Origin of the sequence: Mammaliicoccus sp. F-M27 (assembly GCF_022387115.1) — a bacterium.
GTDB classification, from domain to species: domain Bacteria; phylum Bacillota; class Bacilli; order Staphylococcales; family Staphylococcaceae; genus Mammaliicoccus; species Mammaliicoccus vitulinus.
On record NZ_JAJNIE010000007.1, the window covers coordinates 1 to 57,671 of the forward strand.

Sequence of the window (57,671 nt, forward strand, 5' to 3'; positions counted from 1 at the left end):
CTTACGTTCCGCGAGAGTAGGACGTTGCCGGGCAAATATTTATAAATGGATGCGATGAGCCGCACTCGAGACCTGTTAGGTCTCTTTTTTTATGTAAAAATTCAAAAGCATAAAATAAGAAAGATTAAACTAGAACTTTAAATAGTTATCAAGTATATATGTCTATAGTAACCATAAAAGGATATCGTGTTTTATCTGACTTTAGAACTAGAATAGGATTATTGAACAATCGATATATTAAAAACCATTTCATCATTAGAGAACAATCTAATTGATGAAATGGTTTTTTAGAATGATTATTTACTTTATAGCAACTAACTTTAAATAAGTAGAGAATAAAGCATCTTGTTTTGATTAATATAAATGTACTTAGGATCAAATTCGCTGACGTTTTTGTATAGTTGGTCAAGGTCATTATGATCTTTAAGCTGTATGCCGATAATAACAGAACCAGTATTTTGACTAGATTTTTTTAAGTATTCAAATTTAGTAATATCATCATGGGGCCCTAATACGTCATTTACAAATTCTCTTAATGCCCCTGGTCTTTGTGGGAAATTAACAATAAAATAATGTTTCATATCTTCAAATAAAAGAGATCTTTCTTCGATTTCTTTCATTCTATTAATATCGTTATTACCACCACTTACGATACACACGACATTTTTACCTTTAATCTCATTTTTATAATGATTGAGGGCAGTAACACTTAAAGCTCCTGCTGGTTCAGCTATAATAGCTTGTTTTGAATACATGTCTAGAATTGTACTACAAACTTCTCCTTCATCAACAGCAACAAAATCATCTACGACATTTTTTGAAATCTCAAATGTTAATTGACCAACTTTTCCAACTGAAGCACCGTCTACAAATTTATCTATATCAGTTAGCGTAACAATTTTGTTTGCTTTCACTGATTGAGCCATACTACTTGCGCCTAGTGGTTCTACGCCAATGACTTTAGTAGTTGGCATGTTTTCTTTTAAATATGTACCAACACCAGAAATGAGGCCACCGCCACCAATTGCTGCAAAACAATAGTCGAAATTGATACTTTCTTCATTAGCAAAGTCTACCATTTCTTTAGCGATAGTGCCTTGCCCAGCAATCGTATTAATATTATCGAATGGGTCAATAAAGCTTAGGCCAAATTCATTTGTGTAATCTAAAGCATGTTTTAAGCAATCATCAAATGTATCGCCAATTAATTCTATTTGAACAAATTCACCGCCGAAAAATTTCACTTGATTAATTTTTTGTGCTGGAGTTGTAACTGGCATGAAAATAACAGCTTTAATTTCAAGTTGTTTAGCAGTAAATGCAATACCTTGCGCATGGTTACCAGCGCTAGCACAACTAACACCGTTTGCTCTTTCTTCATCAGTTAATTGATTAATAGCATAATAAGCACCACGTAATTTAAAAGAACGGACCCATTGTAAGTCTTCTCTTTTTAAATATACATTGCAATCAAATTTCTGTGATAAATACATATCTTTTTCTAATGGTGTTTGTTTAACAGTGTCTTTTAGTTTTAAAAAGGCTTCTTCTATATCTTCGGCACTTAAACGTGTTTTTAAGGTCATTCTATCACTCCTAAATTAGTTGTGCATTTTTTCATATTGGCTTATTTGATCTTCGTAAGTTAATGTAATAGCTATGTCGTCTAATCCATTAACAAGTTTATTTTTCCATGTTGCATCAATATCAAAATGATATTTCGCTTCAGGAGTAATGATCTCTTGATTTGGTAAATCAATTGTTATATCACTATGCTGAGCAATAGCTTCTCTATCAATTTTATTTTCTATAACAATAGGTAACATACCATTTTTGGTACAGTTCATATAAAAAATATCACTAAAGCTACCTGCAATAATAATAAAGAATCCGAAGTCTTTAAGAGCCCAAGCGGCATGTTCTCTTGATGAACCACAACCAAAATTGTCACCAGAGATTAATATACTTGCGCCTTTATATTCAGGTTTATTTAAATTAAAATCTGGATTCTCAGAACCATCTTCAAGATAACGCCATTCGTCGAATAAAAATGGACCAAATCCAGTTTTAGAAATTCGTTTTAAAAAGACTTTAGGAATAATTTGATCAGTATCAATATTATCATTTAGTAGGGGAACGGTCTTTCCATTAAATATATTAATTGGTTCCATTTAAATGACCACCTTTCTAGTATCTACAAATCTTCCGTTTATAGCAGCGGCAGCAGCCATTGCTGGAGATACGAGATGTGTTCTAGCACCTTTACCTTGGCGCCCTTCAAAGTTACGGTTACTAGTAGATGCGCAATGTACACCATTAGGTACTTGATCAGGATTCATGCCAAGACACATTGAACATCCAGGTTCACGCCAATCAAAACCTGCATCTTTGAAAATTTTGTCTAATCCAAGTGCTTCAGCTTGCAGCTTAACACTTCTTGAACCTGGTACAACAATAGCTGTAATATCTTGGTGAACTTTATGTCCATCAACTATTTTACTTGCTTCAATTAAATCTGAAAGTCTCGCATTTGTACAAGAACCTAGGAATACATAACCTAATGGGATATCTCGAGCTGTTTGACCAGGTTTAAGTCCCATATAGTTATATGCTCTTTCATCGTTTATATCTTTAACATCTGGGAAAGGTGTGCTAAAGTTTACGCCCATTTCAGGACTAGTACCCCAAGTAACTTGCGGCTCTAGATTACTTATATCAACTGTAATAACTTTATCGTAAGTAGCATCTTCATCAGAATATAGCGTTTTCCAATCTTCTACCATTTCTTCAAAGTTTTCAGGTTGATATTCACGACCTTTGACATATTCAAAAGTTGTTTCATCTGGTTTCATTATTCCGTATTTAGCACCAGCCTCAATGGCCATATTACATATAGTCATTCGCTCGTCCATTGTCATATTGGAAATAGCTTCACCTGCGAATTCTAGTGCGTATCCAGAACCAAAATCAACTCCATATTGATTAATTAAATATAGAATTATATCTTTAGCATAAACACCTGTTGGTAGGGTACCGTCTACTTGTATTTTTAAGTTTTTAGGTTTAGTTTGCCATAGTGTTTGAGTTGCAAAGACATGTTCTACTTCACTTGTCCCTATACCAAATGCAATTGCACCGAATGCGCCATGCGTAGCTGTATGTGAATCACCACATACGATTGTTTTACCTGGTTGAGTTAAACCTGTTTCTGGACCAACCATATGCACGATACCTTGTTCATCTGAACCCATATCAAATAACTTTACACCAAATGCTTCACAGTTCTTTTGTAAAGCATTAATTTGTTTATTAGCAATTTCATCTCTAATATTGAATATATCAATTGTAGGAACATTATGATCAAGTGTTCCAAAAGTTCGATCAGGGCGTCTCACTTTTCTATTTTGCAATCTTAAGCCTTCGAATGCTTGAGGAGATGTAACTTCATGGATAAGGTGTAAGTCGATGTATAATAATTGGGGATCACCTTCTTTACCAGCTATTATATGTCGATTCCATACTTTATCAAATAATGTTTGAGACATGTCGTTTTCCTCCTTCTAAATTGATTGTTTAATTGCTTCGAAGACTTCAGATGTGCTGTTGTTGCCACCTAAATCCTTTGTTGCAATACCATTTTTAATTGTATTAAAAACAATATCTTCTAAATGTTGAGCACATTCAGGTTGATGTAGACTTTCACGAATACACATTGCTAAAGATAAGAGCATACCACTAGGATTCGCCTTATTTTGACCTGCAATATCCGGTGCAGAACCATGTATCGGTTCATATAAACTCGGTCTATTTTCACCAAAACTAGCAGAAGGTGATAACCCTAATGAACCTGGAATGACAGAAGCTTCATCACTTAGAATATCTCCGAATAAATTTTCTGTTACGATAACATCAAATTGTTTTGGATTCGTTATAAGATGCATACTGCAAGCATCAACTAATAGATGATTCAATGTTACGTCTGGGTATTCTTTTGAAACTTGTTCCAAAGTTTTTCTCCATAATTTAGAAGAACTTAAAACATTTTCTTTATCCACCGATGTTACAATTTCATTCCTTTTTGATGCTAATTTGAAAGCTATATGAGCAATTCTTGTAATTTCATCTGTAGTATACGTTAATGTGTCAACGGCTTGATCATCGTTGAAATACTTAGGTTCTCCAAAATAAAGGCCTCCAGTTAATTCTCGAACGATTATAAAATCAGTATCTTTAACTATTGATTCTTTAAGAGGAGAAAGGTGAGCAGTTGATTCAGTAACGATTGTTGGTCTAATATTAGCAAATAGGTTTAGAGCTTTTCTAATACCCAATAAGCCATGTTCTGGTCTATTTTTAGGATCCGTCCATTTCGGACCACCTACAGCACCTAACAATATTGCGTCACTATTTCGACATGCTTCTAAAGTATCTGGAGGTAAAGGCTCGCCATGTTTATCAATGGCGATACCTCCAAAATCTTTAGTAACTAAGTCATATTCAAACTGAAACTTTTTTGAAAGTGTTTCTAATATTTCAATACTACCTTTTAAAATCTCTGGGCCGATACCATCACCGGGTAGGGCAGTGATTTTGTATGTCATGACTTTACGCCTTCTTTCACTGTGTTTTCACTGTGTTTTGCGTGAGCTTCTACATACGCTTTGCAAGATGCATATAAGATATCATAATCAATACCTATACCAGTAAATATTTCATCTTCAAATTGTACTTGTACATGTACTTCAGCTTGTGCATCTGTACCTTCTGTAATAGATTCAATTCGATATTGTTGTAATTCAGGTGAATAATCAAATATTCTATCTATTGCATTATAAATTGATGTGATAGAACCTGAACCAATAGAAGAATCTTGATAAGTATTACCTTCTTTATCTTCAATAACGACTACAGAACTTTGTAGTCCATTAGATACAAATTGTAGTTGAAGAGCTTTCACTTTATAATAAGCATTCTCTTCATGTTCAGTACCTTGTAAAATGGCGTGAATATCACGATCTGTTACTTGTTTTTTCTTATCTGCAACTGATTTGAATTGTTTGAACACTTCCACTTGTTCATCAGGAGATAGATCATATCCTAGTTCAACAAGCTTTTCACTGAAGGCATGTCTTCCAGATAATTTACCAAGAGGTAATGAATTTTTAACAACACCAACAAGTTGTGGCGTCATAATTTCATATGTTTCAGGGTTTTTCAGAATACCATCTTGATGTATACCTGATTCATGACTGAAAGCATTTTTACCAACAATTGCTTTATTTCTTGGGACTCGAAGGCCTGAATATCTACTTACCATATCACTCGTATTTTTAGTCTCAGATAAGTTGATATTAGTTGAGAGATTATAATGATCTTGTCTAACGTGAAGTGCTAGGGCAATTTCTTCTAATGCAGTGTTGCCTGCACGTTCACCAATACCATTAATAGCACCTTCAACTCTACGAGCGCCATTTTCAAAAGCAGCAAGGCCATTTGCTACAGCAAGACCTAAATCATCATGACAATGAGAGCTATAAATGACTTCATGATCACTTTTAACTGTTTCAATTAGAGTCTTAAAGAGTTGACCATATTCTGAAGGATACGAATAACCAACAGTATCAGGAATATTGATAATATCTGCACCAGCATCAACTGCCGTTTGAACAGCTTTAATTAAAAATGGTAAAGGTGTTCTCGTTGCATCTTCTGGTGAAAATTGTACTTTTTCAAATATTGTTTTTGCATAAGTAACATTTTCAGTGATAGATGCTATAACTTCATCTTCTGTCATTTTTAATTTGTATTCTAAGTGAATAGGGCTAGTAGCTAAAAAGATATGAATTTGTCTATGTTGTGCTTCTTTTGTTGATTCATGAACAGCATCAATGTCTGACTTTTTACATCTAGCTAAGCCACAAACTGCAGTTGTCGTTAATGCTTTCGCAATACTTTCTACTGATTTAAAACTGCCTTCGCTAGAAGCGGGGAAGCCAGCTTCTATTACATCGACTCCCCATTTTTCTAGTTGTTTTGCAATTTTGAGACGTTCATCAAATGAAAAGTTTACGCCTGGTGTCTGTTCTCCGTCTCTAAGTGTTGTATCGAATATTTGAATATGATCTGACATAATAATCCTCTCCTTAAGTTCTAATACGTTTATTTAGACTGAATACTCTTAGCTTTAACGAATGGCATCATGTCACGTAATTCTCTACCAACTGACTCAATTTGGTGTCCTTGTTGTGTTTTGCGCATTTTCAAGAATTCTTCAAAGCCATTTTCATTATCTTTAATGAAGCGATCACTGAAAGCACCAGTTTGGATATCTTTTAGCACTGCTTTCATATTATCTTTAACATCTGGTGTGATAACACGTTCACCTGATACATAGTCACCAAATTCTGCAGTATTTGAAATAGAATAACGCATGTTTTCCATTCCGCCTTCATACATTAAATCAACAATTAATTTCATTTCATGTAATACTTCGAAATAAGCGATTTCTGGTTGGTATCCCGCTTCAACTAATGTTTCAAAGCCAGATTGAATAAGTTTTGTAACACCGCCACAAAGTACTGCTTGTTCACCGAATAAGTCTGTTTCAGTTTCTTCTTCAAAGCTTGTACCAATTACGCCAGCTCTAGTTGCGCCAATACCTTTTGCATAACTTAATGCTAATTGAGTTGCTTTACCAGTAGCGTCTTGGTATACCGCGTAAAGTGCTGGTACAGCACTACCTTCAGCGAATGTACGTCTAACTAAATGACCAGGTCCTTTAGGTGCTACTAAGAATACATCAACATTTTCAGGTGGTTGAATGACTTTAAAATGAATGTTAAATCCATGAGCAAATACTAAAGCATTACCTTCCTCTAAGTTAGGTTCAATTTCTTCTTTATATACTTGTCCTTGAATTTCATCTGGTAATAGAATCATTACAACGTCAGATTGTTTAACTGCTTCAGCTACTGGATAAACTTCAAAACCATCTTCTTTAGCTTGATCAAATGATTTACCTGGACGAATACCAATCACAACATCATAGCCGTTATCTTTTAAGTTTTGTGAATGTGCATGTCCTTGTGAACCATAACCAATAACTGCAATTTTTTTACCTTGTAATGCGTCCTCTGTTACCGTGTTGTCATAATATACTTTAGTCATAATAAATGCCTCCATTAAATTGTTTTATTTTATAGTAATCCTGCAGAACCTGTTCGTGATACTTGTGTCACTGGATATATTTTTAAATCATCCAATAGATTTTCTATTGTTTGATGGGTTCCAAATGCTTGTAAATAAATATGATCTTCAACATCTTTTAAAATAGTAAGTTGATCCTCATAAGGCTGAATCAATTTTTCGAAAGATTTATAATCTGTAGGATGACCTAACTTAATTAAAATAAGCTCTCTATTAAAAAGATTCGTTTCTGTAATATCTAAAGCTGATATTACATTCACCTGTTTTTCTAATTGTTTAATAATTGTTTCTGTACTGCTTTCATCTGAAACATCTACGATAAATGTAATGTTCGTAATGCCCTCAGTTTCAGTTGGCGTTGCTGAAAGAGAAACAATGTTGTATTGTCTCCTTACAAAAATGCTTGTAAGTCGGTTGAGGGTACCCGCTCTGTCGAGTACTTGAGTCTTAATTGTTCTTTTCATTATTCCACGCCCTCCATCTTATAGTTTGGTTGTCCACTAGGAACCATAGGAAGTACTGGCTCAGAAGGGGAAATTCTAATTTCGATTAGGGCAGGACCTTTATGAGCAAATGCTTCATCTAATGTTGATTCTAATTTCTCATTAGAATCAATCATGAAACTTTGAACGCCATAGCTTTCTGAAAGTTTCATAAAGTCAGGCTGTCCTGAAAATACAGAGTGAGAAAAACGTTGGCTATAAAACTTATCTTGCCATTGTTTAACCATTCCTAATGCACCGTTGTTAATTAAGACAATCTTAATGTCATTATCAAATTCATTGAGAATGGCCATCTCTTGATTTGTCATTTGGAAACCACCGTCACCAACAACTGCAACAACAGTTTTATCTGGAAATGCAAACTTTGCACCCATTGCTGCTGGAATACCAAAGCCCATTGTGCCTAAACCACCACTTGTAATAATCTGACCATGTGTCTTAAATGGATAATATTGCGCAACCCACATTTGGTGTTGCCCTACATCTGTAGCGACAAGTGCATCACCGTTAGTGATTTTACCAATATACTCAATTGCTTGTTGTGGTTTAACAAAGTCGTCAGTTGGTTTGTCATATTTAAATGGGTATGTTGCTTTGTTAGATAGGCAATGTTCATACCATTCATGATGCGTAATTTCGTGTACATCATATTCTAAAAGCAATTCTAGAGTTTGTTTTGCATCGGCAATAATACCTAAATCAGTAGGAATAATCTTGTTGATTTCACATGGATCAATATCAACATGAATGACTTTAGCGTCTTTAGCAAAATCATCTGGATTGCTTGCTAGACGGTCATCAAATCTGCTACCAATATTAATTAGTAAATCACATTCTGTTAACGCCATATTACTAGCGTATGATCCGTGCATACCGCCCATACCTAAAAATAAAGGGTCAGAGTAGGGGATAGAGCCAAGACCTAACAAAGTGTTCACTACAGGTATTTTGTATTTATTCGCAAATGCTGTAAGCTCTTTTGAAGCTTCAGCGTGATTAACACCTGCTCCAGCTAGAATCAATGGCTTTTCAGCTAAACGGATCATTTTAATAAACTGTTCGATTTCTTTATCTTCAGGATTTAAGTCAACATGATAACCCGGTAAATCAAGCTTTCTAGGTGAAACTTCAACTGTTTCAAGTACGCCGATATCTTTAGGGAAATCAATTACGACAGGTCCTTTACGTCCAGTTGAAGCAATATGGAAAGCTTCATCAATAATTTTTGGAATATCTTTTACATCTGTTACTTGATAGTTATGCTTCGTAATAGGTGTTGTCATTGAAAGTAAATCAGCTTCTTGGAAAGCATCTTTACCAATGCCAGGGCGATGAACTTGGCCAGTGATTACAATGAGAGGAATTGAATCACTCATTGCATCAGCAATACCAGTAATCGTATTAGTCGCGCCAGGTCCACTTGTTACAACTACCACGCCAGGTTTACCAGTAACTCTTGCATATCCTTCAGCAGCGTGAACAGCACCTTGTTCGTGTCTCGTTAGAATATGAGGCACTTTACCTTCATAGAAAGCATCATATAAAGGTAAGACTGCACCACCAGGATATCCAAAGATGTAATCGACTTTTTGGTCAATAAATGATTGTACGAGCAGTTCAGCACCCGTGTAAGTTATTGCCTTTTCTTTAGTTGCTTCATCTGGTTCTTTGTATGATTTAGTAGTTAGTGCCATGCAAATCACTCCTTAAATTAGTTCGTCTGGTACTTTCAAGACGCCACCTGTATTTGCACTTGTAACAAGGGCTGTATATCTTGCAAGATAACCAGTCTTAACTTTAGCTTTAAATGGTTCAATATGTTGTTTTCTAGCATGTAATTCAGCGTCAGAAACACTTACATCTAATTTACGGTTAATTAAATCAATGACGATTTCATCACCGTCTTCGATTAATCCAATAGGACCGCCAGCCGCAGCTTCTGGTGAAATATGTCCAACCGCGACACCTCTTGTAGCTCCTGAGAAACGACCGTCCGTTATTAATGCGACATCTTTACCTAATCCTCTACCTACGATAGATGAAGTAGGGGCTAACATTTCAGGCATTCCAGGTCCGCCTTTAGGTCCTTCGTATCGAATGACAACTACGTGTCCTTCTCGAACAGTGTGGTTATCAATAGCTTCTACTGCTTCATCATGTGAGCTAAAGCAAATTGCTTTGCCGACGAATTTTTTGATTGAAGGATCAACGCCACCAACTTTGATTGCCGCACCATCCGGCGCAATGTTACCAAATAGCATTGATAATCCACCAGTTTCAGAGAAAGCATTATCTCTTGTATGAATGACATCTTTATTTTTAATTTCTCTATTTTCGTTATTTTCTCGTAATGTTTGACCAGTAACGGTAATGCGGTCTGGATGAAGCACATTATCCATTTTTAATAGTTCTCCGATAATGGCTGGAACACCACCAGCTTCATGGACATCGTGCATTGAGTATGAAGAACTTGGTGCAATTTTAGATAGGTAAGGTGTGCGTTTAGCAATTTCATTGACTCGGTTTAAGTCGTATTCAATACCTGCTTCATTTGCTAAAGCTAATGTATGAAGGACGGTATTAGTTGAACCACCCATTGCCATATCTAGAGCGAAAGCATCGTCAATTGCATCTTTAGTAATAATATCTTTAGGTTTAATGTCTTTCTTAACTAAATCCATTAGTTTAAATGCTGCTTCACGAATTAATTCTCTTCTTTCTTCACCGACTGCGATAGCTGTACCATTAAAAGGTAATGCTAATCCTAATACTTCCATTAAACAGTTCATTGAATTAGCTGTGAACATACCTGCACATGAACCACAAGTAGGGCATGCATTCTGTTCCATATCTAAAAATTCTTCTTTCGACATTGAACCACCTTTGAAAGAACCGACCGCTTCAAACATTGATGATAATGTTAAAGCTTTACCAGTAGCTGATAATCCAGCTTTCATTGGACCGCCTGAGCAAAAGATTGCAGGTACGTTAGTTCTTACCGAAGCTAATAGCATACCCGGTGTAATCTTGTCACAGTTTGGCATGTAGAACACGCCGTCGAACCAGTGAGCATTGATTACAGTTTCTGCTGCGTCAGCAATTACTTCTCTACTTGGTAATGAGTAGCGCATTCCAATATGGCCCATTGCTATTCCATCATCGACACCAATCGTATTAAATTCGAAAGGTATACCACCTGCTTCTCTAATCGCTTCTTTAGCTACATCTGCTAATTCTCTTAAATGAACATGTCCTGGGACAATATCAATGTAAGAATTACAAATCGCGATGAATGGTTTGTTCATATCTGTCGGGTCTTTGATTTGTCCTGTTGCATGTAATAAGCTTCTTGCAGGTGCTTGTTGGTCACCTTTTTTGATCATGTCACTTCTCATAATTACACTCCTCTAGAAAAATAAAAAAGCAACGCCCCAATAAATAACTGGGACGCTGCTTTCAGTCCCATTCAAGTAGAAATAGGACTTAAACCATACAGTAAATTAATGCTTACTGTTGTTCGAGTCCTTCTGAGCGTAATAAAATTACTAATATGCTGTATTCGATTGTCGGTTTGTTTGCTGTCATATTAAAATTCATTACAACTCTTCCTTTCTTCTCAAATGTGAACGATATTTTGTATTAAGATTTTTGAATAGTTAAAAAATTTATGTTCTAAATTTAACCCATATATCATTACATGTCAACAGAGAATTTAGATTTTTCTAAAAATTTAGATAATGAAAGCGTTTTAGTTGTGTTTAAATCATTCATTACCCAATTAATTAAATATTTGTTATAATAATTCAGTTAGTTTAAGTAAAGTAAAAGGTAGGTGCCAAATTATGTTTATTCAAGTTGAATCATTAGAAATGACGAAAAAACTAGCTGAAAAATTAGCTCAAGTCGTAACTGAAAACGATGTTATTTTATTAAATGGCGATTTAGGAGCTGGAAAAACAACTTTTAGCCAATATTTCGGAAAGGCTTTAGGCGTTAAGAGAACAATTAATTCACCTACCTTTAATATTATAAAGTCATATAAGGGAAGATTGCCTTTTCATCATATGGATTGCTACAGACTAGAAAATAGCGATGAAGATTTAGGCTTTGATGAGTATTTTAATTCGGATGCAGTAACACTCATTGAGTGGAGTGAATATATTGAAGACTTCTTACCCGAAGAGCGTTTAGAAATTAACATTAAATATATAGAAGAAAACAAAAGATTGTTTGAAATTATTCCAAAAGGTGAACACTATAAACAAATAAAGGAAGTGTTAGATGATGACAACATTATTAATTGATACTTCAAATCAACCGTTAGCCGTATCACTTGTTAATGAGGGGAAGGTTTTATTAAACTATCAATCAAATATAAAGAAAAATCATTCATTACAATTAATGCCTGTTATAGAATCTTTAATGGAAGAAGCGAATATTTCACCTAAAGCTTTAACGGAAATTGTTGTAGCCAATGGTCCAGGTTCTTATACAGGATTGAGAATCGGTATAACAACAGCCAAAACTTTGGCGTATTCGTTGGATATACCACTATATGAAGTTTCTTCATTAAAAGCTTTAGCCAAGACATGCGATCATAAAACAGATTTAATCGTCCCTATATTCAATGCAAGAAGAGATCATGTGTTTACAGGTGTTTATAAATATCATGATGACAAGTTAATAGAAGTTAAAGAAGATTGTTATATTTCTATTGAAGAATTAAATGACTACTTAAAGCATACGAATCAAACTTATATATTTGTGGGCAGTGATACAGTTGCTTTAAAAGATAAATTAGAAGGTAGAACCCAATCTAATTTACCTGATGCTTCACTTATGTACCAAATCAAAGAACAACCAGTTACAAACGTTCATGAATTGAAACCACGATATTTAAAACTATCAGAGGCGGAGCAAAATTGGAAAAACAATCAAACGAAGCATTAGAAATTAGAAAAATGACTATTGAAGATGTACCTCAAGTATACAAAATTGAAAATAAAAGTTTTACAAATAGCTCGTGGTCGTTAGAAGCTTTTTATCATGAATTAGAAAAAAATGAATTTGCACATTATTTTGTAGTATCTTTAGGTGACGAAATTATTGCTTATTGTGGAATATGGCTTGTTATTGATCAAGCACAAATAACGACTATTTCGGTAGATCAATCATATAGAAGTAATGGAATAGGGCAATTACTTTTAGAATATGTCATGAATTTTGCAAGCGCGACTTGTACGACAATGAGTTTAGAAGTAAGAGTAGAAAATAAAGCCGCTAGACATATTTATGAAAAAGCAGGTTTTACTTATGGTGGTGTCAGAAGAAATTATTATGGCGACGGAGAGGATGCAAAAGTGATGTGGGTGAGTTTAAAAAATGTCTGAATCTATTATATTAAGTATAGAAACAAGTTGTGATGAAACAGCAGCTAGCGTAATTAAAAATGGTAACGAAATTATAAGTAATGAAGTGGTAACGCAAATGATGACTCACAAAAAGTTTGGTGGCGTTGTACCAGAAGTAGCAAGTAGACAACATGTTGAAGTCATGACCCAAGTTATAGACGAAGCTTTAAAAAATGCAAATATGAAAATAGATGATATAGACGCTATAGCAGTAACTGAAGGACCAGGCTTAATAGGTGCATTATTGGTAGGTGTAGCAAGTGCAAAAGCATTAGCTTTTAGCCATCAAAAACCACTCATTCCTGTTCATCATATTGGTGGTCATATTTATGCTAATCATCTCGTTAAACCATTACAGTTTCCTTTAATCGCGCTTATAGTATCTGGAGGACATACTGAACTAATATATATGAAAGATCATCTTGATTTTGAAATTATTGGTGAAACACGAGATGATGCTGTAGGAGAAGCTTACGATAAAGTTGCAAGAACAATAGGCTTACCGTATCCAGGTGGACCTGAAGTTGATAGACTCGCTCAAATAGGGCAAGATACATTGAATTTCCCTAGAGTATGGTTAGAAAAAGGTAGCTATGATTTTAGTTTTAGTGGATTAAAAAGTGCAGTGATTAATACATTGCATAATAAAAAACAAAAGAATGAAGAAATTATTAAAGAAGATGTCGCTACGAGCTTTCAAAATAGTGTTGTTGAAGTATTAGTTGGTAAAACAATGTCTGCAGTTAAAGAATATGATGTTGAACATTTAATTGTGGCTGGAGGAGTAGCAGCTAATAAAGGCTTAAGAGACGCTTTAGAATTAGAAACTAACAAGCTTGGTATTGAATTAAGTATTCCACCTTTAAACTTATGTACAGACAATGCCGCAATGATAGGTTCTATAGCGCATTTCTTATATGAAAAAAAACGATTTTCCGATATGAAATTAAATGGAAAAAATTCTTTAGATCTTGAAGACTTTAATTAAGTAGCAATTGTATTATTGCACTAAAAGCGTTAAAGCAGCTAATGCATATATAGAATAGTAAGAAGAGCTTAGGACATTTATGTCTCAACTCAAAATAAATAACAACTCATTTCACTGATTTATTCAGCTAGAAATGAGTTGTTATTTTTTACATAATATACGATTTTGAAAGTGCATGCTTGCCTCAACGACTTCACGCTCTTTTATATTAATCTAGTAAGTTAATGTCCCAAGCTTTTCTTGTTTTCTAGAATATTTGCCTTCACTATTCGTATAATCCGTGTAGTCTTTAATACGTTGTTCGTACTCTTCCTTAGTTATAATCTTATGTTTGAGCAATTCTTTAGCTTTTGATGTGTAACTCTCAATGTTAGTATTATTCATAAATCATCATCCCTTCTGTATTAAACACAAGACCAATTAATCAATGAAATTTAACTCTAAACACTTAAGTAAATTAAATAATTTAGCAAGTGCAACCTTATAACTAAAGTGTACAAAACAAGAAAATTGGCTATATAAATTATAAAACTATTTCATTATTAAATCTAGTAAATTTTTCAATGATATTAATTATTTAATCTTAATATCATTGTGAATTTACAATATTTACGAACCTTAAATAAAATGCACGCTATATTCATAAAGTCAATACAGAACATTTGTACTTGTGCACAAGTTAACCACAAATTGTGGATAACCTTTGTATATCTTTTAATGTGTTTGTGGATAACTTTGATGGGAAATAATAGCTTTTTACATTTTACCTGTGGATAACTAGGATAACTCTGTGGATGACTTGCAAAACAAGACTTTATAGTGTGAATAAAGATGTGGTTAATATTTCACATAAAAAATCACTAAGGTGTAAAAATGACCTTAGTGATTTTGTGTTAATTGAGCTTACTTTCTATTTCTTCCCATTTTTCCATGCTTTCTTCGAGCAAACGTTCTGCTTCTATTCTGAGATGATTTATTTCATTACTTTTCTCAATATCATTAAATATTTCTGGTAACGTAAGTTGATGCTCATAGTTAGAAATTTGTTCTTCATAAGTAGAAATGTTATTTTCAATTTCTTCTAATTGTCGTTCAAGTTTACGTTTTTCTTTTTTTAATTGTTTTTGATTGGTATAGAAATTATCATCTTTAGCAGTTTGAGTAGATGTGCTTTCATTCTGTTCGTAATTACTGATTGCCTCACGTTGTTCGAGTTTTTCTAAATAGTATTGGTAATCTCCCTGGAAAAGTTCATTACCTTCTTGTGTGATATGAAATACCTTGTTCGCAAGTTCATTAATAAAATAACGATCATGTGATACAAAAAGTAAAGTGCCTTCATAATTTTGTAATGCTTGTTCTAACATTTCTTTAGAGTCAATATCTAAGTGGTTTGTAGGCTCATCTAATATGAGAACATTATTTTTCTCAAGCATTAATAAAGCTAATTGAAGTCGTGCTTTTTCTCCACCAGATAAGTCATTAATAATTTTTTTTACTTCTTCTTGTGTAAATAAAAATCTTCCTAAAATAGTTCTAATATCTTTTTCAGGCATGTGTGAATATTGATTCCACACATAATCTAATACTGTCATATTTGATTTGAATTCCGCTTGTTTTTGATCGTAATAACCAATTTGGATATTAGAACCGAAAGTGATATCACCGGATAAGGCGGGAATTTTTTGAGCAATCGTTTTAATTAATGTCGATTTACCGATTCCGTTTGGTCCGATGATTGCGATACGGTCATGACGTTTAATTTCTAGATTAATGGCTGACGTTATACTTTTAGAATATCCAATTGCTAAATTATTAACTTTTAAAACATCTTCTCCTGTTGCTCTATTAATCTCGAAAGAAATTTGAGCACTCTTTGCATCAAGCCTTGGTTTATCGATTCGTTCCATTCTTTCTAACACTTTACGACGACTTTTTGCCATACCACTTGTAGAAGCACGTGTTATATTCTTTTCCACAAATGTTTCTAACTTTTTAATTTCACTTTGTTGTCTTTCATATTCAGCCATTACTTTCTCATAATGTGCGTCACGTTCTTTTAAAAATTTACTATAATTACCAACATATTTTTTTACAGAACCTAAGGCAACATCATAGACTTGATTGACTATCTTATCTAAAAAGTATCTATCATGACTGATAATTACGATAGCGCCTTTAAAATGTGCTAAGTAGTTTTCTAACCATTCTGTTGTATCCATATCTAAATGGTTAGTAGGTTCATCAAGTAATAATAAATCAGGTTCACTTAATAGCATTTGTGCCATTGATAATCTAGTTTTTTGTCCACCACTGAAAGATTGGATTTGTCTATCGAAGTCTGATTCGACAAAGTTCAATCCAGTTAATACTGTTTTGATCTTGCTTTCATAATGATAGCCACCCATTACTTCAAATTGATTTGACAACGATTCATATTGGGATAATTTTTCTTGATAAGTATTGCTATCATAGTCATCAGCATGTTGGCTTAACCAATCTGTTAATGATTTCATTTTTTCTTCAATTGTTATCACATGTTCAAATGGCTTTCTCATTTCATTCATAACGGTATCATCGGAATCTAAAGACATTTGTTGTGTTAAATATCCCATGGAAACTTGTTTACCTTTAGAAATGTGACCAGCATCATAACTTTCGACACCGGCAATAACCTTCATGAGCGTTGTTTTTCCTGCGCCATTTCTTCCAACGATTGCAATTCTTTCACCAGTTTTAACTTCGAAATCGACATCTGAAAAAATAACATCACCGTCAAAAGATTTTTCTAACTTATTTATTTGTAAAAGTATCATGTTTACACCTCTCTATTAGTTATTATTCTACATGAAAATGACTTATAAATGTATGTAAATGACATACAATATTTATATAGTTATTTTACGTGAAGTTTGATATAATTGACCCATTAGATGTGAACGCAATCACATTATTTTACAGTGGAAAAGGTGAGGATTTTGGCAAAGAATGATGTGAAGATCCCTAAAGCTACTTTGAAACGTTTGCCTCTTTATTATAGATTTGTTAGTACACTTCATAATTCAGGTGTTGATAGAGTATCTTCTAAAGAATTAAGTGAAGGTCTTAAAATTGATTCAGCTACTATTCGTCGAGATTTTTCATATTTTGGTGAATTAGGTAAAAAGGGTTACGGATACAATATTAGTTATTTATTGAAATTTTTTAGAACAACCCTTGAGCAAGATGATTTGACTAAAGTTGCAATCGTTGGTGTTGGTAATTTAGGTACTGCACTCGTAAATTATAATTTTACTGTTAATGATAGAATGCAAATAGTGGCAGCTTTTGATCAATCAGAAAGCATAATTGGAAGTATGGTTGGTAAATTATCAGTAGATAGTATGGAAAATTTTGAAAAGATAGTTGAAGAAGTAGGTATACAAGTTGTAATATTAACTGTACCACAACAAGCGGCACAAAGAGTTGCTGACCGTATAACATCTGCTGGCATTACTGGCATTTTGAATTTTACACCTCAAAGAATAAATGTACCTGAGAAAGTGCAGGTTCATCATATAGATTTAGGAATTGAATTACAATCTTTAATCTTCTTTATGAAGAATCAATAGGAGGGTATCAAATGGAAGCTTTAATGTTTATTAATACAGTCGGTATTTCAGGACCAGTTAGTTTATTATTTATAGGGGTAGTTGCATTAATTATTTTTGGTCCTAAGAAATTACCACAGTTTGGTAGAGCGATGGGTTCAACTTTGAAAGAATTTAAAGATGCTACAGATGGTATGACGAACTTTGATGAGAAGAAAAGCAGTCCTGAAGATAGCAAAGATAAAGAAGTTAAATAGAAATTTATTTAACAGATGTTCCCTTGAATGTGGCGGGTTTCCTGCCACATCTTTTTTTAGATTGGAGGTAAGATGGTGAATAAAGACAATTTAACTTTTGTCGAACACTTAGAAGAATTACGTGGACGTATTATGATCATTATATATTTTCTAGTAGGGGGGCTTATTTTAGGATTTTTCTTTGCTAAGCCAGTGATATATTATATTACGAATGATGATTTTACTCAAACATTAGAATTGAATGCCTTCAGAATTACAGATCCACTCACAATATACATAGCAATGATAATTATTATTGCATTTATCATTGTATCACCAGTTATATTATATGAATTATGGGCATTTATATCTCCAGGATTACATCCGAAAGAACAAAAAGTTACACTTAGTTATATTCCATTTAGTTTGTTTTTATTTGTTGGAGGATTGCTATTTTCATATTTCATCATTTTTCCATATTTAATTTCATTTACAATGGGATTAGCAGACGATATGGGGATAAAACAAACAATCGGTATTAAAGAATACTTTAGTGAATTGTTTAAATTTACAATCCCGTTTGGGTTTGTATTTCAATTGCCTATTTTATTGCTGTTCTTAACTAGGTTAGGAATAGTAACACCAATGTTCTTAAAGAAAAATAGGAAATACGCATATTTCATACTTCTAGTAGTTGCAGCATTAATCGCACCACCTGATTTTATGACGCATATGTTATTTACAATCCCGATGATACTGTTATATGAAATTAGTATCGTCATATCTAAAATAGGTTATAAGAAATATTTAAAAGCAGAGCAACGATTAATGGAAGAAGAATTAGGAATGGATGAAGATGAAAAGAAACAGCCGTAGAAAGTACGGTTGTTTCAGACTGTCGACAAAGTCACTTAAAGTGAACTTGTTGGCAGTCTTTTTTTGCGCATGCTTTCCTCGGGGAAGTTCTGAGCCTCGTCTTAGCAACTTCCTTCGTCCCACAGAAGTCGGCGCAAAAACACTGCCGTATTTCAGGAAAAAATTTTATTTATATATGATTTATATTAAATCTAAATCATTTTTTGAATTGTCAAATATTTGTAATGAAATAGTAACTTGAAAACATCTGGAATATAATATATTATTATTCCTATCATTGTAATAGGGATAAGGAGATGTAAACGTGATTTGGATGGTTGTAAGTGGACTTATAGTCGGGATATTACTCGGTTTTGTTATGCAAAGAACACGATTTTGCTTAACAGGCGGATTTAGAGATATGTATGTACAGAAGAACAACAAAATGTTTTATGCTTTATTAATTGCTATTTCTGTTCAAAGTATCGGGTTATTTACTTTAGTAGGATTAGGCGCATTTAAAATGGAAGCTGAAACATTCCCATTAGTTGGTACTATAATTGGATCGTTTGTATTTGGTATTGGGATCATACTTGCGGGAGGTTGTGCTACTGGTACATGGTATAGAGCTGGTGAAGGTTTAATAGGTAGTTGGATTGCATTAGTGTTGTACGGTGTAACGGCAGCAATTATGAAGTCAGGCCCATTAAATCCTTTACAAGAAAACATTAATTCATATAGTGTTGTGAATTCAAACATGGCAGAAACACTTCATGTACCTGTTTGGTTATTAATCGCAGTATTAGTGATTGTAACAGCATATTTTGTTACAAAAACTTTGAAAAAACCAAAAGTTGCTATTCCTCAGTTAAAACAGAAATATACGGGAATACGACACATTTTATTTGAAAAAAGATATCATCCTTTCGCTGCAGCAGTGGCGGTAGGTGTTATTGCATTAATTGCTTGGCCTATGAGTGTATCAACAGGTAGAGTTGGAGGACTTGGTATCACAACACCTTCAGCGAATATCGTACAATATTTAGTAACGGGAAATGCTTCGTTAATTAACTGGGGCGTATTTTTAGTACTAGGTATATTTGTAGGTTCATATATTGCAGCTAAAGGTTCAAAAGAATTTAAATGGAGAATGCCAGATACGAAGACGATTAGAAACAGTGTGATTGGTGGCGCTTGTATGGGTGTTGGTGCATCATTAGCAGGTGGTTGCTCTATCGGTAATGGTCTTGTATCTACAGCAGCTATGAGTTGGCAAGGCTGGGTTGCCTTACCTTCAATGATTTTTGGTGCTTGGTTTATGAGTTACTTTATTTTTGTTAAACCTAGAAAAGCTAGACAAACTAAAACACAAGTTAGTACGCAAAGTATTTAATAAAAGGAGTGTATAAAAATGGTACATGAATTAGGTACTGTAGGAATGGTATGTCCATTTCCATTAATAGAAGCACAAAATAAAATGGATGAAATGCAAGTTGGAGAACAACTGAAAATTGATTTCGATTGTACGCAAGCGACAGAAGCGCTACCTAACTGGGCAGCAGATAATGGTTATCCTGTCACAAATTATGAGCAATTAGGCGACGCTTCATGGACGATAACAGTTGAAAAACAATAATAAATAATTTTGTAAAAGGACTGGGTTCGCAAAATGAACTCAGTCCTTTTATTTATATAAGAAATGGAAACGGTTTTATGATAAAATGTATTTTTGAGAGGTGTGTCTATGAAGACTATTAAAGATATAGCCCAAATGGCTGGTGTTTCAAAAAGTACAGTTTCTAGATATTTAAATGGTGGCTCTATAAGTAAAAATACGAAAGAAAAAATACATAAAGTAGTAGAAGAAACAGGTTATAAACCTAATCAATTTGCTCAAAGTTTAAAAGCCAAAAGGACAGGATTAATAGGTGCAATTGTTCCTAGATTAGATTCATATGCAACTACAGAAACCTTAAAGGGAATTGAGACGAGTTTGCTTAAACAAGATGTACAAACCATGATCGTTAATACGGACTTATGCATGGAGAGGGAAATTGACTCAATATATATGCTCGCAAAAAGAAAAGTTGACGGTATTATATTAATGGCTACTCATATATCGGAAGAACATATGAAAGCAATCAAAGCTGTTGACTGTCCTATTGTCATAGTAGGCCAGTCTCATGCTGATCTATTATCAATCGTTCATGATGATTACAATGCGGGTAAGCAGGTTGCTAATTGGCTTATTAAACACAATAAACATCACATTACATATGTTGGTGTTTCAGAACATGATATCGCAGTAGGAAAGACGAGAAAAGATGGTTTGTTTAATCCATTAAAAGAGCATGGCATTCAGCCAAAGTTTATTGAAAGTAGTTTCAGTATAAAAGATGCTCAACAGATAGGTGAAAATATTACGATTAGAGAAGATGAAGTAATTGTTGCAGCTACCGATAATATTGCATTGGGCATTTATCATACATTATTAAAAGCAGAAGGTATGATGCCAACTATTATAGGTTTCGGAGGTAATAAAATCACTGAAATTGTAGCACCAACTATACAAACAGTTAAATTCAAATATAATTTAGCAGGAGAAACTGCCGTTGACGTTTTAAATAAATGTATCAACAATCAACCAGTTGAAAAATTAAGTGTTATTGATACTTATTTTGAAAGATTGGATAAATAAACGACAAAAATTATGATAAAATATATATATTATGGAACCGGTTCAAACTAGATGTAAGGAGAATGATAATGGTAAATTGGACACGTGAAGAAAGATATACAAAACTATCAGATATATCTGAAGAAGCATATCATGAGTTACAAGAAAAAGTTAATCAATCAAAATGGCGCCAAACTTTTCACATTCAGCCAAAGACCGGATTATTAAATGATCCAAATGGTTTAGTTTATTACAAAGGCAATTACCATATTTTTCATCAGTGGTTTCCTTTAGGAGCAGTACATGGATTGAAGTATTGGTATCATTATACGAGTAAAGACTTAACTCATTTTAAAGACGAAGGAATTGCGCTATCTCCAGATACAGAATTTGATAGTCATGGTGTATATTCAGGTAGTGCTTTTGAATATGATGACAAATTACATTTAATGTATACAGGTAATGCTAGAGATGATGAATGGAATAGAAAATCATCCCAAATGGTCGCTGTCCAACAAGAGGATGGGACTTTTAAAAAGTTTGAAAATCCTGTAATTCACGACACTCCAAATGGTTATACTGAACATTTTAGAGATCCAAAAGTGTGGCATGAAAACGATAAGTATTATGCGATTTTTGGTATTCAAAGAGACAACGAAACAGGTACTGCAGTTGTCTATGAATCAAATAATATTAAAGAATGGACTTTAAAAGGCGAAATTCAAACAGATTTACAAAATTTCGGTTATATGTGGGAATGTCCTGACTTATTCAAATTAAACGGAACAGATGTGTTTATCTTTTCACCGCAAGGCATCGAACCAGAAAACAATCAATTTGAAAACATTTACCAGTCTGGCTACATAATGGGCGATTTTAATATTGATACTTTAAAATTTAACCATAAGAATTTTGTGGAATTAGATCAAGGCTTTGATTTTTATGCACCTCAAACTTTCTTAGACGAAAATGACAATAGAATTTTAATAGGTTGGATGGGACTTCCAGAAATTGATTATGCTACAGACGAAGAAGGTTGGGCACATTGTTTAACAATTCCGAGAGTGTTAACAATTGAAAATGGAAAGTTAATGCAAAGACCTATAAAGGCTTTAGAAAATTTAAGAACAAATAAAGAAACAGCAGAAGGTTATGCGAACAAGCACTCTGTTAAATTACATCCATATGAAGGTAAACAATTTGAATTAATGATTGATATTCTCGAAAATGAAGCAACCGAAATATATTTTGATGTAAGAGTATCGAAAAAATGTTCAACACAATTAATTTATAATACAAAAACGAAGCAGCTAACATTAGAGCGTTTCGAAAGTGGTATCGTTAGTGAAGCGGTTGATAAAACAACACGTACTACAACTTTAGATCAAGATTTAAAACAGTTAAGAATCTATAGTGATACTTCAAGTTTAGAAATTTTTGTAAATGATGGGGAACGTGTATTAACAACTAGAATATTCCCTGACGAAAATGCAGTGAACTTCAGAACATCAACTGAATCAGGACAAGTATATTTGAAGTTTACAAAATATGACTTACAAATAAATCATTAATATATCAAAACACTTGTTGTAAATATTCAACAAGTTTTTTTTATAATTAATTTAAGTTGTAAGAATTATGAATAAGTTATTACAAAATATTAATTCTGTGTAACATATGGTATTAAAGCATAGAAAACAGCTAATTTATCCTTTATACTTGAAATATTAATAAACGTAAAGGAGGAGAAGAACTTTTATGAAGGTATTAAAAAATTCAATCATTTCATCATTATTATTATCTTCTATGGTGTTAGGTGTATCTTATGGAAATGATTCTCTTGCGTCTGAAACATCACATACTAAAATAGAAGATACTTCTCCTAAAATAACTGAAGAACAATCTGATCAAATAGTAGAAAATAAACAAGACTCTAAAAAAGAAACATCTACAGAGGAACCGAGTACAGAAGAACCAAGCACTGAAGAACCAAGCACTGAAGAACCAAGCACAGAGGAACCAAGCACTGAAGAACCAAGTACAGAAGAACCAAGTACAGAAGAGCCGAACACAAGTGAGAAGCCAAGTAAGGTAGAGCCAAGTACAAGTGTGAAACCAAGTACAAGTGTGAAACCAAGTACGGAAGAGCCAAACACAAGTGAGAAGCCAAGTACAGAAGAACCAAGTACGGAAGAGCCAAACACAAGTGAGAAGCCAAGTACTGGAGAACCAAGTACAGAAGAGCCAAACACAAGTGAAAAGCCGAGTACTGGAGAACCAAGTACGGAAGAGCCAAACACAAATGAGAAGCCGAGTACTGGAGAACCAAGTACGGAAGAGCCAAACACAAGTGAGAAGCCGAGTACTGGAGAACCAAGTACGGAAGAGCCAAACACAAGTGAGAAGCCGAGTACTGGAGAACCAAGTGGGGGAAGCAACAACAATCAATCACCACCACCTAACAAATCAAATGGTGGATCTCCTTCATCTGAAGAGCCAAAATCCAGTGAATCAAATGCTGGTGAATATGATTATAATGAACAAAATATAGAACAATATAAACCAACGATGCCATCATATCCAAATACTGATGACTTTGGAGATACTTATTATGACGATCAACAATATGCTGATGAAGAAGAGCCAAAGTTTATCCCTGGTCATGCTGAAGCATATTACAACAAGTTGGATGAAGATGTGTTGAACTTGGTTACGAGTAAAGTAGGAAGCAGACCTGATTTAGCGCATCCAAAGTTTGAAAAGACATCTAAAACTACTGAAACGACATCTGTTAATGATGATAATAATACAAAAACAACTTCAACGACATCCGAAAGCTTTGAAACAGCTTCTGATAAAAAAGACGTTTCTAAACCTTTAATCATTGGCATTTCTATAGCAATAGTCATTGTGTTAGGTTCAATTATTGCATTCTTTATGAGAAGAATTATTAAATCTTAATTAAGGTAACTATATTTGTGAAAATGAAAGAGTCTGGGATATAAATACCTAAACTCAAAATAAAAGATCTCTTCATCAGGCTATTTCCTAGTGAAGAGATTTTTTTTATATTAAATCTTGCGATTTTGAAAGTGCATGCTTGCCTGTGGTTGCTTTATAAGTATGGTTCGAGCCTGTAGTCGCGCGCGGCATACTATTCCCCCGGGCGTCAGCACTTTGCAAAATCGTGGAGAATAATCCAAGCGATATTAGGGTTACGGTGTTCAATGATTGTTACGGCCAAAACGCACGAAGACTCGAAAGATATCGTGCGATTTTGGTAAAAACTGGATAAAACGCACGAAGACTCGAAAGATATCGTGCGATTTTGGTAAAATCTGGGTAAAACGCACAAAGACTCAAAAGATATCGTGCGATTTTGATAAAATCTGGATAAAACGCACGAAAACTCAAAAGATATTGTCCGAAAATTATTGAAGTTCTATATAAGTCATTAGAATTTAGATTGATCAATCTTTTTAGTAGCTTCATATAGGTGTTCTACAATTGATTTTACTGTTCCAATTTTAAATGGAGACTGTAGATTAACGGATTTAATAATATCTACAAATGATTGAGAACCGCCGATTTGGCATATTTTTAAATAGTCAGACCACGCTTGATGTTCATCATTTTCCTGTTTGATATAAAATTGCATTGCACAAATTGTTGCTAATGTATAATCAATATAATAAAACGGTGAGGCAAATATATGACCTTGTCTATGCCAAAAGGCACCATTTTTTAAATGTTGTATACCGTCATAATCTACATTTGGTAAGTATTTATTTTCTAAGTCAGACCAAATATGTCTGCGTTCTTCAGGTGTCATCTCTGGATTTTCATACATATAATGTTGAAATTCGTCGACAGCTACACCATAGGGTAAAAATTTAATATTATCCTCTAAATGCGATAGCTTGAATTTATCAGTGTCTGCTTTGAAAAATAAGTCCATCCAAGGATATGTTAAGTACTCCATACTCATTGAGTGAATCTCACAAGCTTCAGATGTAGGGAAGTAATACTCTGGTACCGAATATTTTAAGCTTTCAAAAACTTGAAAAGCATGACCAGCTTCATGAGTCATAACTTCAATATCACCTTGTGTACCGTTAAAATTCGCAAAGATAAATGGTGATTTGAAATCATTAATAATTGTGCAATAGCCACCACTTTCTTTACCTTTCTTAGCTTCTAAATCAAATAGTTCTTTATCAATCATAAAATCTATAAACTTAGCCGTTTCATCAGAACGGTTATGATACATTTTTCTAGCATTTTCAATTATTTCATCGGTTGAGATACGTGGTTTAGGAGACCCGGTTTTAAAAGTGAAATTTTGGTCGTAAACTTTTAACTGGTCAACGCCTATACGTTTAGCATGTTGTGCGTTGATCGTTTCAGTTATTGGAACGACATATTCTTTTACTTGTTCTCTGAATACTTTTACGTCTTGTGCGCTATATCCTATTCTTTGCATACGATCATATCCAAGTTGTACAAAATTGTCATAGCCCAATTTCAAAGCAATTTCATGTCTAACTTTAATTAGTTCGTCATATATACGATCAAAATCTTTTAAGTGTGTATTAAAAAATTGTTCTTTCGTATTATAAGCTTCTCTTCGTATGTTTCTATCTTCGTTAATTAAATATTTGCTGAACTGGGCTAAGTTTAAATGTTCACCTTTGTATGCAATGTCTGCTGATGCAATTAACTTATCATATTCACTAACCAATTTATTTTCTTTAACGAGTAAGTCGTTGATGGAAGGTTGATAAGTATTTAAAGCAACTTCAGCTAGAGAAAATAATTGCTGACCGAAGTGTTCAATTAATTCTTCTTTATATTTCGAATTTAGTAATGATTGATAAAATAAATTATCTAAATGTTGTATTCTAGGCATGTTCTCATCAAAAAAATCTCGCTCATTGCTATAAAATTCATTGTGAGTGTCAATAGATGCTCTTATGTAGGCAATATTAAAATGAGTATCTGTGTGATTTCTTATTTTGTTTATGTCGTTTATTGTTTCTATTGCTTCATCAAGCGTCGTTGCGTGATCGAATTCTTTTAATAATGTTTTAGTTTGTTGCGCTTTCTTTTCAATGTTGATTTGTTCGTATTCATATTCTTTAAAAGTTACTGTCATAGTAGTACCTCCTTATTAAAAGCATTATAACATTATTCATTTAATCATTACTTGAAAATTGCGAAAAATAGGGAGTGGGCATATAATAATGTTTGAAAAGAGGTGTATTTTTATGACTAAAAATAATGAGCAATTATCTTTAGAAGTAGCAGCATTAACAAGAGAAACGAAAGAACTAGGAATTCCCATTATGATTGTATTTGAAGGTGTTCCTGCATCAGGTAAGACGAGGCTATCTAACGAACTTTTATTAACGCTTGATGCTAAATACACACATTTTATACCGACGAAATCACCTTCAGAAGATGATCTTAGATATCAATTTTTGCAGAAATATTGGAATAGTTTACCATCAAAAGGTGATATCAATATTTACTTTAGAAGTTGGTACGCTTACTTTATAGAATATCAAGAAAACAAAATAAAACATTCTATATATAACAAATATCATGATTTGAAACGACAAATACAAGATTTTGAATCTATGATTAAAGATGATAGATATGAAATTATTAAGTTTTATATTGAAATTAGTGATAAAAAAAGAAGAGAACATTTAAGAGAAATGAAAGATAATCCGCTAACAAGTTGGAAAGTACAAGAATACGAAAGTGCTATTCAAGATGATGTATATCATAAAGAAATGCATAAAATCTTAAAAGAAGCACCTAAAGATGAATGGAAAATTATTGATTATACTGAGAAAGATGAAGCTATAAATTTAATGTACAAACATATTAGAACACGTTTGAAAGAAGCCATTAAATTACATAAAAAGAAAAACAAAGTCATTGATGGTGCTTTTACTAATCATTTTAAATCTGAATTACTCCATCAATCTATTGAGAATATAAATAAAAAAACTTATAAATCATTAGTAGGTGACTTACAAGATAGATTAAAAGAACTGCAATTTGCATTGTATGAAAGAAAGATTCCTTTAATATTAGTTTATGAAGGTATGGATGCGGCTGGTAAAGGTGGCAATATAAAAAGAGTCAGAGAAAAATTAGATCCGACGGGTTATGAAGTAAATGCAATTAGTGCACCAACAGATGTTGAACTTAATCATCATTATTTATGGAGATTTGCGAAAGATATGCCAAGAAGCGGACATATCGAAATTTTTGATAGAAGTTGGTATGGCAGAGTGTTAGTTGAAAGAGTAGAAGGATTTGCAACGAAAGACGAATGGCAACGTGCTTATCAAGAAATTAATCAGTTTGAAAAAATGTGGACGGACGAAGGGGCAATTATATTAAAGTTCTTTTTAACTTTAGATAAAGATGAACAATTAAGAAGATTTAAAGAAAGAGAAGAATTACCTGAAAAACAATGGAAAATTACCGATGAAGATTGGCGTAATCGTGAAAAGTGGGATTTATATATAGAAGCAAGTCATGATATGATTGAAAAAACAAACACTGATTATGCGCCATGGTTAATCGTACCAGCCGACAATAAAAAATCAGCAAGAATTGAAGTGTTAAAGTATATCATTAAAAAATGCGAAGAAGTGCTATGGGGCGTTAAACAATATTAAATATCGATTGATTCAAAAATATAAAAAATCTCTTCACTAGGCGATAACCTAATGAAGAGATTTTTAAGTTTGAGAATGGGTCTTTACATCCCCAATCTGTTTGAATACTGTTATAAATTTTAAGAATACATGTGGATAATTGTATGATAAATGAGATTAGAAATTTGAGATTGCTTTTCTATTTGCTCATTTAATTGATCTTTAAACACGATTTGTCCTAAAACTACAATGCCATTCATACCCATATGTGCGATCATAGGTACGATGATTCTCTTAGTTAATACATATAGTCCACTAAAGACAGTTCCCATAACGACATATATTAAAGTATGTGCAGGGTCTGAATGTGCTAATGAAAAGACAAACGAACTAACTAACACTGCGATGATGAAACTTAACCATTTAGGTGCCTTAATCATATTGTATATTTCACCAAAAATTAATTTACGGAATATTAATTCCTCAAGAATAGGTCCAGCTAACACTATATAAATAATGAGTATATGTGATTCTTGTGCTATTTTCATGAGGTTTTGTGTATTACCACTTTCCATAGGCTGATTAAGAATATAAGTATTCACAAGTGCAGCGATAACTTGACCAAACATTGCTAGAAAAATTCCGGCTATACACCAAAAAATGACATATACCCAAGGTTCTTTAGTTTGTTTTTCAAGACGTGTTGGATTTTTAATATTTGAGTTCATGTACCATAATAATAAAACAGAAATGATTGCCGTTGTTGCCATCCAAGTTAAACTGATTTCTAATCTTGTGATTTTAGATAAATCAGAATCGGCGTATAAACTATTTGGTATAATTGCAATCGTTTGTACAACGCCAAATAGTAGTAGTGTAGCAATATTAACGGTTAATCGATTAAATTGCATTTTCAATTCCTCCAAAAATAAACATGTACATATTGTACCTTATTTAGCATAAAAAGAGAAAAATTTAAGTTATATTACTTGTAATTTTGACCAAATTTGATTATTATAAAAATGTGGTTAGCACTTAAGTATAAAGAGTGCTAATATTAATAGCGCCAAGGAGGATTTTATAAATGTTAAAACCATTGGGAGATAGAATTATTATCGAGAAAACAGAAAAAGAACAAACTACAGCTAGCGGGATTGTGTTAACAGATTCTGCTAAAGAACAGTCAAACGAAGGTAAAGTTGTAGCTGTTGGACCAGGTAAGCGTTTAGAAGACGGTACAAGACTTTCTGTAGATGTTGCTGTAGGAGATCAAGTTGTATATCAACAATATGCAGGAACAGAAGTTAAACGTGATAAAGAGACATATATTATCCTTTCAGAAGATGATATTTTAGCAGTAATTGAACAATAAATTTAAATTTGTTGATGATATATTATGGAGGTATTTATAAATGGCTAAAGAATTAAAATTTTCAGAAGATGCACGTAGATCAATGCTTGCAGGTGTAGATAAATTAGCTAATGCAGTTAAAGTAACATTAGGACCTAAAGGCCGTAATGTCGTTTTAGATAAAAAATTCACTTCACCATTAATTACTAATGATGGTGTAACGATTGCTAAAGAAATTGAATTAGAAGATGCATATGAGAATATGGGAGCTAAGTTAGTAGCAGAAGTAGCAAATCAAACAAATGATGTTGCAGGAGATGGTACTACAACAGCAACGGTATTAGCTCAAGCTATGATTCAAGAAGGATTAAAAAACGTAACGAGTGGTGCTAATCCAGTTGGTATTCGTGAAGGTATCGATAAAGCGGTTAAAGTAGCTTTAGAAGAATTACAACGAATTTCACAACCTGTCGAGAAAAAAGAAGAAATTGCACAAGTCGGATCTATCTCTGCAGCTGACGAAGAAATTGGTAAATTTATTTCAGAAGCTATGGAAAAAGTAGGTAACGACGGTGTTATTACAATTGAAGAATCAAAAGGATTCAGCACTGAATTAGAAGTCGTAGAAGGTATGCAATTTGATAGAGGATACACTTCTCCGTACATGGTTACAGATTCAGATAAAATGACAGCTGAATTAGAAAATCCTTACATTTTAATAACAGATAAAAAAATATCATCATTCCAAGATATTTTACCTATTTTAGAAAAAATATTACAAACAAACAGACCAATTTTAATCGTTGCTGACGACGTAGATGGCGATGCGTTAACGAACTTAGTATTAAATAGATTACGCGGAACATTTACTGCAGTAGCTGTTAAAGCACCAGGATTTGGTGATCGTCGTAAAGCAATGTTAGATGACTTAGCAATTTTAACAGGCGGACAAGTTATTACTGATGATTTAGGTTTAGACTTAAAAGAAGCATCATTAGATATGCTTGGTGAAGCAGGTAAAGTTCAAGTTACTAAAGACGATACAACAATTGTTGAAGGACAAGGCGACTCAGTTAATATTGATGCGCGTGTTGGTCAAATTAAAGTACAAATCGAAGAAACAACTTCAGAATTCGATCGTACTAAATTACAAGAACGTTTAGCTAAATTAGCAGGCGGCGTTGCAGTGATTAAAGTCGGTGCAGCAACAGAAACAGAATTAAAAGAACGTAAATTAAGAATTGAAGATGCATTAAACTCTACACGTGCTGCAGTTGAAGAAGGTATTGTAGCAGGTGGTGGTACTGCGCTTGTATCAATTTATAATAAAGTAGCAGAAGTAGATGCTAAAGGTGACGTACAAACAGGTGTAAATATTGTGTTGAAAGCTTTAGAAGCACCATTACGTCAAATCGTTGAAAACGCAGGATTAGAAGGTTCAATCATCGTTGAAAAACTGAAAAGTGCAGAAGAAGGTATTGGATTCAATGCAGCAACAGACGAATGGGTTAACATGTTAGACGCAGGTATTGTAGATCCAACAAAAGTTACACGTTCAGCATTACAAAACGCAGCTTCAGTAGCAGCAATGTTCTTAACAACTGAAGCAGTAGTAGCAGAAATACCACAAGACGAACCAGCAGCACCAGATATGGGCGGCATGGGCGGAATGCCAGGTATGATGTAATAGATTCGTAAATAAAAGAGAGTGAGATATTAAAACTCATTCTTAAAATAAAAGATCTCCTCATTAGGCTAAAGCCTAGTGAGGAGATTTTTTTATATTTTTGAATCTAACGATTTTGAAAGTGCATGCTTGCCTAGGGGTATATTGCAAGACTGAACAAACAAGCAACATAGAAGCACTGAATATTCATGATATAAGCTGAATTTATGATAAAATAGACATAATTTGTAATAAAGGGGAATAAGTATGATTAGACCTGCTCAAAAGCATGATGCAAAAAAGTTAAGTGAGTTAATGTATATTATTTGGCATGATATGGAATTACCTATCGTTGTTAATAATGATAAAGATACTGTATTAAAAGTTATTGAACAAAGTATGGTTGAGGGTAATTATAGAAATCATTTCAAACATATTCATATATTTGAAGTTGAAGGTGAATTGGCTGGATTTATTAATTGTTATGCTGGTGATGATGAACTACAACTTGAAAAGAATTGGCATGATATTCATTTTGATCAAACTTTCATATTAGAGGGTACACCTTTATCTGAACAAGAAGCGGAAAGTGGCGATCTGTATATTGAATCTATTGCAGTATTTTCGAAATTTAGAGGGAGAGGCATTGCATCTAAATTGATAGATTATACTTTTAATCATGCAAAATCATTAGGCTTTAATCAAGTTTCTTTAAACTGTGAAGTGGATAATGAAGGGGCTATGAAATTATATCAAAAGCTTGGTTTTGAACCTTCACATGATAAAGTTTTAAGTGGTCACGATTATAAATATATGGTTAAAGCTGTTTAATATAGTCAATAAAACAACACGCGATGTTAAATACATTGCGTGTTGTTTTTATTGTTTTCTATTTCAAGCAGTAATTCTTTTCTTTCTATACCACTTGAATAACCTCCTATTGAACCATCTGCTGCTATGACTCTATGACAAGGCACAAGTATGGTTAGAAAGTTTCTACCATTTGCATTTGCTACTGCACGAAATGCAGTTGGTTGTCCTATATTTTCAGCAAGTTGTTTATAAGATATTGTTTCTCCATAAGGAATTTCACATAGTGCACGCCATACTTTTTGTTGGAAAGGGGTACCGAAATTGAACTTTATAGGCGTTGAAAATGAGTTTAACTTTCCGTTGAAATAGTTATTTAATTCTAGTTCAAGGTTATCTAAAATGTCATTGCTATTTAAAAGAATTTCAGTGTTAAGTTGTTGTTTAACAATTTGTAACTCATCTTTAATAGTAGGTTTATTAATAAAATGTAGCATTAATAAATGGGTTTCATTAGCAATTGCTAACATATCTCCAGCTTTTGTTTGTATAACTTTTTGATATAGGGTCATGTTTATCACTCCTATCGAAATTTTAACATATTAAATCCGTATTGACTTTATAACTTCAAGTGATATTATAATTATAAAACAGATTGGAATAATCGGGAATAAGAAGGGACAAATTAATATGAAGAAAAATATATTATTATTATTGACGCTAGTCTTATCGGTTGTGTTAGCAGCATGTGGGAATGGGGATAAAGATAAAAAAGAAATAACTGTAGCCACTTCTCCAGGACCTTATAGTGAATTGTTCTTAAAAGGGATTAAACCTGAATTAGAAGATAAAGGATATACGGTAAAAGATAAAGACTTCACTGAGTTATTACAAGCTGATGTTGCATTACAAGAAGGTAGTGTAGATGTGAACGTTGATCAGCATAAGGCATACATGGATACTTTTAATAAGGAAAGAGATGCAAAATTAACGAACATCACTAAAATTCCAACGGTACCAGCTCAAATTTTTTCAAATAAAAATAAAGACATTAAAAGCATTAAATCTGGAGATACAATAGCAATACCACAAGATCCTTCTAATACTGCGAGAGCGTATAGATTATTAGAAAAAGCAGGTTGGATTAAATTAGATGCAGATAAAGACGATATTACAATTACTAAAAAAGATATTTCTGAAAATCCAAAAAACTTAAAAATAAAAACAATGGATTCAGCAAATATACCTAGAATTTTAGACGAAGTAGATTATGCGGTAATACCAGGTTCAATTGTTTATGCTTCAAAGGTAGATCCATCTAAAGGATTATTAAAAGAAGATTTAGTAGATGACTTATACCTCCAAGTAGTCGTGAATGGTGAGAATAAAGATGAACAATGGGTAAAAGATATTAAAGGAGCATATCAATCAGAAAGATTTAAAAAAGTATTAGCTAAAGAAAATAAAGATGATTATTGGAAAATACCTAAACAATAAAATGTAAACGCAATAAAGTGAAATATTAATAAAATAAGCTGGAATCGAATATATTCGATTTCAGCTTATTTCTTTTTATTTGCTTTTTTACGGTCACTGTTACGATTTATAAAGGCTGCAATTAAAAATAAAATTGAGGCTAAAGTAAATTGAATACCGGGTTGACCACTAATTTGGAGACCTAAGCCGATTATTAAAGAGGCTATAGCTAATCCTACTAGTGCTTTTGTAATTGTAGACATAATATATACTCCTTTTCTTAAATTTTATTATATCAATTTTATATTGTAATCCAAAATAATGAGTCTATATGAAAATAAATGATGAAATTAAGTAAACACACTTTTAATTTTCATAATTCTCGTCTAGTATAGAAGTATCATAACAATGAAAGAGGATGACTTTCTATGAACCCACTAGCTTTAGAATTAAATGAACAATTGAAAAAAGAATATCCAGTACTATTAGATATGCTTTCTGATTTAGGTAAATCAATTTATTATCCAAAAGGTATTTTATCACAATCTGGGGAAGCAAAAGGCACTAAATATAATGCTACTATTGGTATGGCTACAACAGATGAAGGTATTATGTATACAGATGCATTATATAACCAGTTTGGCGATCAAGATCCAAGTGATATTTTCCCATACTCTCCGCCTCAAGGTGACGAGCGTTTACGTACGCTTTGGGAAAAGAAAATTTTAAATGATAATCCGGATTTGAGTGCTCATAATATTTCTAAACCAGTTGTAACGAATGCTTTGACACATGGTTTATCATTAGCTGGAGACTTATTTGTTGATGCGCAAGATACAATTTTGTTACCTGAACATAATTGGGGTAACTATAAATTAGCATTCGGTGTAAGACACAGTGCTAACATAGAAACTTATCAAGCTTTTAAAGAAGATGGAAGCTTTACATTAGAATATTTCAAACGTGCGCTAGAGAATTATAATAAAGGAAAAGTCGTATTAGTATTGAATTTCCCTAATAATCCAACAGGTTATACACCAGTTGTTGAAGAAGTAGAGGAAATGGTAGAAGCGATTAAAAATTTAGCTGACAAAGGCACACAAGTTATCACTTTAGTAGATGATGCTTATTATGGATTGTTCTTTGAAGATGTTTATAAACAATCTGTATTTACAGCATTAACAGATCTAGACCATGACCATGTTATGCCAGTTAAAATTGATGGCGCGACTAAAGAGTATTTTGCTTGGGGATTCCGCGTAGGATTTTTAACATTTGGAAGCAAGAACGAGACAGTTAAAGATGTCTTAGTAGCTAAATTAAAAGGATTAATTAGAAGTAATTTATCTAGTTGTTCATTACCTAGCCAAACTGCGATTATTCATGCAATGGAAGATCCTTCATTCCAATCACAAGTAGATCAAAATATTAATATTTTGAAAGAGAGATATGAAGTAACGAAAGAAGTTGCATATCGTGATGAGTATAAAGAACTATGGACACCTTACGCATTTAATTCAGGTTACTTTATGGCTATAAAAGTAAACGATGTAGATCCAGAAGAATTAAGATTACACTTAATTAATAAATATAGTATTGGCATTATTGCTTTAAACAAAACAGATATCCGTATTGCATTTAGTTGTATTGAAAAAAGAGATATCGAACATGTATTTGAATCGATTGCAGATGCAATTAAAGACTTAAAATAATCATTAAAATAGAGTGTATATAACATAACGTTATATACACTCTATTTTTTTATGTTTACAAACATTGTTATATCAATGTTTAATGGGTATACTAATTGGTTTATTGACAACTGTGTATATAGTGTATATACTGTTTATACACACATTGAAAGAGGGAGGTTTAACATGAAGATTCTTTTACAAAATAATAGCAATCGGCCAATATATGAGCAAATTAAAGAACAAATTAAAGCTCATATCCTTCAAGGTAAGATCGAACCTGGTGCTTCATTGCCTTCCATGAGAGAGCTAGCAAGCGATTTAGGCGTAAGTTTAATTACGACTAAACGAGCTTATGTTGATTTAGAACAAGAACAATTCGTCACAACGATTAGAGGAAAAGGGACGTTTGTAAAATCACAAGATCCATCTATTATGAAAGAAAAACAGTTCATCGTTATTGAAGATTTAGCTAAAGAGTTAACTAAACAAGCTAAATTGATAGGAATGGATGCTAAAGAAATAAATGAAATCATTACTTTGATTTATGAGGAAGGTGAATAAAATGGATAATGCAATAGACGTTAAAAATTTAAAGTATCGTACTAAAAATCTAAACCTAGAAGATGTTAGTTTCGAAGTGAAAAAAGGTTATGTTACGGGCTTTATAGGTGCTAATGGTTCTGGTAAGACTACGACAATTCGCATTCTAATGGGCTTACTTAAAGAACAAAGTGGCGATTTAAAAATACTCGGAGAACATTTAGCAGCTAATCCAGTTGAAATTAAAAACAAAATTGGTTTTGTCTACTCCGAACTATATATGTATGAAAATTGGAACATCAAAACAATAGAATCAGTCGTAAGTAAATATTATAAAAATTGGGATCATGAAAAATTTCAAAATTACATTCATCAATTTCAATTAACTTATAAACAAAAGATTAAGCAATTTTCTACAGGAATGAAGATGAAACTTTCTTTAGCTATTGCATTAAGTCATCATGCAGAACTGTATATATTAGACGAACCAACGTCAGGATTAGATCCAGTAGTTAGAAATGAAGTTCTAGAAATTTTACAAAAAGAATTAATTAATGAAGAAAAAACAGTCTTTTTCTCAACACATATTATTTCAGATTTAGAAAAAATTGCTGATTATATTGTTTACTTAAAAAACGGTTCAATCGTTATTAATGAAAGTGTAGAATATCTAACGGAAAATTATAAAATTGTTAAAGGTGATCAATCTATACTAGATGATGAATTAAGGGAATTGTTAATAAGTGTAAAAGAAACGAAAACTGGCTTTTCAGGATTAACGAAAGAAAGCTCAGTATTTGTTGAATTATTTGGAAATGAAATTGTTGTCGAAACACCTTCTATTGAAGATATCATGGTGAGGATTGAAAAAGACCAATTCGATAGGGAAGTGGTTTAAATGAAAGCAATTTTTTATCGGAATTTTCAGTATGAAAAAGGATACTACTTATTATATTTAACGTGCTTTATATTGACGTTACTTACTCATTTCACATTTTTATATGAAAATAATGCAATTTTAAATTTTGTTCCTATATATTTTGTTGCAATTGTTTCAGTTCACTGTATTAATCAAGCAATATTATTAAATAAACAAAGCAGCCAAATTTTTTATAATAGTTTGCCAGTTTCTAAAATCGACATCGTAAAAGCACATTATTTATACAATTTAATGCTGACGGTCATTTCCTTTATAATGATCATTATTATAGCAATATTTAAACACGATACAATATTTTTACAAGCTGCGATATTTATTGTAGCTACCAATTTATTTACATTAAGCATTGTATATCCAGTGCTTACTCAAATTAATAATAATCAATTAGGCGCATGGATAATATCAGCTATGTACGGCATGTTTACAATGTTATATTTTAGTATTTATTCGAATCGTTCATATCCATTTTCAGACGTTTTAGGTTGGAAAATATTTTTATATTTCACACCATCAATATTATTCACGTTTGCTGTGATTACTTGGATTATTCAGTTCAACAAAGCTATCCATAAAGCGAAGCAAGACAATGTCACGATTTATGGAGGTATATCATGAAAGCAATATTATATCGAAACTTAATTTTATTAAAACCATACTTATATACATTATTAGTCATTATTTTAATGTCATCGGTGTTAATTGTACTGCCAATGGAGAACTTTTTTAAAATTGCTATTTTAAGTATGTTAGTCTTGACCCTTCATGTTGTTTTCTTAGTTTCATCTTATTATCTTTTTATAAGGATTAATAAGAATCATTCAGAGTATACATTTTTAAGTTTACCTGTAAAACAATCCACGGTGATCAACACACATTATTTAACGGCATTAATATTAATCTTATTAATACAAATTACGCTAGCACTATTATCAGCAATCGCTTTATTATTTAAAGGAAGCGGAATAGAACTAACGTATGATGTTTATGGTATGTTTTTTAATATCGCAAGTAATTTGTTAACGATTAGTTTGATATTACCATTTGGAGAATATAAAAGATTGTTGAGAATTCCACTTATATTTTGGATGATTATAGTAGGTGCTATTATTCCAAATTTAGTTCAATATATCGATTATGTATTGAGTTGGTTCTCAATTCATACAACAGTATTTGCAAAACATGATATGACGATTTATTTAAGTTTCTCTATTATTTTGTTTATAGTGACTTATGTAATAGCGATTAGAAAAGCTCAAAAAAATACGATTACAATTTAAAAAAGAGGTGAAGCATTATGGAATTAAATCAAATACAGAAATATTATGGAAAGCAACACGTATTAAAAAATATCGATTTTGAATTCGGAGAAAGCCAAATTGTTGGTTTAATCGGTAAAAATGGAGTTGGTAAAACAACATTAATGAAAATTATGAATGAGAATATCGTAAAATATGATGGTTCTTTTAAAAAAGAAAGTAATGCTAAAGTTGGTTATTTAATAGAAAATCCTAAACTATATTTGAATAAAACGGGTTATTATAATTTAAACTTTTTTAGAAATGTTTTAGGTACACAAGTAGATGATCAATATATTAATCAACTAATAGAATCGTTTGGCATTAAGCCGTATATTCATAAAAAAGTTAAAAAGTATTCAATGGGTATGAAACAAAAGTTATCTATAGCAGTTGCTTTAATGAATAAACCACAGTATTTAATCTTAGACGAACCAACGAATGGTATGGATCCAGACGGTTCAATTGACGTCTTAAAAACTTTGGAACGCGTGAGCAAAGAATTAAATATTAAAGTCTTAATATCGAGTCATAAATTAGAAGATATCGAGCTCATATGTGATCGAACAGTGTTTATGAAAGATGGCTCTATTGTTGAAGATTATAATATGAAAGATGAGTCAACAGATGTGACGAAGTTTACATTTGATCATAAAGATTATAATGAAGCACTTAATGTGTTAACAATGAACTATAAAGTCGTAACGAGCAATAAGCAAGAAGGCGTCATTTCTGTAGAGGCATTGCAAGATTATCAAAATGTACTAAAACATCTTAGCGAAAAACAAGTTTATCCTAAGTTTATTAAAAATAATAAAACAACGCTTAGAGATCAATACTTTAATATCAATAAAGGAGTTGAAGCATAATGAATATTGGACAACTTGTGAAATATGACTTAACTAGAATATTTAGAAGTCCTTTAGGATATTTAGGTTTTTTAATTTCAATACTTCCTGGTCTAGGTATCATTCTTTCAGTTAAAACATTGGATGGACCTTTTACTGCTGAAGTCGTTATGGTAATGTTCTTCGTATTTGGTGGACTCGTAATGCTCATGTTCGCTATAAGAACAATTGTACGTGACATGCAATACGGTACGATTCAATTGTTTTTAAATTCAAGAACAAATAGAATAAAGTATTTATATGCTAAGTTGATATCTGCGATTGGTATCGTAGTGGTATTTACTATTTTAGGAACGCTCTTTACATTGTTATCTACATCTATGATAGATGCAGGAAATTTAAGTGCTTCTGATTTTCTAAAAATGTTCGGTGAATTCATTTTAATCATGCTATTTTATGTGACGTTATTAAATATATTAAATTTATTGACTGGTAAATCAGCAATTGTTTATACGGCAACGATACTATGTATTATTTTCTTGCCTACTATATTTGATGCATTTATATTTATTCCAGAAATAGGCGAAGATTTAGCGAAAATGATGCAATATAACCCATTAGATTTCTTACCGAAAATTTTAAACCAAGGTTTGTTATCAATGAAAGCATCTCAAATTTGGATTTCAATTGCTTGTATAGCTATTTTTACAGCTATTAATCATTTCATTATAAGAAATAAGAATATATAATGGTTTATCCCTCATTTCTATGTTAAATTTAACATATTAGATATATGAATGAGGGATATTTTTTGGGTAAAAAATTTGTTAAATATTATATTATAATTGGGATACTGTGTATTATCGGGAGTTTCTTTTTCGAAGGTACACCTCAATCATTAATGATTGGTGCAGGATTAGGATTTTTCCTTACAGCAATTTTAGCTAAATTTGAAAAAGAAGATAAAGTAGATGAGCATCCAGACAAAACTAAAAACGAACAAGATAAAAAGTAACTGCTACGTTGTGTAGTAGTTACTTTTTATGAAATTGGGGTGAATATATGTTACGTAGTTTATTATTTAAAAAGTTAGAACAAAAAGAACAGGATATGATTAATCATTATAAATATTTACATCAATATCCAGAGCCATCATTTAATGAAGCGAAAACGTCTCAATATATTGAATCTTTTTATAATGACAAAGATGTTGTCATACATAAACGTATTGGTGGAAATTATGGATTAATTGTAGAAATAGAAGGAAGCCTACCAGGTAGAACAATTGCGCTTAGAGCAGATTTTGATGCATTAAATATTAGTGAAGATACCGGTTTGTCATTTTCCTCTAAACATGATGGATGGATGCATGCATGTGGTCACGATGCACATACTGCTTATTTAATGGTGCTTGCCGAGAGTTTAATAGAGTTAAAGGATCATTTGCCAGGAAAAGTAGTGATTATACATCAGCACGCTGAAGAATTAGCACCAGGCGGAGCAATTGATATGTTAAATTCGGGATACTTAAATGATGTTGATGAAATTTATGGCATACACTTATTTCCAGACTACACGCCAGACGTCATTTCATATAGAAAAGGTCCTACAATGGGAGGACGTTCATTATTCCATTTAAAAGTAATAGGTAAAGGTGGACATGGTTCTAGTCCACATTTAGCGAATGATGCGATCATGGCTGCAAGTACTTTTGTAACGAATGTACAAACTGTCGTTTCTAGAAGATTAAATCCGTTTGATATGGGTGTCGTTACAATTAGTTCGTTTAATGGTTTAGGATCTTTAAATGTTATTCAAGAGAGTGTTGAATTAGCTGGTGATGTAAGATATATGGAAAGTCGCATCGGTCATCAAATACATGATGAAATCGTGCAGTTAATAGAAGGATTAGAAGAAACATTTAATATTAAATGTGAGTTTAACTATGAATTAGATTGCATTCCTTTAATCAATCACTATAAGCAAACTGATTATTTAGTTGATATTTTAGCAACAAGTCAAGGAGACTATTTTGAATCATTAAAAGAACATGAGCAACTTACGAGTTCTGAAGACTTTGCGAGCTATTTGGAAAAAATTCCAGGAACATTTTTCTTTATAGGTTGCAAACCCTATGGTGTTGATGAAGCTTTTTATAACCATAGCCCTAAATTTATCGTTAATGAAGATGCTTTATTAACAGCAAGTAAAGCATTAGGGGAAGTAGTTCTAAATAGATTATCTATAGAATAGTATGAGCATGACACACTAACAAAACGTTAGTGTGTTTTTTTATAAAAAATTTAACAGAAACCGTTTACAAAACTTCAGAAAACGTTTACAATAACTTGTATACAAGTATACGAAAGGTTTGGAGGTATTTTATGAAGCATCATTATCATTATCCAAGTGACTGGTTAAAACATCGTTCAACAGGAGAGCAAGTGGCGAGTGAACTGAGGTTAGCTATTATAAGTAAAGAAATAGCAGAAGGTGAAAAATTAAGCGAAAACAAAATTGCTCAACAGTTTGAAGTCAGTCGATCGCCAGTTAGAGATGCACTTAAATTACTTCAACAAGATGGACTCATTTCTCTTGAGAGAATGGGAGCTATCGTCACTGGCTTATCAAATACAAATCAAACAGAAATATACGATATAAGATTGATGCTAGAGTCATTCGTCTTTGAAAGACTGCAACTAGAAAATAATATCGAAGTTATTAAACAACTCAATAAAATCTTGAAAATGATGACAGTAGCAGTTGAATTTAAAGATGCGGATGAATTTACAAGGTTGGATTTACAATTTCATGAATCGATGATTACAGCAATTAATCATCAATATATTGAAATGATATGGTACAACTTAACGCCAGTGATGGAATGTTTAATTCTAGTATCGATGAGACAAAGAATGCAGAATGAACCAGAAGATTTCGAAAGAGTTATTCATAATCATCAAGTTTATAATGAAGCTATAGAAACGAAAGATAGAAATAAGATGAAAGAAGCTTTCCACTTAAACTTTGATGATGTAGATGAACAAATAGATGTGCTATGGAATTCACAAACAAATATAGAAAGAAAGTAGGATTTTATAATGAAATACATGATTGGTATAGATATCGGTACGACGAGTACTAAAGCTGTTATATATGATGAAGCAGGAAACTTTTTAAATAAACATAGTATAGAATATCCAATGTCTACACCTGAAATTGGAGTTGCTGAAGAGAATCCAGCAGAGATTTTTGATGCAGTGCTATTTACAGTAAAAAAAGTCATTAGAGAAACGGGTGCAGAGGCAAAAGATATTAAATTGTTAAGTTTTAGTAGCGCAATGCACAGTTTAATCGCTATGGATAAAGACAATCAACCTTTAACGGAATGTATAACATGGGCTGATAATAGAGCAAGAGGATATGCAGATATGATTAATGAGCAACATAATGGTATAGAAATTTATAAAAGAACCGGTACACCTATACATCCGATGTCACCACTATCGAAAATTTATTGGTTAAAACATGAGCATGAAGATATATACAACCAAACTAAAAAATGGATTGATATTAAATCTTATGTATTCTATCAGTTATTTGAAGAGTACGTGATGGATCATTCTATAGGTTCTGCAACAGGTATGATGAATTTAGAATCATTAAGTTGGGATAAAGAAGTCATGTCTTTACTTGGTATTGATGAATCTAAATTACCTAATCTCGTATCTACTACGCATATTATGAAAAATATTAACAAAAAATATGCAGATTTTATGGGCATAAGTGAAAATACACCAATCGTTATAGGTGCTTCTGACGGTGTCCTTTCCAACCTAGGCGTAAATAGTTATCGAGAAGGTGAAGTTGCCGTAACGATCGGTACAAGTGGTGCGATAAGAACAATTATCGACAAACCAAAGACAGATGATAAAGGTAGAATATTTTGTTACGTATTAACGGAAGATCATTATTGTATCGGCGGACCGGTCAATAACGGCGGAGTTGTCTTAAGATGGTTAAGAGATGAGTTGTTAGCAAGTGAAGTAGAAACGGCTAAACGTTTAGGTGTGGATTCTTATGACGTATTAACTAAAATTGCGAGCAGAGTTAAACCTGGTGCTAACGGCTTAATATTCCATCCTTATCTAGCCGGGGAACGTGCACCATTATGGAATGCAAATGCGAGAGGTAGTTATTTCGGTTTAACGTTATCTCATAAAAAAGAACATATGATTCGTGCAGCATTAGAAGGCGTTCTTCTTAACTTATATACAGTATACCTTGCTTTAGTTGAAGTGATGGATAAATCACCAGAACAAATTAAGGCGACTGGGGGATTTGCTAAAAGTGAAGTATGGAGACAGATGATGGCAGATATTTTTGATACTTCAGTTGAAGTACCTGAAAGTTATGAAAGTTCTTGCTTAGGTGCTTGTGTATTAGGGTTAAAAGCATTAGGGGAAATAGAAGATTTTGAAGTATTAAATGATATGGTAGGTAAAACATATCAACATGAACCAAATCAAGAAAATGTTGATATTTATCAATCACTTATACCAATTTATATCAATTTAAGTCGTAAATTAACTGAAGAATACGATTTAATTTCAGAATTTCAAGCAACACATTCATAAGGAGATGTTAATATGTTTACAGAAATTGCACCATTATTAATAGTAGCAGTAGCGATTGTATTATTATTAGGTTTAATTATGTGGTTAAAACTTAACACTTTTGTATCGTTAATTATTACGGCAATCGTAACAGGTATTATGTTAGGAATGCCATTGAGTAAAGTTATTGCCACAATTGAAACAGGTATGGGATCTACGCTTGGTCATATCGCTTTAATATTTGGTTTAGGGGCGATGTTAGGTAAGTTATTAGCAGATGGTGGTGGTGCAACGAGAATTGCTCACACACTTATTGATAAATTTGGTCAAAAGCGTATTCAATGGGCAGTTGTCACTGCATCATTTATTATCGGTATCGCTTTATTCTTTGAAGTAGGATTAGTCTTATTAATTCCAATCGTATTTACAATAGCTAAAGAATCAAAAGTATCTACATTATTCTTAGGTATTCCTATGACAGCAGCATTATCAGTCACACATGGCTTTTTACCACCACATCCAGGTCCGGTAATGATTGCTAAAGAATATGGAGCAGACATTGGTCAAGTACTATTATTCGGGTTTATTGTAGCTATACCCGTTACAATTATTGCTGGTCCAATCTTTACTAAATTCGCTAGGAAAGTTATCCCAGAAGCATTTTCGAAATCAGGAGATTTAGCTTCTCTAGGAAAACAAAAATCATTTAAAATAGAAGATACACCTGGTTTTGCAATTTCAGCATTAACAGCTTTATTACCAGTATTTATCATGCTTATTTCAACTGTTGTAGATTTATTAACAGGTTCACCAGAGAATCCATCAGGCATTTTAGGATTTATTAGTTTCTTAGGTGAAGCGGGTACGGCAATGTTAATTTCAGTATTGTTTGCCATCTATTCAATGGGTGTTAAAAGAGGACATAAAATTACAGATGTAATGGACACGTTAACAAACGCTATTTATCCAATTGGTATGATGTTATTGATCATTGGTGGTGGCGGTGCCTTCAAACAAATCTTAATAGATGGTGGTGTAGGTAAAACTGTAGAAGAATTATTTACGGGAACAGCAATGTCACCAATATTACTTGCTTGGATTGTTGCAGCAGTATTAAGATTGGCACTTGGTTCGGCAACTGTTGCTGCTATTTCAACTGTAGGTATTGTAATGCCTCTATTAGAAGCATCAGATGTTAACCTTGCTTTAGTTGTTTTAGCAACAGGTGCAGGTAGTGTTATTGCATCTCACGTAAACGATGCTGGTTTCTGGATGTTTAAAGAATATTTCGGATTAACAATGAAAGAAACATTCTTATCATGGACACTACTAGAAACAGTCATTTCAGTATCAGGTATCATTTTCATACTATTCATTAGTTTGTTTGTATAAAAGGAAAGAATAATGAAAGAGAATCTGGGATATCATTCTCTTTCTCAAAATAAATCACCCAATCCGTGAGATACACTTTTGGATTGGGTGATTTTTATATTGCTGATTTAGTAAAGTACATGCTTGCCTAGGGGTATGAGCAAATAGTATTTCTAGTTCGTTGAAAAACACCGTTCTAGCAATAATACAAAGTTGAATTCAACAATGTCTTTAACAGTTAGGCATTCCTAACTGTTAAAATAACTGGTTATAAATACACTTAAGAAATTAAACATTTGAGTTAAGAAGGAATACACAAAAAATCCTACAGTGCTGATATACTTTAGTCATAGATAACACATCACGAAGCACAATACATTCAATTCCTCAAAACTATTTCGTATATGTTTTTCATGATTGTAAATGACTTTGTGTAGAACGTGTTTAGATAGTTATCTGTAATTGTAACGTTGAAATGGATCATATAATGATTCAAGCTATTTTTATAAGGTTTCCCGGCTTTATAAAAATACATGTTTCCTTAATTAATAACCCTTCCCCGAAAAGCGCTCGTTAATTCCCGGACGAGCGCTTTTCACTTGCAGATTTTTACGTGTTAACTTTAGTAACATAGATTTTTAAGTTTTATAAAAATAAAGTAAAATAAACTCATCGATCCATGGGGATGGTGAGAGATGTTACTATGAGTAATAGGGTAGTATACATATATAACTAATATAATATTTGAGTTTAGGACATAAATCCTAACTTAAAATAAAACACCCAATCCGTTGGAATTATTTTCGGATTGGGTGTTTTTATATTGCTGATTTTGTAAAGTGCTGACGCCCGGGGGAATAGTATGAGTGAGAGACTACAGGCTCGAGCCATACCCCTAGGCAAGCATGCACTTTACAAAATCATTATAGTTTTGGACATTTATGTCTCAGCCTCAAATAGTTTATGCGATTGAACTTACGATTGATTCGTAAACATCGTCCCAAAATTGTGTGTTGTTTTGGTATGCTTCGTGTATTTGATGATGAACTTCTTTTTCTTTTTCAGCGTATGTTGAATCATCTTTACTAGGTAAGTCTTTACGTAATATTTCTACATGTTTTTGAACACTTATAGCTCTAGGTCCCCAAACGTGTTCTTGTTCGTGGTTTTCATTTAAAAATACAAAAATAGGTATTGATCGAGCTGTACCGTTTGTTAAGTACTGATCGATAAGGTTTGTATCTTCATCTCGGTGAAACACTTTCACTTCAATATTGGCATAGTCAGCAATGTTTAATAATACTGGTATGTTCATCATTGCATCTCCACACCAATCTTCAGTAATGACAAGTACTTTGTAATTTTTACCTTTAATTTTATCTAAACGTTCATCATTTTTAGGTAATTGAAAAGATTGATATATATCTAATAATTGATCTTTATTTGTTGTCATTTCGTTAACGTATTCTTTAATTGGTTGTGCTTGTTCATAATATGTAACTAACTTAGTCATAGTCATAAATCCCCCTTTTATATACTCAATATTATAACAATTCTGAAATAATTCGCAAAGAACTAAACTTGAAGAAATATTTAATTAACAGCGTTATCAATTATTTTAAATGTTTTATGATCAACATCTAATTCTGCTTGTGCGCCATAAGGTATAATGCATTTTGGTTCGTTATGACCGAAACTTGCGTTATAAAAGACCGGCATATCTTCTTGGTTCCATTCTTTTAACATTTTAACCCAAACTTCTTTGTATTCTTCATAATAAACATCATCTTGTGGACGACCGATAATTACGCCATTTATTTTGTCAAAGATACCCATTGAACCGAATGCTCGGACATAGTCTTCCATTAACCATGGTGGTGCATGTACTTCAGCAGTTTCGATGAACAATATTGCACCTTCGAAGACATCTTTATCTGGGAATACATCCGTAGCTTTTAATGAATGAAACAGCTCCATGCAGCCACCAATTAAATGTCCTGTTGCTTTACCTTTACCATTTAAAATTTCATATCCGTTGCTATCAAATGATTCTCGATTAATATGCTTATTTTTCTCGTCCCACTTTAAACCGTATTTTCGGATTTGTGGTGAAGCAGGCACATTACCAACAGGCCCATTTTGGAACCAAGTTTGATTAATAGATTGAACCGTGTAATCATCCATAGAAACATTTTCAGCAAAATCAGTTAAAAGTAGCGGGCCATAGAAACTTGAGATACCAGCTTGATAAAACATAAAGTGAAGGGCAGTAGTATCAGAATAACCACTAAATATTTTAGGATTATTTCTTATAATATTTAAGTCTATGTATGGCCATAACCTTACAGAATCATCACCGCCTAAAGTACAAATAATGGCTTTTACTTCTGGATCTTCAAGTGCTTGATGTAAATCATCTACACGTTTTTCTGGATGATTATATGTGAAGTCTGATCCTTTAAGTGCATGAGGCATAACTTTTACCTTTAAGCCGAATACTTCCTTTAATCGCTGAATACCAACTTCTGTTCTCCAAAGCACTTCTTCTTCACCTGCATAACCTGATGAAGGCGAAACAATTGCTACAGTGTCACCTTTAGAAAGTTTGCTTGGTTTGATTAATCTTTCCATTCCAAATACCCCCTTATTTGTATATTGGAATTAGTATAGCATACTGATATAACTTGAAATCAAATATTTCAGATGATAATATGATGTTGTTTGTAAAAAGAATGGTAATATATTAATGAAAGTAAGGTTAATATCATAATAGAAGGGGCATGTTTCATGGATAAAATAACCTTCCTTAATTACCTTGAGGATGAATTATCTCGTTTGCCTAAAGTTGAACGAGATAAAATAATGTATGAATATGAAACGAAATTTTTTGAAGCTCACAATGAAAAAGAATTAATTCATGAATTAGGTGAACCTAAAGTTATTGCTAAAAAAGTTTATGCAACAAGTGCCATTCAAGATGCAGAATTATCGCCTAATTTTAAAAATGTTTTTCAAGCGATTATGGCCACTTTAGGTTTAAGCTTTTTTAATATATTCTTTATTATCATACCGTTTTTAATCATTGCTTTTATACTGTTAATTGTTGTCGTTGTAGGTGCTTTAATGATGTTAGGACCTATAGTCAGTATTATAAATATCTTTGTGCACGGGTTCTATTGGATTGATATAACGAATATTATATTTTCAATATCATTTTTAGGTTTAGGATTAATGTTGCTTATAACCGGATTGAAATTAATAGAACTATGCTATAAAGGAATTTTGAAATATTTAAAATGGTGTGTAAAAGTCATTAGGAGGCGTGCTGAATAATGAAAAAGTTATTTTTAACAGGTTTAAGCGTCTTCTTAATATTTGGCTTAATTGGGACAATACTTTGGTTCACAGTTAATAATAAATTCGAGAAGCAAGAAACGTATGAGAAAGTTTTTAAAAATAATCAAGTAGAGCAAATCATTGTCAACGGACAAAATACAAATGTTGAAGTGAAAAAGGGGAAATATTTAGGAATCAAATACACTGGTAAGCAAGAAGTAAATGCTAGTATTGAAAATAATTTACTTCATTTTACAGAACGTGATAGTAAATATCAGTTCAATGCTAATTTTATTCCATATAGAAAAACGATTAACCATTTAGTCATTACATTACCAGAGAAAAATTATCAATCGTTTAATATTTCTACGAATACTGGAAATATCTCCATTAAAGATGTGAGCAGTAACAATAGTAATATGATTACCGATACCGGAAACATATCTTATGATAATGTTAATTTAAAACATGCTAAAGCTATCACGAGTTTAGGAAGTGTTAAAGTTAAAAATTCTAAACTCACAGAATTTAATGGGGGAATTGAAACGGGTAATATACGAATCAATAAGAGTAGTCTCATTAATAGTGAAATGATTACATCCTTAGGCGATATAAATATTAGCCAGCTGAAAAATGAATGTGATATTAAATCATCAACAGAAGATGGGAACATTTCAATTTCTTATGAACAACCACCTAAAAACACTTTGCTACAATTACAAGCCGAATCAGGCAAAACAAAAATTAAGAATAAAGCTTTTAATGGTGAAAAAGTAGGTAATGGTAAGCATGTGATTGAGAGTTATACTGATAATGGAGATATTACAATTAAATAATGTAATGAAAGAAGCAAGGACATAAATATCTAAATTGTAATGATTTTGTAAAGTGCGGACGCCCGGGGGAATAGTATGAGTGAGAGACTACAGGCTCGAGCCATACCCCCAGGCAAGCATGCACTTTCAAAATCAGAAATATAAAAATCACCCAATCCGAAAATGAATCCAACGGATTGGGTGATTTATTTTGAGAAAGGGAATGATGTAACATCTTCTTTCAAGGTGCATGTTCCTTTAATAACTAAGATAAAAGTGGTTGCTAGAGCATTGCTCTTTATTCACTGGCAAATTCTATATCTGTATCTATTTGTCCTGATATCGTACTTAAATGTAATGACTTACCATCTAGCCAATCTTTGAAATTAAATGTATGAATTGTCCCATTTTCTCCTAGAGCAATTTTCATTTGTAATTGTTCAGGTATATAAGCAGATGTATGAATCGTACCTGACCAACTTTTAAAAAGTTTACTATAAATTTCATATTGAGGATCATTAAAATAACGAAAAGCATGTTCTAATGACATATTCTCATGAGTAATATGATCAATTCTAGAGTATCTTTCTATCGATTCTTTAATGTAGTTTCTATTCTCATGTGTTAACACTTCAAAATGATTCGTACACAAATTATTATTTTTTGTGACGACATCTCTAGGAGTAGCCTCTACTGTTATTCTTCTATTATGCTTATCCATTAAAATGTAACTAAAAGAACTACGGTGAGGAATTTCTTTCAATAAAGCTACTGCTTCTTCAATATCTTTACACGTTTCTAATATAAGCCTTCCAATCATATAACATACAAAGCCGTCTCCAGGTTTTTTTCTATGCATAAAATTGTAACCCATGGCTAAACCATGTTCATTCATGCCATCCATTCTTCCTGTAACTCTAGATGTCGGTCCAATTTGTGCATAACCTCCATCATTTGGTTGAAACAAACTAAATCGACCGTCATAAGTGGCAGGATTATAATCATAATTTCTAACCATGTAATCATTCCCTAAAAATATAGAACAACCACTATCTTTAGCATACACTCTGTAATGACCGTAATTTAATAAGATTCTTTCGAGCGGAAACTTTAATGTATCTTGTATCCCCATAAGTTCGTCCCAAATTTGAGGTGCGAATTTTTGATAAATCTTCTTCGTTTCTTCTATATCTATATCAAAACGAGGTCTTCTAATTTTCCATTCGTTTTCTCTATTCTCTAACATTTTAGTAGATTGTAACCATTTAGCTTGGGCAACGCCATAGTCATAATGATTTCCTCTAAATTCAAATGTCTGCATATCAACTTGTTGCAACGTTATCACTCCTAATATACTTATTTTGATTGAAAAATGACATTTTGTCACGTATATCATATTAAGAATATTAAGATAGGAAATATGATGTTAAACAGATTGTAATAATGCCTTAACCTATGTAATTTTTTACCATGTTATATTTAGTTTACCGATTATCTCACGCAAAATGTGAGAAGGGGGTATGTATAATGTGGAATCAAGGATATATTTACATGAAAAAAATTTGGCAAGAGTGGTATCGAAGATAAATTAATGTAATAAATTGCGCTCATAAAACATCTAGAATATATATTTTTGAAATAAAAAGAGCATCATACCCGTTAATAGGTGTGATGCTCTTCTTATTTATACTTGATCTGTTGCAGTTGAATAATGATGTTTACGTTTCGTTCGCTTTGTTTGGTTTGACCATATAATTGCGATAGTAGGTCCAGTTAATAAATGGATAAAGCTAAATATAGCACCTGGAACGGCTGACAATGGATTAAAGTGGGCAGTAGCAAGAGAAACTGCAAGTCCAGAGTTCTGCATTCCGACTTCTATTGAAATTGCGCGTTTATCAGGTCTATTTAATTTAAATATTTTGGCTAATAAATATCCGATTGTTAAGCCACTTATATTATGCAGTAAGACGACAGCAAACATAATCAAACCTGTTTCAATAATTTGGACTTTGTTTCCAGCTACTACACTTGAAAGTATTAATGAAATTGAAACTACTGAAATAATAGGTAGTATGTCTACCGATTTTTCAGCAACAGGTTTGAAAAATCTTTGAACGATAAAACCTAAAATAATAGGGATCAGTACGACTTGTACGACTGATATAAACATTGAAGCAAATGATACTTGTAACCACTCTCTAGCAAATAAATATATTAAGCTAGGTGTCACAATTGGTGCTAATAATGTAGATACGGTTGTAATAGAGACTGACAATGCCGTATTGGCTTTAGCTAGGTAACTGATAACGTTAGAAGCAGTACCACCAGGGCAACAACCAACTAAAATTACGCCTAATGCGATATCCGGGCTTAAATTAAATCCTTTTGCTATTAAATATGCCGTTATAGGCATAATCGTATATTGCAGTATCACACCAATCAAAACACTTTTAGGTGATTTAAATACTTCTTTAAAATCATTTGTAGAAATGGTCATGCCCATACCAAACATTACAATTCCTAATAAATAAGGAATATAAGGTGCTACTTGAGCAATGATATTTGGAAAGCTAAATCCTAATATGGCTGCTACTAGCATCCAAAGGACAAATGTTTTATTAATGAATTGACTGAATTTCTTTATATTACTCATATATGCACCTTCCAATAGTATAATAATCTGAATATTAACAATAATACAAAAAGTTTTCAATATCTTTATCAAAATAATTGTTTGTTTAACTTTTTAAAAAAGAATTGATACATTTAATGAGTTATTTTATACTATATAAAGAACACAAATAACGATATATCTTATAGAATGAGCGTAATATCTTTTATGTATTTTGAATATTATGTTATGATATAAGAGGTAGAAAATGATGATAGAGGTGACTTCAATGGATTGTATTAAAGGGATTTTCAAATTCTTTTTCATCTTAATTGCTATAACAACAGTTGCTGTTGGGGCAGGTATTGCTGTCTTAGCATTTGTATTTAAAAAAGATTTTGAAGAATTAGAACAAAAGACTAAAGAAATTGTATCTGAAATCGAATCTAATAATTAAAATAAAGGAGCAATCACTATTTTTATGTGATTGCTCCCTTTTTTAAAAAAATATTAGGAGGTTATTTATTTTGCATTATGAAAGCAATGTGTTAATATCTCCGAGGTTAGATTACGATAAGACCAATCAATTAGAGAAGTTATCACGAAGGTTAAAGGTACCTAGTGATAGAGAGCTTCATGCATTAATTGAAGCAATAGAATATGATCAGCCATTTTTAAAATCTATAACAATTGGAACGAGCAATGAAGAAGAAATGATTAACACTGCATTTCATTTAAAGACTTTGATAGAACATACTTGGTACGAGTATAAGCATTCAGATGTGTATGTTAATGTTGTCATATGGAAGAATAATGTAGGCTCTACTAAAAAATATGTTGAAAAGTTTATAGCAGATTCTCCCGATGTTTGGATTACTCTTGGATCTCAAATAGGATTTAGTAACATTCTCAAACGATTATTTCGACTGGAAGTGTGGGACTCGAGGAAAACTTATTGTTTAAACTCATTGCTATCCCAGGCAATGGTTGATATAGTTGGCCACAAATATTTCGAGGGGCTAAATGGTATTAGTTACCATGGGGAAATTCTAAAAGTTAAGAAAGGTATAATCGTTTCAAATGCTAATTATGATTCTGAGACTTCTTTTTCCTAATTATAAAAAATATCAATGAAGTGATACATATGAGTAATGCACTCATAATATATGTGAAGTAATGTGAGGATGTTTGTCCAGTTTCAGGAAGAGATTTTGTTTCTGAGCTGGGCTTTTTTTCTTTATTATTATTTTGAATAGAATGGTTGGAATCAGGAACTAAGAAATCTTTAACTACTGATATTTGATAAGTCTGTGAATTACTTTGATTACTATTCATGTTATTAGAATTATTTAGAGTATTAGCTTGGGTTTGTTGATTCTGTTGGTTATTGTCTAATTGTGTGTGTTGCATAGAATCTTGTATAAAAGGTGAGACTGATTTGTTGTCGGAATTAAATGTGTAATATTTATCCTATCCTATTGAAATAGTTGAATGAGTGTCTATTCCATTAATAGTTACATTGAATTTAGTATCTTTAGGAATATTTGAAGGAATGTTGATTGTAGTTGTACCATCATTGTTAGTTTTACCAATAAATTCTTGGTTCTGTGCTAACAGTTTAACTTCTATGTTACTTAAAGGTTGATAAGTTTTGGAAAGTACATCGATCGTGATACTCTGATTATTTATAGTAGGTGTATTACGAAGTTGGTTATCAGAAGAAGTTAATTGATATAACTTATTAGGCTCAACAGTAAAAGTCTGTTGATTTGAAGTAGTCAAAGTATATTGCGTTTTAATATTCTTGCTTGGTATTTCAATAAAAGCTAACCCATCTGACCTAGTTGTTAAATATTTAACTTCATTATCTAACTGAAGTTGAAACGTTTCGTTAGGTATAGGTATGTTGCTTGCAGTAAAAAATTGAAACCAATGGGTATTGTATTATTACTTGCGTATACATTGTTAGGCGCATTGAGTGTGGTAGCTACAAGACAAACAATACTATAAAAGAAGAATGAAAAAATCTTCATTATGTCCTCCTTTCTCGTTATTACCAACGATCATTGGGTAAATATATTATGCCATAACTCTCCTTAATATTCCAGTATTATTTTATACTTTTTTTATAAGATTTTAATTTTAACTAAAACCTACCTATATAAATGCAGTCTAAAATTTTTTTGATATGAATAGCAGCTGTTTTGAATGGCTCAAATAAAAAGCATAATATAAAAGGGGAGTCACATATTAAATGTGCAAGTTGTAATCAAGAAATACTTTAAATCATAAGTAACATAGAAAAACAGAGAGAACTTTTATATCATAAAAGTTCTCTCTGTTTTTTATTCAATATTAAATCTTTTTAATATTTCTAACTGACGCATAACAGTGTTCACCGTTATTAAAATGAACTGTTCGATCTTTCGTATCAATGTTATTCACATTATTACGATTAATAACATAACTATTATGACATCTGAAAAATCTATCATCCAAATTAGATAAATTTTTCAAACTACCATAAAATTCAATTTGCCTATTGTCAAGATGGGCGATTAGTCTATGTGATTTTGAAGATGATTCAAAAAACATCACATCGTCGTATTGCACATATACTGAATTACTGCCTCTTGTTAATTCTATCTTCTCGACGTTAGTATTTTTAGATAACATACCAAGTCGAATATAAGCAGTGTCTAAACAATCTAATACTCGCATCTTTAATTGATCTGGATCATCTTTAAAGATGAAATCCATTGCTGCAACTTTATAAACGAAAGTTAAATATGTTAGTTCACTATGACTTGTAACAAAAATGATATTACCAATAGGGTCATATTTACGTATTTCACTTGCTAACGTAATACCATTTATATCTGCATCTAATTGAATGTCTAAAAAGTAACATCCTATATCGTTTGCTGTTTTGACATGATCTAATAATTCATATGGATCATTCGTAGCAAGTTCAATCGACATTTCTTTTTCTTCGATCATAATATAATTATTTATAATCTTTTGCATCCGCTCTAGTTGTTTAGGGTCATCTTCACAAATGATGATTTTCATCGAATCACTTCCTCAGTACGATCATTAGTGCGATCATTTAAAATTTCAAGCTTTTGAATAAAGTATTGATCATTAATAAATGTGTCTAAGAAAACATGATCAGTTTTCTCAGTGATTTCTTTCAATGTCGTTAAACCAATACCACGTTTACGACCTTTAGTAGAATAATGGTTTTCAAATAACTTATGTACTTTTGGAGTATCTTTAGAACATTTATTCATGAACACAAGTAGTACTGACTCATCATTTTTAATAAAAGCAATTTGAATTGTAGGGTTGTCTACAAACTCAGAAGCTTCAATCGCATTATCCATAATAATTCCAATACAACGACTCAGTTCAACAATGTTCATATTTATATGATCAATCTGTTCAGTAACCTCAATACTAATATTGATATTCTGTTCTTGAGATTGGATAATTTTCGTAGTTAATAAACCTTTAATTTCTCTCACATGTAAATTTTGAAGACCATTAATTTTAATCGCGTTTAATTTCATATCATCATGTAGGTGGGCGATATTTTGATCAAAATATGTTCTTAGTCCATTCATGTCATCTTCTCTTATATACTCAGATAAAGTTGCTAAAATATTTACATAATCATGACGAAACTTACGCATTTCATTGTTGATTTTTTCAATCTGCAAAGTGTATTTATAATATTGATTAATTTCCTTTTTAGTCCGTTGCAATGCCATTTCACGAATAACCGTAATGGAAATTAAAATGATAAAAATAGCAGCGACACTAACATAAATCACATAAAATAATGTCTGAAATTCAAACTCTTTTTCTGTATTATATGATTTAGGCATGTAAACATAAAAGACCATAAATGAAACTGCTAAAAATGCAGCTAATAAAAGTAAATAAATACGGTTATTATATAAATAACTGAGTTTAAGTCTATTCATCAATAGTCTTATCAAAACAGCTAAAGTTATAGATATTAATATATGCATAATACTATAAATTATAAAAAATGGTATGTAATTATCTTTACCATTTAAGATAAAATTCGTTATTAATATAGATGAGTAATCAGATACGACTGAAATAATAATAACTATTAAAGTATTAATTACACCGAGTAGTTTAAATTTTCTATAAAAGAACACAAAATAAAAAAGACAAACATATAGAATGGATCCAACACCAAATATATAATAAAAAGTAAGTGAAGGGATTATGAAGCCTATAATTAAGGCACCATAATCCCTTTTGTTGTATCGATAATTTTGTGTTATAGCTAGTAATATAGTAAATAATAATACTTGTAATAATCCAAAAGGTAAAGATTCTAAATTAGAAAGCGAGTCCATATATTACACTTCCTTAATGACAACTTATTGTTTTTCTTTTAATAGTTCTGCTGGTACTTCTGTTTCATCTAAAAATGCTGTACAACCTCTAATTACCGCTTTTTCACCGAATGATGAAAGGAAATTTGATGCTGATTTTGAGAATAAAGTAGCTAATAAATTCATGATATTGTTTCCTCCTCTTTGTAAAATATAGGTAATAGTGATACTGCTTCGAAGACCAATCCTAAGCATACTAATTGTTGATAAGGTTCTTTAATGAATAAAGAAATGATTATCAATATTGTAGCGGCTATGATTGATCTAAGTTTAAGACCTTTTCGCCACTTGCCTAATATTGGGTGTTTCTTTGTTTGCATTGGTGCGTACTTTATTATTATGAGATAACCGAGTATCGCAATCGCTAGAAATGGCCAATACGATATGTTGGTATTAACGATAATAAGTGGTGCGACCACAAACATTATTAGGCTTTGTATGGTACATAAAAATGTGGACTTTGCATGCGCGCCAAACGCAAAATATCTAATGGCAAAATAACTAAGATGTACAATAAGTGTGTATAAAAATATATGGGATAGAAGGGCAGCGCCATAAATGACTACAGTCTTCATAATATTTCCTACAATTACTTCTAGTCCATACTTTACCTTTAAATAACTAACATGATCTAGGTTATTTGTATTTTGAAGACTTAATGCAATCTTATCGATTTGTGTTTGTACAGGTTGATACATAGCGCCCCTCCTTCAGTATAATTATAGAACAAATTGATTAGCATTTTACTTCTTTTGCCCAACTGTATTATTTTCATGCCTAACTGTTGAGATTTCTAATATATTTGTATTTTAACATAATTTCAATGCAGTTAAGAACTAAAAATAACGACTTAGGGAATATATAAATTTCATATACATATTTAATATAAGATAATTAATGACTATTTAATTATATAAATTAATTTAGAAATCGTAATTATAAAGGGGGATCCTTTATGGCAGGCGATATCGTCAATGCTATTTGTGGTATTTTTCAATGGCTTGTAGAAGTTGTTAGTGGCCTATTTGATTAAATGTCGATAATTTCTACAAGTTTAGTGTATATTATAATCAATCTTTCAACGTGTACCAATAGGTATGCGTTTTTATTATAGTTATTGAGTGTTTTCATGTAGAATGATATTTAAGATAAATTTAGGGAGGAATTTAATTTTATGAAAACTAAAGGTTATATTGGAACTTATACTAAAAAGGATGGTAAAGGCATATATCGATTTGATGTTGATGAAAACGATCAAACAATCGAAAAGGTTGAAGTTGGTTACGAAGTTGAGGCATCTACATATGTTACGAATCATAATCAATTTTTATATGCTATTAAAAAAGATGGCGATGATTGTGGTGTCGCAAGTTTCTTAATTAATGAAGATGGTAGCTTAACGTTTATCAATGATTGTTTAGCTTCCCAAGAAGGTACGGGATGTCATATTTCAGTTTCTAAAGATGGTCAATTCTTATTTGAAGCTGTATATGGTGCAGGTCTTGTTAGGCTATATAAACTTGATCATGAAAATGGTGGAATAAGCGGGTTAATAGATGTTTATCGTGCTGAGGGTCACGGACCAAATGAAGCAAGACAAGAAAGTAGTCATGTTCATTTTGTACAACAGACACCAGACTTGGATTTTATTGCAACAGTTGATTTAGGGGCAGATGCTGTAAGAACATTTAAATTTTCTGATGAAGGGCTAGAATTAGTT

59 protein-coding genes (1 of these 59 running past the window's edge) are annotated in these 57,671 nt (G+C 32.2%); 34 read left to right on the forward strand and 25 right to left on the reverse strand.

The window, feature by feature from the left end; translation table 11 throughout:
* Positions 1-320: 320 nt before the first annotated feature.
* From ilvA to ilvD, 9 genes are read right to left on the reverse strand one after another with little or no spacing between them, the layout of a single operon-like run.
* Positions 321-1,586: a threonine ammonia-lyase IlvA gene (gene ilvA, locus LQ598_RS08150; RefSeq protein WP_016911769.1), complete on the reverse strand. Its 1,266-nt coding sequence runs from the start codon at positions 1,584-1,586 to the stop codon at positions 321-323.
* Between the two features lie 15 nt (positions 1,587-1,601).
* Positions 1,602-2,171 carry a 3-isopropylmalate dehydratase small subunit gene (gene leuD, locus LQ598_RS08155; protein ID WP_016911768.1) on the reverse strand — a complete coding sequence of 190 codons (570 nt, stop codon included), beginning with the start codon at positions 2,169-2,171 and terminating at the stop codon, positions 1,602-1,604.
* Positions 2,172-3,545, reverse strand: coding sequence for a 3-isopropylmalate dehydratase large subunit (leuC, locus tag LQ598_RS08160; RefSeq protein ID WP_107557185.1), 1,374 nt, complete (start codon positions 3,543-3,545; stop codon positions 2,172-2,174).
* Positions 3,546-3,560: 15 nt separating this feature from the next.
* Complete coding sequence (leuB, locus tag LQ598_RS08165; protein ID WP_107557186.1) at positions 3,561-4,601, reverse strand: 3-isopropylmalate dehydrogenase; 1,041 nt, start codon at positions 4,599-4,601, stop codon at positions 3,561-3,563.
* Positions 4,598-6,130, reverse strand: coding sequence for a 2-isopropylmalate synthase (locus LQ598_RS08170; protein ID WP_103323179.1), 1,533 nt, complete (start codon positions 6,128-6,130; stop codon positions 4,598-4,600). The genes leuB and LQ598_RS08170 overlap by 4 nt, the downstream gene beginning before the upstream one ends.
* Positions 6,131-6,159: 29 nt before the next feature.
* A complete protein-coding gene (gene ilvC, locus LQ598_RS08175; RefSeq protein WP_107536764.1) occupies positions 6,160-7,167 on the reverse strand; it encodes a ketol-acid reductoisomerase in 1,008 nt (335 codons plus the stop codon).
* A gap of 29 nt (positions 7,168-7,196) precedes the next feature.
* Complete coding sequence (gene ilvN / locus LQ598_RS08180) at positions 7,197-7,670, reverse strand: acetolactate synthase small subunit (RefSeq protein ID WP_016911765.1); 474 nt, start codon at positions 7,668-7,670, stop codon at positions 7,197-7,199.
* Positions 7,670-9,403, reverse strand: coding sequence for a biosynthetic-type acetolactate synthase large subunit (gene ilvB / locus LQ598_RS08185; RefSeq protein ID WP_107557187.1), 1,734 nt, complete (start codon positions 9,401-9,403; stop codon positions 7,670-7,672). Before ilvB ends, ilvN begins: the two co-directional genes overlap by 1 nt.
* 12 nt (positions 9,404-9,415) lie before the next feature.
* Positions 9,416-11,104: a dihydroxy-acid dehydratase gene (gene ilvD, locus LQ598_RS08190; protein WP_016911763.1), complete on the reverse strand. Its 1,689-nt coding sequence runs from the start codon at positions 11,102-11,104 to the stop codon at positions 9,416-9,418.
* 474 nt (positions 11,105-11,578) lie between these two features.
* On the opposite strand from ilvD, the gene tsaE reads away from it, so the two are divergent.
* The 4 genes from tsaE to tsaD are packed head-to-tail and all read left to right on the forward strand — an operon-like array spanning position 11,579 to position 14,108.
* Positions 11,579-12,013, forward strand: a complete 435-nt coding sequence (gene tsaE, locus LQ598_RS08195; protein ID WP_226908888.1) for a tRNA (adenosine(37)-N6)-threonylcarbamoyltransferase complex ATPase subunit type 1 TsaE — start codon at positions 11,579-11,581, stop codon at positions 12,011-12,013.
* Positions 11,994-12,659: a tRNA (adenosine(37)-N6)-threonylcarbamoyltransferase complex dimerization subunit type 1 TsaB gene (tsaB, locus tag LQ598_RS08200; protein WP_170166094.1), complete on the forward strand. Its 666-nt coding sequence runs from the start codon at positions 11,994-11,996 to the stop codon at positions 12,657-12,659. Before tsaE ends, tsaB begins: the two co-directional genes overlap by 20 nt.
* Positions 12,632-13,099 (forward strand): ribosomal protein S18-alanine N-acetyltransferase, encoded by a 468-nt coding sequence (rimI, locus tag LQ598_RS08205; RefSeq protein WP_016911760.1) that lies wholly within the window; start codon positions 12,632-12,634, stop codon positions 13,097-13,099. Before tsaB ends, rimI begins: the two co-directional genes overlap by 28 nt.
* On the forward strand, positions 13,092-14,108 hold the full coding sequence (tsaD, locus tag LQ598_RS08210; RefSeq protein ID WP_107557189.1) for a tRNA (adenosine(37)-N6)-threonylcarbamoyltransferase complex transferase subunit TsaD: 1,017 nt from the start codon (positions 13,092-13,094) through the stop codon (positions 14,106-14,108). The genes rimI and tsaD overlap by 8 nt, the downstream gene beginning before the upstream one ends.
* A gap of 213 nt (positions 14,109-14,321) precedes the next feature.
* On the opposite strand, the gene LQ598_RS08215 is transcribed toward tsaD, so the two are convergent.
* Together LQ598_RS08215 and LQ598_RS08220 are read right to left on the reverse strand one after the other, a co-directional pair.
* Positions 14,322-14,492, reverse strand: a complete 171-nt coding sequence (locus LQ598_RS08215; protein WP_170166093.1) for a hypothetical protein — start codon at positions 14,490-14,492, stop codon at positions 14,322-14,324.
* 509 nt (positions 14,493-15,001) lie between these two features.
* A complete protein-coding gene (locus LQ598_RS08220; RefSeq protein WP_016911757.1) occupies positions 15,002-16,924 on the reverse strand; it encodes an ABC-F family ATP-binding cassette domain-containing protein in 1,923 nt (640 codons plus the stop codon).
* 162 nt (positions 16,925-17,086) lie between these two features.
* Between LQ598_RS08220 and LQ598_RS08225 the strand changes: the two genes are divergently transcribed.
* From LQ598_RS08225 to LQ598_RS08260, 8 genes are all read left to right on the forward strand, one after another.
* On the forward strand, positions 17,087-17,719 hold the full coding sequence (locus LQ598_RS08225; protein ID WP_016911756.1) for a redox-sensing transcriptional repressor Rex: 633 nt from the start codon (positions 17,087-17,089) through the stop codon (positions 17,717-17,719).
* 11 nt (positions 17,720-17,730) lie between these two features.
* Entirely contained in the window at positions 17,731-17,955 is a 225-nt protein-coding gene (locus tag LQ598_RS08230) for a twin-arginine translocase TatA/TatE family subunit (protein WP_016911755.1), read from the forward strand.
* Between the two features lie 72 nt (positions 17,956-18,027).
* Entirely contained in the window at positions 18,028-18,810 is a 783-nt protein-coding gene (gene tatC / locus LQ598_RS08235) for a twin-arginine translocase subunit TatC (protein WP_016911754.1), read from the forward strand.
* A gap of 313 nt (positions 18,811-19,123) precedes the next feature.
* Positions 19,124-20,182, forward strand: coding sequence for a YeeE/YedE family protein (locus LQ598_RS08240; RefSeq protein WP_275590102.1), 1,059 nt, complete (start codon positions 19,124-19,126; stop codon positions 20,180-20,182).
* Positions 20,183-20,200: 18 nt separating this feature from the next.
* Positions 20,201-20,425 (forward strand): sulfurtransferase TusA family protein, encoded by a 225-nt coding sequence (locus LQ598_RS08245; RefSeq protein ID WP_016911752.1) that lies wholly within the window; start codon positions 20,201-20,203, stop codon positions 20,423-20,425.
* A 108-nt stretch (positions 20,426-20,533) separates the two neighbouring features.
* Entirely contained in the window at positions 20,534-21,487 is a 954-nt protein-coding gene (locus LQ598_RS08250) for a LacI family DNA-binding transcriptional regulator (protein WP_107536761.1), read from the forward strand.
* A gap of 68 nt (positions 21,488-21,555) precedes the next feature.
* Entirely contained in the window at positions 21,556-23,037 is a 1,482-nt protein-coding gene (locus LQ598_RS08255) for a sucrose-6-phosphate hydrolase (RefSeq protein ID WP_107557190.1), read from the forward strand.
* A gap of 187 nt (positions 23,038-23,224) precedes the next feature.
* A complete protein-coding gene (locus LQ598_RS08260) occupies positions 23,225-24,427 on the forward strand; it encodes an SdrH family protein (protein WP_239745416.1) in 1,203 nt (400 codons plus the stop codon).
* Positions 24,428-24,920: 493 nt separating this feature from the next.
* Here the strand turns inward: LQ598_RS08260 and LQ598_RS08265 are convergent, their stop codons facing one another.
* Positions 24,921-26,621 carry a M3 family oligoendopeptidase gene (locus LQ598_RS08265; protein WP_107537137.1) on the reverse strand — a complete coding sequence of 567 codons (1,701 nt, stop codon included), beginning with the start codon at positions 26,619-26,621 and terminating at the stop codon, positions 24,921-24,923.
* Positions 26,622-26,733: 112 nt separating this feature from the next.
* Between LQ598_RS08265 and LQ598_RS08270 the strand changes: the two genes are divergently transcribed.
* Positions 26,734-28,164, forward strand: coding sequence for a phosphate--AMP phosphotransferase (locus LQ598_RS08270; RefSeq protein ID WP_107537136.1), 1,431 nt, complete (start codon positions 26,734-26,736; stop codon positions 28,162-28,164).
* A 119-nt stretch (positions 28,165-28,283) separates the two neighbouring features.
* On the opposite strand, the gene mroQ is transcribed toward LQ598_RS08270, so the two are convergent.
* On the reverse strand, positions 28,284-29,054 hold the full coding sequence (gene mroQ / locus LQ598_RS08275; protein WP_016912897.1) for an intramembrane glutamic endopeptidase MroQ: 771 nt from the start codon (positions 29,052-29,054) through the stop codon (positions 28,284-28,286).
* A gap of 173 nt (positions 29,055-29,227) precedes the next feature.
* On the opposite strand from mroQ, the gene groES reads away from it, so the two are divergent.
* The 3 genes from groES to LQ598_RS08290 all read left to right on the forward strand — a co-directional run bounded on the left by groES (position 29,228) and on the right by LQ598_RS08290 (position 31,991).
* Complete coding sequence (groES, locus tag LQ598_RS08280; protein ID WP_016912898.1) at positions 29,228-29,515, forward strand: co-chaperone GroES; 288 nt, start codon at positions 29,228-29,230, stop codon at positions 29,513-29,515.
* A 40-nt stretch (positions 29,516-29,555) separates the two neighbouring features.
* Entirely contained in the window at positions 29,556-31,181 is a 1,626-nt protein-coding gene (gene groL / locus LQ598_RS08285) for a chaperonin GroEL (protein WP_016912899.1), read from the forward strand.
* A 246-nt stretch (positions 31,182-31,427) separates the two neighbouring features.
* Entirely contained in the window at positions 31,428-31,991 is a 564-nt protein-coding gene (locus tag LQ598_RS08290) for a GNAT family N-acetyltransferase (protein ID WP_107537135.1), read from the forward strand.
* 26 nt (positions 31,992-32,017) lie between these two features.
* On the opposite strand, the gene LQ598_RS08295 is transcribed toward LQ598_RS08290, so the two are convergent.
* Positions 32,018-32,542 (reverse strand): methylated-DNA--[protein]-cysteine S-methyltransferase, encoded by a 525-nt coding sequence (locus LQ598_RS08295; protein WP_107557191.1) that lies wholly within the window; start codon positions 32,540-32,542, stop codon positions 32,018-32,020.
* A 118-nt stretch (positions 32,543-32,660) separates the two neighbouring features.
* Between LQ598_RS08295 and LQ598_RS08300 the strand changes: the two genes are divergently transcribed.
* The gene (locus LQ598_RS08300; RefSeq protein WP_107537382.1) at positions 32,661-33,467 is read left to right on the forward strand and encodes a MetQ/NlpA family ABC transporter substrate-binding protein; all 807 of its coding nucleotides are present in this window, start codon (positions 32,661-32,663) and stop codon (positions 33,465-33,467) included.
* 65 nt (positions 33,468-33,532) lie between these two features.
* On the opposite strand, the gene LQ598_RS08305 is transcribed toward LQ598_RS08300, so the two are convergent.
* Positions 33,533-33,709: a hypothetical protein gene (locus tag LQ598_RS08305; protein ID WP_016912259.1), complete on the reverse strand. Its 177-nt coding sequence runs from the start codon at positions 33,707-33,709 to the stop codon at positions 33,533-33,535.
* Positions 33,710-33,874: 165 nt separating this feature from the next.
* On the opposite strand from LQ598_RS08305, the gene LQ598_RS08310 reads away from it, so the two are divergent.
* From LQ598_RS08310 to LQ598_RS08365, 12 genes are all read left to right on the forward strand, one after another.
* Entirely contained in the window at positions 33,875-35,158 is a 1,284-nt protein-coding gene (locus LQ598_RS08310; protein ID WP_107537383.1) for an aminotransferase class I/II-fold pyridoxal phosphate-dependent enzyme, read from the forward strand.
* 165 nt (positions 35,159-35,323) lie between these two features.
* Positions 35,324-35,701, forward strand: coding sequence for a PSM export ABC transporter transcriptional regulator PmtR (pmtR, locus tag LQ598_RS08315; protein ID WP_016912257.1), 378 nt, complete (start codon positions 35,324-35,326; stop codon positions 35,699-35,701).
* 1 nt (position 35,702) lies between these two features.
* A complete protein-coding gene (gene pmtA / locus LQ598_RS08320; RefSeq protein WP_016912256.1) occupies positions 35,703-36,578 on the forward strand; it encodes a phenol-soluble modulin export ABC transporter ATP-binding protein PmtA in 876 nt (291 codons plus the stop codon).
* Positions 36,579-37,235 (forward strand): ABC-2 transporter permease, encoded by a 657-nt coding sequence (locus LQ598_RS08325; RefSeq protein WP_016912255.1) that lies wholly within the window; start codon positions 36,579-36,581, stop codon positions 37,233-37,235. It begins immediately after the preceding gene.
* Positions 37,232-37,897, forward strand: coding sequence for a phenol-soluble modulin export ABC transporter permease subunit PmtB (gene pmtB / locus LQ598_RS08330; RefSeq protein WP_107557193.1), 666 nt, complete (start codon positions 37,232-37,234; stop codon positions 37,895-37,897). Before LQ598_RS08325 ends, pmtB begins: the two co-directional genes overlap by 4 nt.
* Positions 37,898-37,914: 17 nt before the next feature.
* Positions 37,915-38,784: a phenol-soluble modulin export ABC transporter ATP-binding protein PmtC gene (pmtC, locus tag LQ598_RS08335; protein WP_107557194.1), complete on the forward strand. Its 870-nt coding sequence runs from the start codon at positions 37,915-37,917 to the stop codon at positions 38,782-38,784.
* Positions 38,784-39,512 (forward strand): ABC transporter permease subunit, encoded by a 729-nt coding sequence (locus LQ598_RS08340; RefSeq protein WP_016912252.1) that lies wholly within the window; start codon positions 38,784-38,786, stop codon positions 39,510-39,512. Before pmtC ends, LQ598_RS08340 begins: the two co-directional genes overlap by 1 nt.
* Positions 39,513-39,574: 62 nt before the next feature.
* Complete coding sequence (locus tag LQ598_RS08345) at positions 39,575-39,778, forward strand: hypothetical protein (protein WP_016912251.1); 204 nt, start codon at positions 39,575-39,577, stop codon at positions 39,776-39,778.
* Positions 39,779-39,825: 47 nt separating this feature from the next.
* Complete coding sequence (locus LQ598_RS08350) at positions 39,826-41,016, forward strand: amidohydrolase (protein WP_103323140.1); 1,191 nt, start codon at positions 39,826-39,828, stop codon at positions 41,014-41,016.
* A 131-nt stretch (positions 41,017-41,147) separates the two neighbouring features.
* Positions 41,148-41,855 (forward strand): GntR family transcriptional regulator, encoded by a 708-nt coding sequence (locus LQ598_RS08355; RefSeq protein ID WP_107536984.1) that lies wholly within the window; start codon positions 41,148-41,150, stop codon positions 41,853-41,855.
* A gap of 9 nt (positions 41,856-41,864) precedes the next feature.
* The gene (gene gntK, locus LQ598_RS08360) at positions 41,865-43,400 is read left to right on the forward strand and encodes a gluconokinase (RefSeq protein WP_107559417.1); all 1,536 of its coding nucleotides are present in this window, start codon (positions 41,865-41,867) and stop codon (positions 43,398-43,400) included.
* Positions 43,401-43,412: 12 nt separating this feature from the next.
* The gene (locus tag LQ598_RS08365; RefSeq protein ID WP_016912247.1) at positions 43,413-44,771 is read left to right on the forward strand and encodes a gluconate:H+ symporter; all 1,359 of its coding nucleotides are present in this window, start codon (positions 43,413-43,415) and stop codon (positions 44,769-44,771) included.
* A 940-nt stretch (positions 44,772-45,711) separates the two neighbouring features.
* Here LQ598_RS08365 and LQ598_RS08370 read toward each other — a convergent pair.
* A complete protein-coding gene (locus tag LQ598_RS08370; RefSeq protein ID WP_107559418.1) occupies positions 45,712-46,263 on the reverse strand; it encodes a thioredoxin family protein in 552 nt (183 codons plus the stop codon).
* Positions 46,264-46,343: 80 nt separating this feature from the next.
* The gene (locus LQ598_RS08375; protein WP_107559416.1) at positions 46,344-47,381 is read right to left on the reverse strand and encodes a S66 family peptidase; all 1,038 of its coding nucleotides are present in this window, start codon (positions 47,379-47,381) and stop codon (positions 46,344-46,346) included.
* A gap of 156 nt (positions 47,382-47,537) precedes the next feature.
* On the opposite strand from LQ598_RS08375, the gene LQ598_RS08380 reads away from it, so the two are divergent.
* Positions 47,538-48,083 (forward strand): HAAS signaling domain-containing protein, encoded by a 546-nt coding sequence (locus tag LQ598_RS08380; RefSeq protein WP_016913176.1) that lies wholly within the window; start codon positions 47,538-47,540, stop codon positions 48,081-48,083.
* Positions 48,083-48,922 (forward strand): DUF4097 family beta strand repeat-containing protein, encoded by an 840-nt coding sequence (locus LQ598_RS08385; RefSeq protein ID WP_107559415.1) that lies wholly within the window; start codon positions 48,083-48,085, stop codon positions 48,920-48,922. The genes LQ598_RS08380 and LQ598_RS08385 overlap by 1 nt, the downstream gene beginning before the upstream one ends.
* Positions 48,923-49,199: 277 nt before the next feature.
* On the opposite strand, the gene LQ598_RS08390 is transcribed toward LQ598_RS08385, so the two are convergent.
* Positions 49,200-50,237: a C45 family autoproteolytic acyltransferase/hydrolase gene (locus LQ598_RS08390; protein WP_016912300.1), complete on the reverse strand. Its 1,038-nt coding sequence runs from the start codon at positions 50,235-50,237 to the stop codon at positions 49,200-49,202.
* Positions 50,238-50,585: 348 nt separating this feature from the next.
* Positions 50,586-51,557, reverse strand: a complete 972-nt coding sequence (locus LQ598_RS08395; RefSeq protein ID WP_107559414.1) for a bile acid:sodium symporter family protein — start codon at positions 51,555-51,557, stop codon at positions 50,586-50,588.
* 247 nt (positions 51,558-51,804) lie between these two features.
* Between LQ598_RS08395 and LQ598_RS08400 the strand changes: the two genes are divergently transcribed.
* Entirely contained in the window at positions 51,805-51,972 is a 168-nt protein-coding gene (locus LQ598_RS08400) for a hypothetical protein (RefSeq protein WP_049320466.1), read from the forward strand.
* Between the two features lie 70 nt (positions 51,973-52,042).
* The gene (locus tag LQ598_RS08405; protein WP_107559413.1) at positions 52,043-52,630 is read left to right on the forward strand and encodes a hypothetical protein; all 588 of its coding nucleotides are present in this window, start codon (positions 52,043-52,045) and stop codon (positions 52,628-52,630) included.
* On the opposite strand, the gene LQ598_RS13895 is transcribed toward LQ598_RS08405, so the two are convergent.
* The 6 genes from LQ598_RS13895 to LQ598_RS08435 all read right to left on the reverse strand — a co-directional run bounded on the left by LQ598_RS13895 (position 52,599) and on the right by LQ598_RS08435 (position 56,649).
* A complete protein-coding gene (locus tag LQ598_RS13895) occupies positions 52,599-52,925 on the reverse strand; it encodes an LPXTG cell wall anchor domain-containing protein (protein ID WP_345773318.1) in 327 nt (108 codons plus the stop codon). The genes LQ598_RS08405 and LQ598_RS13895 overlap by 32 nt on opposite strands.
* 60 nt (positions 52,926-52,985) lie before the next feature.
* The gene (locus tag LQ598_RS08415; RefSeq protein WP_239745417.1) at positions 52,986-53,297 is read right to left on the reverse strand and encodes a hypothetical protein; all 312 of its coding nucleotides are present in this window, start codon (positions 53,295-53,297) and stop codon (positions 52,986-52,988) included.
* Between the two features lie 573 nt (positions 53,298-53,870).
* Positions 53,871-54,587 carry a quorum-sensing response regulator AgrA gene (gene agrA / locus LQ598_RS08420; protein ID WP_016912305.1) on the reverse strand — a complete coding sequence of 239 codons (717 nt, stop codon included), beginning with the start codon at positions 54,585-54,587 and terminating at the stop codon, positions 53,871-53,873.
* Entirely contained in the window at positions 54,584-55,912 is a 1,329-nt protein-coding gene (gene agrC, locus LQ598_RS08425) for a quorum-sensing sensor histidine kinase AgrC (protein ID WP_107556913.1), read from the reverse strand. The genes agrA and agrC overlap by 4 nt, the downstream gene beginning before the upstream one ends.
* 24 nt (positions 55,913-55,936) lie before the next feature.
* Entirely contained in the window at positions 55,937-56,077 is a 141-nt protein-coding gene (locus LQ598_RS08430; RefSeq protein ID WP_016912307.1) for an AgrD family cyclic lactone autoinducer peptide, read from the reverse strand.
* On the reverse strand, positions 56,074-56,649 hold the full coding sequence (locus LQ598_RS08435; protein ID WP_016912308.1) for an accessory gene regulator AgrB: 576 nt from the start codon (positions 56,647-56,649) through the stop codon (positions 56,074-56,076). The genes LQ598_RS08430 and LQ598_RS08435 overlap by 4 nt, the downstream gene beginning before the upstream one ends.
* Positions 56,650-57,125: 476 nt before the next feature.
* Here LQ598_RS08435 and pglS point away from each other — a divergent pair, with 476 nt between their 5' ends.
* Positions 57,126-57,671: the 5' portion of a 6-phosphogluconolactonase gene (pglS, locus tag LQ598_RS08440; protein WP_107537371.1), read on the forward strand. It continues 489 nt past the right edge of the window; only the first 546 of its 1,035 coding nucleotides appear in the window; the start codon lies at positions 57,126-57,128; its stop codon lies beyond the right edge, outside the window.

Bases quoted from the DNA above. Each gene is read 5' to 3' on its own strand.
- ilvA (WP_016911769.1), bottom strand. From the start codon at position 1,586: ATGACCTTAAAAACACGTTTAAGTGCCGAAGATATAGAAGAAGCCTTT.
- leuD (WP_016911768.1), bottom strand. From the start codon at position 2,171: ATGGAACCAATTAATATATTTAATGGAAAGACCGTTCCCCTACTAAAT.
- leuC (WP_107557185.1), bottom strand. From the start codon at position 3,545: ATGTCTCAAACATTATTTGATAAAGTATGGAATCGACATATAATAGCT.
- leuB (WP_107557186.1), bottom strand. From the start codon at position 4,601: ATGACATACAAAATCACTGCCCTACCCGGTGATGGTATCGGCCCAGAG.
- LQ598_RS08170 (WP_103323179.1), bottom strand. From the start codon at position 6,130: ATGTCAGATCATATTCAAATATTCGATACAACACTTAGAGACGGAGAA.
- ilvC (WP_107536764.1), bottom strand. From the start codon at position 7,167: ATGACTAAAGTATATTATGACAACACGGTAACAGAGGACGCATTACAA.
- ilvN (WP_016911765.1), bottom strand. From the start codon at position 7,670: ATGAAAAGAACAATTAAGACTCAAGTACTCGACAGAGCGGGTACCCTC.
- ilvB (WP_107557187.1), bottom strand. From the start codon at position 9,403: ATGGCACTAACTACTAAATCATACAAAGAACCAGATGAAGCAACTAAA.
- ilvD (WP_016911763.1), bottom strand. From the start codon at position 11,104: ATGAGAAGTGACATGATCAAAAAAGGTGACCAACAAGCACCTGCAAGA.
- tsaE (WP_226908888.1), top strand. From the start codon at position 11,579: ATGACGAAAAAACTAGCTGAAAAATTAGCTCAAGTCGTAACTGAAAAC.
- tsaB (WP_170166094.1), top strand. From the start codon at position 11,994: ATGACAACATTATTAATTGATACTTCAAATCAACCGTTAGCCGTATCA.
- tsaD (WP_107557189.1), top strand. From the start codon at position 13,092: ATGTCTGAATCTATTATATTAAGTATAGAAACAAGTTGTGATGAAACA.
- LQ598_RS08215 (WP_170166093.1), bottom strand. From the start codon at position 14,492: ATGAATAATACTAACATTGAGAGTTACACATCAAAAGCTAAAGAATTG.
- LQ598_RS08220 (WP_016911757.1), bottom strand. From the start codon at position 16,924: ATGATACTTTTACAAATAAATAAGTTAGAAAAATCTTTTGACGGTGAT.
- LQ598_RS08230 (WP_016911755.1), top strand. From the start codon at position 17,731: ATGGAAGCTTTAATGTTTATTAATACAGTCGGTATTTCAGGACCAGTT.
- tatC (WP_016911754.1), top strand. From the start codon at position 18,028: ATGGTGAATAAAGACAATTTAACTTTTGTCGAACACTTAGAAGAATTA.
- LQ598_RS08240 (WP_275590102.1), top strand. From the start codon at position 19,124: ATGGTTGTAAGTGGACTTATAGTCGGGATATTACTCGGTTTTGTTATG.
- LQ598_RS08245 (WP_016911752.1), top strand. From the start codon at position 20,201: ATGGTACATGAATTAGGTACTGTAGGAATGGTATGTCCATTTCCATTA.
- LQ598_RS08250 (WP_107536761.1), top strand. From the start codon at position 20,534: ATGAAGACTATTAAAGATATAGCCCAAATGGCTGGTGTTTCAAAAAGT.
- LQ598_RS08255 (WP_107557190.1), top strand. From the start codon at position 21,556: ATGGTAAATTGGACACGTGAAGAAAGATATACAAAACTATCAGATATA.
- LQ598_RS08260 (WP_239745416.1), top strand. From the start codon at position 23,225: ATGAAGGTATTAAAAAATTCAATCATTTCATCATTATTATTATCTTCT.
- LQ598_RS08265 (WP_107537137.1), bottom strand. From the start codon at position 26,621: ATGACAGTAACTTTTAAAGAATATGAATACGAACAAATCAACATTGAA.
- LQ598_RS08270 (WP_107537136.1), top strand. From the start codon at position 26,734: ATGACTAAAAATAATGAGCAATTATCTTTAGAAGTAGCAGCATTAACA.
- mroQ (WP_016912897.1), bottom strand. From the start codon at position 29,054: ATGCAATTTAATCGATTAACCGTTAATATTGCTACACTACTACTATTT.
- groES (WP_016912898.1), top strand. From the start codon at position 29,228: ATGTTAAAACCATTGGGAGATAGAATTATTATCGAGAAAACAGAAAAA.
- groL (WP_016912899.1), top strand. From the start codon at position 29,556: ATGGCTAAAGAATTAAAATTTTCAGAAGATGCACGTAGATCAATGCTT.
- LQ598_RS08290 (WP_107537135.1), top strand. From the start codon at position 31,428: ATGATTAGACCTGCTCAAAAGCATGATGCAAAAAAGTTAAGTGAGTTA.
- LQ598_RS08295 (WP_107557191.1), bottom strand. From the start codon at position 32,542: ATGACCCTATATCAAAAAGTTATACAAACAAAAGCTGGAGATATGTTA.
- LQ598_RS08300 (WP_107537382.1), top strand. From the start codon at position 32,661: ATGAAGAAAAATATATTATTATTATTGACGCTAGTCTTATCGGTTGTG.
- LQ598_RS08305 (WP_016912259.1), bottom strand. From the start codon at position 33,709: ATGTCTACAATTACAAAAGCACTAGTAGGATTAGCTATAGCCTCTTTA.
- LQ598_RS08310 (WP_107537383.1), top strand. From the start codon at position 33,875: ATGAACCCACTAGCTTTAGAATTAAATGAACAATTGAAAAAAGAATAT.
- pmtR (WP_016912257.1), top strand. From the start codon at position 35,324: ATGAAGATTCTTTTACAAAATAATAGCAATCGGCCAATATATGAGCAA.
- pmtA (WP_016912256.1), top strand. From the start codon at position 35,703: ATGGATAATGCAATAGACGTTAAAAATTTAAAGTATCGTACTAAAAAT.
- LQ598_RS08325 (WP_016912255.1), top strand. From the start codon at position 36,579: ATGAAAGCAATTTTTTATCGGAATTTTCAGTATGAAAAAGGATACTAC.
- pmtB (WP_107557193.1), top strand. From the start codon at position 37,232: ATGAAAGCAATATTATATCGAAACTTAATTTTATTAAAACCATACTTA.
- pmtC (WP_107557194.1), top strand. From the start codon at position 37,915: ATGGAATTAAATCAAATACAGAAATATTATGGAAAGCAACACGTATTA.
- LQ598_RS08340 (WP_016912252.1), top strand. From the start codon at position 38,784: ATGAATATTGGACAACTTGTGAAATATGACTTAACTAGAATATTTAGA.
- LQ598_RS08350 (WP_103323140.1), top strand. From the start codon at position 39,826: ATGTTACGTAGTTTATTATTTAAAAAGTTAGAACAAAAAGAACAGGAT.
- LQ598_RS08355 (WP_107536984.1), top strand. From the start codon at position 41,148: ATGAAGCATCATTATCATTATCCAAGTGACTGGTTAAAACATCGTTCA.
- gntK (WP_107559417.1), top strand. From the start codon at position 41,865: ATGAAATACATGATTGGTATAGATATCGGTACGACGAGTACTAAAGCT.
- LQ598_RS08365 (WP_016912247.1), top strand. From the start codon at position 43,413: ATGTTTACAGAAATTGCACCATTATTAATAGTAGCAGTAGCGATTGTA.
- LQ598_RS08370 (WP_107559418.1), bottom strand. From the start codon at position 46,263: ATGACTAAGTTAGTTACATATTATGAACAAGCACAACCAATTAAAGAA.
- LQ598_RS08375 (WP_107559416.1), bottom strand. From the start codon at position 47,381: ATGGAAAGATTAATCAAACCAAGCAAACTTTCTAAAGGTGACACTGTA.
- LQ598_RS08380 (WP_016913176.1), top strand. From the start codon at position 47,538: ATGGATAAAATAACCTTCCTTAATTACCTTGAGGATGAATTATCTCGT.
- LQ598_RS08385 (WP_107559415.1), top strand. From the start codon at position 48,083: ATGAAAAAGTTATTTTTAACAGGTTTAAGCGTCTTCTTAATATTTGGC.
- LQ598_RS08395 (WP_107559414.1), bottom strand. From the start codon at position 51,557: ATGAGTAATATAAAGAAATTCAGTCAATTCATTAATAAAACATTTGTC.
- LQ598_RS08400 (WP_049320466.1), top strand. From the start codon at position 51,805: ATGGATTGTATTAAAGGGATTTTCAAATTCTTTTTCATCTTAATTGCT.
- LQ598_RS13895 (WP_345773318.1), bottom strand. From the start codon at position 52,925: ATGCAACACACACAATTAGACAATAACCAACAGAATCAACAAACCCAA.
- agrA (WP_016912305.1), bottom strand. From the start codon at position 54,587: ATGAAAATCATCATTTGTGAAGATGACCCTAAACAACTAGAGCGGATG.
- agrC (WP_107556913.1), bottom strand. From the start codon at position 55,912: ATGGACTCGCTTTCTAATTTAGAATCTTTACCTTTTGGATTATTACAA.
- LQ598_RS08430 (WP_016912307.1), bottom strand. From the start codon at position 56,077: ATGAATTTATTAGCTACTTTATTCTCAAAATCAGCATCAAATTTCCTT.
- LQ598_RS08435 (WP_016912308.1), bottom strand. From the start codon at position 56,649: ATGTATCAACCTGTACAAACACAAATCGATAAGATTGCATTAAGTCTT.